The following is a 53053-nucleotide window of genomic DNA, read 5'->3' as shown; positions in this document are numbered from 1 at the left end:
CCGAGAACTGAGCCCCCGCCTATATAGAGGTGGTGACCATGCGTAAGTGGTTCACCGCCCAGGAACTTGTCGGCTTACCGGGCATGCCAGCATCTGTTAGCGGGCTTATCCGCCTTGCGAAGCGTGAAGACTGGGAGGCGCAACTGCGTCTAGGTCGAGGCGGTGGCCGTGAATACTCCTTCGCAGTGCTACCTGTCGAAACTCAGGCGGGCCTACTGGCGCGCTTGGTGCAGCAGGAACAACCGCAGGCCGATACCGTTCCGAGCGTAGTACATACGCTCAATGTGCCTAAGCGTGATGCCGTTTCAGCGTCACGCTTAAACGATGATCAACGCGATGTGATGGGTGCGCGGGTGGTGCTCATTCGCGAACTTGAGCGCATGAGCCAGATGGTCAGCCAGCAACGGGCCATCATGACCCTGGTCGGCCTGGCCCGTGATGGGCAGCTTAGCCCCTACCTGGCTGAGCGTGTTGAGCGTGCCAACGACCGCAAGAACCCTGACCGCAGCCTCAGTGAGCGCACCCTCAAGCGCTGGCTAGCGGACTTTCGCAAGCATGGCGAGATTGCTCTGGCACCGGCCCGGCGCAAGCCAGATATGAGCATGCCGACCTGGGCCCCAGCTTTCCTCAAACACTACCAGCGTCCACAAAAGCCCAGTGCCGAAGCTGCCTATGCCGCGTTTAGCGCTGAGAATCCAGGCTGCCCGAGCATTCATGCGGTGCGGCGGTTTCTGGCCAAGCTTAGCCCCGAGGCTCGCGAAGCCGGCCGCATGAGCCCGCAGGAGTTGAAGTCGCTCCAGGCATTCCACCGCCTGGGCAGCGACCACCTGTGGCCGAATGATGTATGGGTGGCGGACGGCCATAAGTTCGACGCCGAGGTCATTGACCCGAGAACCGGCAAAGCCTTCCGGCCAGAGATCACCACCTGCCTGGACTGGCGCACCCGCCGCGTCGTGGGCTACGCCATCAACCTGGCCGAGTCGGCGCTGGCCACGCTGGACATGCTGTGCAGCGGCATTGCCCGTTGCGGCATGTTCCGCGAGTTCTACGTGGACAACGGGTCGGGCTTCGACAACGCCCAGGTGCGTGAGGTGATTGACCGCCTGGGTGGTGGCATGACCAACGCACTGCCCTACAACAGCCAAGCCCGTGGCGTTATCGAGCGCTCGCACAGAACCATCCTGGTGCGCCTGGCGAAAGAATTCGACAGCTATATCGGTGCTGATATGGACAAGCAGGCGGGTACTCGCGTGCACCGCATCAGCCGCAAGGCACTCAAGGCCGGTGAGCAGCCGAAAGAAATCCCCACCCTGTTCGAGTTCTGGCCGCGCCTGGCTGCCGCCCTGGATGCCTACAACGACCATCCACACCGTGGCCTGCCGAAAACCCGCGACCCGCAGACCGGAAGGGTGCGCCACCAAACGCCGAACGAAGCCTGGGCCGCAGCCGTGATGGAAGGTTTCGAGCCGCTGACAGCATCGCTTGACCTGGTGACCTCGCTGACGCGGCCGCAAGAAGTGCGGTTTGTTGACCGAGGCCAGGTGCGCATTAACGGCGGCATCTACTTTCTCCAGGATCTGGTGGCCCTGCATGGCGAGCAAGTACGCGTTGCTTGGGATTACCGCGATGCCAAGCAAGTGGGCATTTTCAGCCTGGACGGCGAACACATTGGTGAGGCCGTACTCAACGGCAATGTGCGCCCCGTGTTCACCAAGCTTGAGCGTAAACAGGACACACGCATCAAGGGCCAACTGGCACGACTGGGCACCAAGGGCGAAACGCTCACCGGCAAAGAGGTCGAGGTGCGCGTGATTGAGCGGCCTACCTCCGATGACGGGATTTACCAGCAGCGCCTAGTCGAGGCCAAGGAATACACCGCCCGACTGGGGCAGGCCGAGCCGGAGTTCGTGATTCCCGGCGACTCCATGGCCCGCTACCGCCTCTGGGAAGAACTCGACGGACGCCAGGCCACTGGCGGCGAACTGACCGACGACGAAGCGCGTTGGCACGCCAACTACCCCAAGCACCAAGACTTCAAATCCATTCAACGCATGTATGAATTCGCGGACGAACAGGCCCGCGCTTGACCAAGGGAGCTACAACAATGAGTGTTTCTAAAATCGTACCTTTGACCAATGTGGGCCTGCTGGCCAGCGCCATCGAGCGCGCCATGTTGCGTCCGCAGGGCTTGCCAGGCTTGATCGTGATGTATGCGGCCAGCGGCCTTGGTAAGTCGGTGGCTGCCACCTGGGCGGCGAACCAACACCGCGCGTACTACGTTGAGTGCCGCGACACCTGGACGAAAAAGGCCTTTCTGCTGGCCATCCTTCGCGACATGGGCATCCTGCCAGGACGCACCCTGAGCGAGATGGTTGACCAGATCGCCGAGCAACTCAGCCGCAGCGGTCGCCCGCTGATTGTTGATGACGTGCAGTACCTGCTGGACAAGGCCGCCGCCAACGTCCTGACCGACCTCTATAACGCCAGCCAGGGCACCATCGTGCTGATCGGTGAAGAGCGCGTGCCCGCCAGCCTGGCCAAGCTGGAGCGCCTGCATAACCGCGTGCTGGAGTGGGTACCAGCCCAACCTGCCACGACAGTGGATGTGCAACAACTGGCCCGCGTTAGTTACCCGAAAGTGAGCATGGCTGACGATTTGTTGGCCGACCTGCACCGCGAGGTCAAAGGCTGCCTGCGCCGCGTGGCGGTCAACCTGTACCGCGTCCACAGCGAAGCCCAGGCGCTGGGTCTGAACAGCATGGACTTGGCCACCTGGGCTAAGCGTGGCTGGTACAACGGTCAGCCGCCACGGAGGGGGGTGTAATGGCGACAGGACGCAAGCCCGCTGACCTGCAAATGCTGGGCGGCAAAAGCAACCGCCAGCGCATTTGGGAAGCCCTGCGCGAGTGCCGTGACGGTGCCAGCGTGTACAGCCTGGCCCGAGCAGCAAAGGTTGAAGACGACACCGTGCTGACCTTCCTGCGTTGCCTGATTGCTGGTGGCTACGTGCTGAAGAACGGCAAAACTTACGCTGCTGCGACCTACACCTTGCAAAAGGACGTAGGAGCCGAAGCACCGAAGCTCAACCGCGACGGCACGCTCAACACTCAAGGGCGCGGGGTCGAGGCCATGTGGCGCAGCCTACGCATCCTGCGTGAAGTGGACGCCCGCGACCTGGTGCAGAGCACCCTTGCCTGCGGCGAGGCCGTGAGCCTGAACACGGCCAGGTCTTACCTGCAATGGCTGCATAAAGCCGAGTACCTGGTGCTGGTTGTGGTCGGTAAGCCCGGCACTCCTGCGACCATGGCGCGCTACCGCCTGGCCCATGGTGCAGACACCGGCCCACGACCGCCGATGATCCAGCGCGTTGGTCAGGTGTTCGATCCCAACCTGGGTGAAGTGGTTTATCGCCAGCCAGCCGAGGTGGACGAATGAACGCCGTCCGCCTTGAAGCCTGGGGCGAGCAGCCCCCGCTGTTTGTGCAACTGCTGGGGGCCGAGGTGGCCCGCAGCAACATGACCAAAACCGGTCAGCGCATCGGCATGAGCCGCACCGCTGTAAGCCTGGTGCTCGCCAACCGCTACCCATCACCCAGCACGGCTGGCGTTGAACGCCGCGTAATGGATGTGCTGGGCCGTTTGGACTGCGTGGCCCTGGGCGAGGTTGTCACCAGCGCGCAGTGCCAAAGCTACCGCGAAAAAGCAGCGCCAACCCACAACCCCAGCGCGATGCAGCACTGGCGCGCCTGCCAGTTCTGCGCAAACAACCCCACCTGCACCGCCCAGGAGAACGCCCATGCACGCATCCACTGAACGGCCGTTGAAAGTGCTTACCAAGGACCACCGCGCCCAGGTCGCCAACTTCAACCAAGCCTGCCGCGAATTACAGCGCCAGGGCGTACGCCTGCACCGCATTGACCTGCAGGGCAACCGCCTGGAAATCGACCACGAAGCCGGCCGCCGTCTGGTGAGCCAGCGCCAGGTGCTTGGGCTCACACGCCGCGCAACGGCGGGCAGCACCGCCTTCACCGCGCTGTTTCAGGGCGTATTTCTGGAATGGCGCGAACCCATTAGCTACCGCGACAACCTGAACACCGCCGCCCCGGCTGGCATCGACCTGACTTTTCACTGAGGACAATTACATGCAAGCACAACAAATTCAGATCCCCGAAGGCTGGGTGCGCAACGCCGTAGGCGGCTTGGTGCACGAAACCGAGATCCGAGAGCAGGACAAGCTGCGCGATGGAGTTGTGACCGAAATCGCCACCATGGCAGTGACCCTTAGCGCCGCACTCAAGGTGCTGAAAGCCAAAGCCCTGGCTGATATTGATGACCTCATCAGCATCGCGGGCGAGAAGTACGACATGAAGCTTGGCGGGCCGAAGGGCAACGTCACGCTCACGAGCTTTGATGGCAGCTACAGGGTGCAACGGGTCTCCGCAGACCGCATCACCTACACAGAGGAAATGGAGGTCGCCAAGGCCAAGGTATTCGAGTGCATCCGCTCCTGGAGCGATGAATCGAACAAGCACCTGGTCACCATCGCTACCAATGCATTTCGCCTCAATCGCCAGGGCGAAATCAGCGTTTCCCGCGTTGCCGAAATGATGCGGATAGAGATCGATGACCCCGAGTGGAAAAAGGCCATGGAGGCGGTCAAGGACAGCCTGGCCGTATCTGGCAAAGCGATCTATGTCCGAGTGCAGGAGCGCCAGAAAGACGGGGCTTACAAGACGGTCAGCCTTGATATTGCGGGGGTGTGAGATGGGACTTCTGACGAAAATGACCTGGCCGAGCACCTCTTTGCTCAATCTGCTTGATGACGCTGAAAAAAGCGAGGCGGATGTCTTCGACGTAGTGCACCTGGAGTTGAACAGCGGTAGCGATTACCTAGTGACGGTTATCACTGGCCCGAAGGCTGAGAAAGCGGCCGAATTGCTTGAGCGCCTGCGTTCCGAGGAGGACTAAACATGAGCTTGGAATACATCCGCACCAACTACCACGTCGCGGCCAAAAAAGGCGGCCGGGTCAATGCCTACGGCAAGCCTGGAACGATTACCGGCGCCAGCGGCTCGCACTTGCTGATCAAGCTGGACGGTGAGAAGCACAGCAACCCGTACCACCCACGTGATGGTATCGAATACCTGGATCAAGCCGTCGAGCCTAAGCCCAGTACCGCCAAAGTCATCGCCTATTGCTTCGCCTCCGGGCACATCCAGTTCGGCTCGTCTGTGCCCGATGGAGCCATCGGAATCGCCACGGGCACAGACCAAAAGGTCCGCGACACCATCGAGGTCACGGCGCGCTTATCTCGTCACGACAACGAAACGCTGTTCGTGCCTGGTGTCCCTGAGGCAGCGAGTCAGCGTGAAGGGATGACCGCTCTTGCTCGCTACATCCAGTACCTGGGCGAACGCAATGGGCCGGGTTTCCGGGCGCTGGGGGCTTGAATGCAGCGCTACAACGAAACTCACAACCATCCACTGCCGGAGCGTTCCGCGCATCTGGAAAACGAGGCACTGCGCATTGAACAGGCCACCGAGGCGTTTCTGGCCAAGGGCGGAAAGATCGAGCAGATCGGCTACCAGATGAGCGATGCGCCAGCGGTATTCGTCATCAACGCCGAGAAGACGCCTGTCTACGCCCACCTGTTCCAGGCGGCACCAGCATCAACGGCACCTGCAACGGTTGAGCCTGCTAAGCCGCAGCCTGAACCAGCACCAGATACGGCCAGCGACCTAGAAACCAAGCAGGCCGCGCAGATCATGGCGCGCGCCGCCCTGGGCGAACCGCCGAAGTGGATCGCCAAGCAGCTGCACATGACCGAAAAGACCGTGCGCCAAAGGGCTCGCGATTATCACATCAGCTTCAAACACCAACGCTAGGAGGCCCACGCCATGGCTCAACACACCATCACCATCAACGACCTGGACGGTGGCATTTCCATCCGTCACGAAGGCAGCGGCGAAGAAACGGCAGCGGCGCTGCTCGCCAAAGGCCTGGTCGAGGTCGCCCAAGGAATATTGAACAAGGCAGCCAAGCGGCCGTGCCAGTGCCCGAAGTGCCAGGCCAAGCGCAATGCAACTACCACCGAACCCAAACCAACCCTGCACTAAGCGAGGAATCACCATGCAACTGACGCAAAAAGACCTGATCGACACCATCACCCAGGAAGTGGGTGTAAGCGGTACGCCGATCAATAAAACCCAAGTCGAGGCGGTGCTTAACCGTCTGTCCATCATCGCCACCCGCACCCTTAAAGCCGGGAGCGACGTGCCGCTGCCCGGTCTCGGCAAACTCAAGGCCAGCCAGCGTGCCGCCCGTACTGGTCGCAACCCGGCAACCGGCGCGGCCATCGAGATCCCGGCCAAAGTCACGGTCAAGCTGGCCACCGGCAAAGCCCTGGAGGACGCACTGAACCCCTAAGCGAAACCGCCCCGGCCTAGCCGGTGGTGGTCTGCCCAGCGTGGTTGCTGGGTACTGATGAGCAGCCGAGTACGGAGAGCAACATGGATCACAAGAAAGCCCTGGACAAGATCAAGAAGTGCTTGAGCCTGGCCAATAGCAGCAACCCGCACGAAGCCGCTGCAGCAATGCGCCAGGCCCGCGCGCTGATGGAGAAGTACCAGCTCGAACAGTCGGACGTGGACATGATCGACATCGAGGAGCACGGCACCCGGAGCGGCTCGAAAATGAAGCCCGTGCAGTGGGAGGCGAACTTGGCCGGCACGGTGGCTAAAGCCTATGCCTGCCGCCTGCTGTTTATGGCTGGACTCGGTGAGTGGCGCTTTATCGGTGAAATGGCCGAGCTGGCCAGTTACACGATGGCAGTGTTGCTACGTCAGGTACGCCAGGCGCGTCGCGACTACATCGGCACGGCGCTCAAGCGCTGTAAGTCGACAACCAAAACCAAGCGCGCCGATCAGTTCTGCGAGGCCTGGGTGTGGGGAGTCAGCTCCAAGGTCTCCGAGTTCGCAGGGGCTGAGCCATCGCCTGCCGCTGATGCGTACATGCTCAAGCACCACCCCGAGATCGAGAAGGGCAAGACGGTGGATCGCAATGCCAAAACTAAGGCTTTGAGCCAGCGCGCCATGGACGATGCAGCTGCTGGGTTATGTGCTGCCAGCGATGTACAGCTTAACCATGGTGTCCAGGGGCAAGCGCCACTAGCACTGCACTAAGCGAAACCTCGCCCACCAGGGCGACGGTCTGCCGGGTGTGGTTGCCCGGTACTGATGAGCAGCCAAGATGAGTAAGACAAAACGGACGGAGCGCATCCGCAAGCAGGATGCCGACCGCCAACAGGACAAGCGCAACCGCGACGCGGCGCATCGAGAGCGTGTGGGCGCGGAAGTGACAAAACTGACCACCTACCGGGGCACCCGTGCCGACTGGGCGCTGATGCAGCAGGTTGGTGAGTATGAGGAAGTCGAGGAAGTGATAACGCTTATGACCCGCTACATGGCGGGCATGGCCAGGCGCGACCCGCAGGCATTCCGCGATGCCATGAACCCGAGGAACCCGGTATGAATGTTCAACCTGCCGATTATGCGACGCCCACTCAACGAGCCGCCTGGTATGGCCCGGAAAAGCTATGCAGCAAGTGCAGTGAATACTGGCCTGCTGACGAAGAGTTCTTTTTCCGGGAAACGCGGAGAAAGGACGGCTTAGCCGCCCATTGCAAGGCGTGTTACTACGAAACTCCGTCAGTTCTGAAGCGTCGCGGGCGGCTGCAATGAGCCTGGCTAAAATCCATATTGCCAAGCAGCAGCTCGGCCTCGATGACGACACCTACCGGGCGTTGCTGTTTCGCATTGCCCGCGTGCGTTCGGCAAAAGACCTGGACAAGCGTCAGACCAGTGAGGTTCTGGCCGAGTTTGAGCGCCTGGGCTTTAAGCCAGCCCCTGCGAAGAAAGCCCGACGCGCAGCCCCCAAGCCAGCACCTGACCGTGCCGCCCAGGTATCCAAGATCGAGGCCTTCCTAGCCGAAGCTAATCGCCCCTGGAGCTATGCCGATGCGATGGCCCTGCGCATGTTCAAGGTTGAGCGTGTCGAGTGGTGCGACGCCGACCAGCTGCGCCGCCTGATTGCTGCACTGACCTACGATGCCAAACGCCACGGGAGGCCTGTACAGTGAATATTGAGCAGGTACGCGAGTTGTTGCCGGAGACTGTCCGCCGTATTGCCGACATTGCAGGGCTACCAGCGGCGATGAAGCTGGTAGACGAAATTGGCGGCACGTCCTGGTTCTTTGCCAAAGGCTTTGGCCCATCGGGGCAGGCGCGGGTTGCCGCCTTGGCCGATATTGTGGGCGAAGAGGCCGCGCAACGGCTGACACAACTCATGCCAGAGCGTGATGATGTGTACATTCCCCGGTGTGACGTGGCACTACGCCGGTTGCGCGATCTTGAAATGCATCGCCAGTTTGAACAGGCTGTGCGTGACGGTGTTTCCGCTAATACGGTGGTTGCAGAGCTCGCCCGCACGTATCGTCTGAGTGATCGCCGCGTCTGGATTATTCTCAAGCAGCCTTTGAGCAGCAGCCAATCAGGGTTGTTCGATTAGCCGCCTGCTTGGGTTGCGAGGGGTCTCGCGTTAAAGTTGCATTGACTGTTAAGGAGGGAACCATGCGTCTATTGCTTGCTCTACTGTGCTGTACAGCGCTGCCGGCTCAAGCGGCCACCGTGTTCAAATGTGTGGATGCTTCAGGAAAAGTGACATTTACTCAGCAGCAGTGCCCGGACGGAAAGGTGCTGGCCGATGTGGTGCGGGCTCACAATGCTGCCCCCAGTGGTAGCAGCACACCGTCAACGATGGCACCGGAGCCAGGCAGTCGGCGAGACTTACTGCGCCAGGAGTTCAAGCAACTGGCCGATGATATGCGAGCCCCCCGGCCTACCTCTGGAGGGGTTACGGTGGTGGGTGGATCAGTCGCGCCGCCCCCTTGCTCTACAGGGTTGTCTGATCGCGATCTACGCACCGCGAAAGTGCGTGGCGAGGTGGTGCCTGGCATGACTCGCAAGGATGTGGAAAGCATGTATGGCAAGCCCAACAATGATGGCGCGCAGGGTGCCGGTAGCAGCACCTACTGGAAAGATAAGTACCTTGCTGTCACTCACGTAAGTTATGACAGCAATGGTTGTGCACGCTCCAGCTATCAATCCGGCCATAAACCCTAGCCGCACCGCTGAACCCCATCCTCTAAAGCCTCCCCTCTCATGCCGCCGACTATGGCGGCATGAACATTCAAGCCCCCGTATCCCAGCCCAACCCGCGCGACCTGGCCGCCGCCATTCTGGCCGAGCCGGTGTTGGCGCAGCGCCAATTGATGATGGAGCGCTGCCCAGCCGAGTTGCGGCCGTTGGTAGAGGAATACGTGCGGATTGGCTTTGCCAAGGTCAAGAGCTACCGGGCACACATCGACCGTCGCGCGCAAAGCGCACGCGAAACGCCACCAGCGGCCCCCCGTCGCGAAGCCAAAAACAGCGTCATTCACCACACCAGTTCCGCGCCTGAGTTCGGCAATCAGCGCCTGGCCGAGCTACGCGCGCTGATCGGAGGTGCACCCCGTGGGCATTAAAAGCCGCATCGCGCTGGCAATCGTTGCCGCCACACCCGTTGTCGCCCATTACGAAGGTCGCAACCTGCTGGCGTACCTCGACCCTGTAGGCATCCCGACAATCTGTGAGGGCTGGACGTATGGCGTGCGCCTTGGCGACGTGGCGACAGATGCCGAGTGCGACCAGAAAACCCAGCTCGCGCTCCAGGAGGCAGCGGAGGTTTTTGAACGCTGGGTGCCCATCAAGGTTATCGCGAGCATGGATATCAAAAGCATCGCGGCCTTTCTGTCCTTTATCTACAACGTCGGCCCCGGCAAACCGGGCGTAAAAGACGGCTTTGTCTGGCTCAAGAGTGGCCGCCACTCGACCCTGCTGCTGCATCTGCAGGCTGGCCGTATCCAGCCAGCCTGCGCACAGCTCAGTTACTGGGTGAGCGCCGGTGGTCGCAAACTGGGTGGGCTAGTGCTTCGCCGTGCGGCCGAGCGCAAGCTTTGTGAGGCGGGCCTATGAGCGCTTTCAGCTCGACCTGGTTCAAGGCAGGCTTGGGGCTTGGCCTATTACTTCTTGCACTCTCGTTCTTTCTGTCAGCTCTGCAAGATGCCTACGACCAGGGGCATGCCCAAGCCAAAAGTGACGGCGCGCTGGCCCTAGAACAGCTGCGTCTGGAGCATGCAGGGGCGCAACTTGATATGACCCGCCGCGCTGCCGCCAGTGCCAAAGCAGCCGCCAAACGCCTGCAGGAAGAGCAAGCCCACAACGACAAGCTAGCCGCCGACCTGGCCGAGCAGCAGCGCACCCACCGAAAAACCACAGACCGCCTTACAGGGGAGATTGCCCGTGTTAACGACCTCTATCGTGACGCCCTCGACGCGCCGCCTAAGCCTCTGCCTGCTTGCGTGTTCACTGCTGGTTGGGTGCGCGTTTATGACGAAGCAACCGGAGCCGCCGCCCCCGGAATGCCCACGGCCTCAGATACCGGCCGAGCTGCTGCGCAAGTCGCCGAAGGCCGAGCCGCTGAGCAACTCGATTCAGGCATCAGCCAGCGCGACGTCCTGGAGCACCACACTCGCTACGCCGAGCAGTGCCGCAACACCGCCGCGCAGCTTGACCTTCTGATTGATGCCGTACAGGAGACGCACTGATGCAAATGGATTTAGGCACCGCCGCCACGTTGATGGGTGTGTTCGCCACGATCATCACCGGGCTGGTCAAGTTGCTGCTCTGGCAGTTCGAGAAGCGTCTTGGTGAGCGTTTCGCTGGCCAGGATGAGGCGCGAAAGATCGCCAGCCAACACTGGGAAGATAGCTTCGCCAAGGTATTGCAGCGTCAGGACAAGGACGCGGAAGCATTGCAGAAACTGGACCGCGCGTTCCTCCACTTCAAGGCTGAACTGCCGCTGGAATATGTCCGGCGCGAGGATTGGGTGCGTGGCCAGTCTGTGATCGAGGCCAAGCTGGATGGCTTGGCGCTCAAGTTTGAAAACATCCTGCTCAAAAGGAACGCGCAATGATCGATGCAGCCAAAGCACGCCGGGAAACCCTGCGCTGGTACATCCTGCTGACCCTGAATACCTCGCGCCCGGTTGACCCGCATGAGGCGGTGGTGCTGTCTACCATCCAGGGAATCTATCCAGACGCCACGCAGCTGGAGCTGCGCCGCGAGCTGGACTACCTGCACGACCGCCGCCTGGTAACGCTGAAGAAACAGCCGTCCGGCCCGTGGGTCTGTGGCCTGACCCACTATGGAGTGGATATCGCCGAGTACACCATCGAATGCAATGCAGGCATTGCTCGCCCGGAAAAATACTGGAGCGCTTGACCTATGCCACCTAGAAGCAAGGTGCTGGCGCTCCCGCCCGAGGTAAAGGCGTGGCTTGACCAGGCGTTGATCGAGAACAATTTCAGCCAATACGAGCTGCTGTCCTCTGCCTTGGCTGAGCGCGGCCACAGCATCGGCAAATCAGCGCTGCACGAATATGGCCAGAACTTCGAAGGCCGCCTGGCCGCGTTGAGGACAGCCAGCGAGCAGGCAAAAGCCATGGTAGCGGCCGCCCCTGATGATGAGGGTGCAGTCAACGAAGCGTTGATGCGCCTGGTGCAGGAACAGATTTTCAACAGCCTTATGGCTCAGGACGGCAAGGTCGATCTGGCGAAGATGGCCAAGGCCGTGGCCGAGCTGGGCCGCGCATCCGTTGTGCAGAAAAAATGGCAAGCCGAGGTGCGTGAGCGTGCCGAAGTCGCCGCTAATGCCGTGGAGAAGATCGCCAAAAAAGGAGGCCTCACCGCCGATACCGTGGCCGAGATGCGCCGTGAGATCCTTGGGGTGGCCAAGTGAACCTTGCCGAGCAAATCCCCAATACCGCCGACCTGGATGTGCCGGCCGTCCTGCTGCCGTACCAGCAGGAGTGGCTCGCCGAGCAAGGCCCGCTGGTGGTCATCGAGAAAAGCCGGCGCACCGGCCTCACCTGGGCCGAAGCGGCAGACGATGTGCTGCTGTCCGCCTCGGCCAAGGACGCGGGCGGGATGAATACCTACTACATCGCCTACAACCAGGACATGACCATTGAGTACATCCAGGCCTGTGCAATGTGGGCGCGGATGTTCAACCACGCCGCCAGCGAAATTGAGGAAGGCATCTGGGAGGATGGCGACAAGCACATCAAAACGTTCGGCATTGCCTTCCCAGGCAGCGGCCACCGTATCGTGGCGCTGACCAGCCGGCCGTCCAACCTGCGCGGTCGACAAGGTCGGGTGGTGCTCGATGAGGCGGCATTCCACGAACAGCTTGATGAAGTGCTAAAAGCCGCCCTGGCGCTGCTGATCTGGGGCGGCCAGCTGCGCGTTATCTCGACCCATAACGGGGTGAAGAACGCCTTTAACACCCTGATTCAGGACATCCGCGCGGGTAAGCGCAAGGGCGTGGTGCAGCGCATTACCTTTCGCGATGCGGTGGCCCATGGGCTGTACCGGCGCGTGTGCATGCGCCTGGGTAAAGAGTGGACGCAGGCCGCCGAGGACGCCTGGGTCGCTGATGTGTATGCGTTCTATGGCGACGGTGCGGCCGAGGAGCTGGATTGCATCCCGGCCGAGTCGGCAGGCGCTGCACTGTCGCGCGCCCTGGTCGAGTCGCGCATGGTCGAAGCGCCAGTGGTGCGCCTGAAAATGCCGGATGAGTTCACCCACTGGGATGAGCGCCTGCGTGAGGCCGAGATTCGTGACTGGTGCGAGCGCGAGCTGCTGCCCCTGCTCAAGCTACTCGATCCGCAGCAGCTGCATGCCTTTGGTGAAGACTTCGGCCGTACCGGCGACCTGACTGTGATCGCGCCCTATGCGGTCGGCCTCGATCTGCGTTGCCGTGTGCCGTTCCTGGTCGAGCTGCGCAATATGCCGTATCGCCAACAGGAACAGGTGCTGTTCTACATCGTCGACCGCTTACCACGCCTGATGGGTGGGGCCATGGATGCCACCGGCAACGGCGGGTATCTGGCCGAAGCCGCTGGCCACCGTTATGGCGGCTGCATCCAGCAAGTGAAGCTCTCCGACCGCTGGTATATGGACAACATGCCAGCGTTTAAGGCGGCTTTTGAGGACGCCTTGCTGGAGATACCGCGCGATGCCCTGGTGCTCGATGACTTGCGAGCGCTGCAGATGATCGACGGCATCCTCAAGCTCGGTAAGAGCCGCACCCAGGGCGAAGGTGGCCAGCGCCACGGCGACGCCGCGATTGCTTTGGCACTGGGTTATGCCGCCACACGTCTTGAAGTTGAAAGCTATGGCTATGAACCCGTGCGCCCTGACCGCAACAACAAACCCGGATTCGATGATGACAACGCCGACCCGGTGAATACCTGGGCGGCTGGAGGTGTTCTGTAATGGATGAGTCGCCAATCCTGGACGCGAGCGGTAAGCCGTTCCCGAAAAAGTCCATGCTGCAAGAGGTGATCCAGGCCACTACAACCGGCGTTCACCAGGCCTGGGGCGTTGATTCGGTATCGTCGTCGCTCGACCCGGCGCGCCTGCGCACCATCCTGCAGAACGCTGCTACCGGCGACATCCTGGAGTACCTGGTACTCGCCGAAGAGATGGAAGAGAAAGACCTGCACTATGCCTCGGTGTTGGGCACCCGTAAGCGGGCTGTAGCGGGCGTGCCGGTCAGTGTTGAGGCCGGTGGCGAGGATGCCCGGTCAGAGGAAATCGCCGACGCTGTGCGCAAGCTGGTAGATGCCCCGGAGTTTTCCGACCTGGTGAGCGATCTGCTCGATGGTTTGGGTAAAGGCTTCTCGGCTGTAGAGCCCGGCTGGGAGCTGAAAGGCGAGCAGCTGTGGCCGGTGAAATACGATCACCGTGACCCGCGCTGGTTCCAGTTCGACAAACTGACCGGCCGTAAGCTGCTGATCCGTGAGGAAGCCGGCGAAGGTCGCGAGATTCCGCCCGGCCGGATGATTATCCATATCCCCAAGTTAAAGTCGGGCCTGCCGATCCGTGGCGGGTTGGCGCGCCTGGTGGCCGTGTCGTATATGTGCAAGGCATTCAGCCTCAAGGACTGGATGCGCTACACCGAGCTGTTTGGCATGCCGCTGCGCATTGGCCGCTATGGCCCAGGTGCTAAGCCGGACGATATTGCCGTGCTACGTCGCGCAGTGGCCCAGCTCGCCGCCGACGCGGCGGCCGTGCTGCCGAAAGAAATGCTCATCGAGTTTCAGGAGATCGCCAACTCAACAGGCGGTGCCGAACTGTTCGCGCGCCTGGCCGAGTGGCTGGACAGGCAAGTCAGTAAGGCCGTACTCGGCCAGACCATGACCACCGATGATGGGTCGAGCCAGAGCCAGGCCACCGTGCACAACGATGTGCGCCTCGACATTCTCAAGGCCGACGCCAAGCAACTGGCCGCAACGATCAACCGCGATCTGGTGCGCGTGTTTGTCGATCACAACTTCGGCCCTCAGGAAAACTACCCGAGCGTCGCATTCCAGGTCACAGAGCCAGAGGACTTGAAGGCCCTGGCCGATGCCCTGACGCCGTTTATTGATCGCGGTCTGCAAGTCGAGCAGTCGGCGATTCTGGGGCGGTTCGGCCTATCCGCCCCGGCTGATGGCGCGCAGCTGCTCAAGCCTACGGGCCAGCAGCCAGTTGCAGCACCTGCCCTCAATACCGAACAGCGCTGCAGCTGCCCAGCGATGCGGTGGCCACCGCCAGGCGCTCAACCAGGAACAGAAAGCCCCGCGACAGCCTGGACATGCTTGTAGATGAGGCGGCCGCCGACTGGGTGCCTGTGATGCGGCCGGTGCTTGATCCGGTGTTGCAGTTGGCCAAGGACTCTGACGACTTCGATGCCTTCCGCGCTGGCCTGGCCGGCTTGCTTGAGCAGATGGACGATAGCGTCTTGATCGAGCAGCTCGCCCGCGCGGCCTTTAAGGCGCGCGGCCAAGGCGATGCAGGCGACGCACTGTGAGTGGCCCAACCAAGGAGCATGTGCCCGTACCAGTGCCAAAGGATGCGCTGGAGTACTTCCGCGCCAAGGGTATCAAGGTCGGCTTTGATCACCGCGACGTATGGGCCGAGGAACACGCCACGTCCTGGACGGTGGCCAAGGCCATGCGCCTGGACATCCTGGAAGCGATCCGCTCGCACGTCGATGAAATGATCGAGTCAGGTCAGGCCTTTGCCCAGTTCAAGCGTGAGTTGCAGCCGCTGCTGGAGAAGCTGGGTTGGTGGGGCCGTGGTGAGCTTCTCGATCCGCTGAGTGGCGAAACCCGCGAGGTGCAACTGGGCAGCCCGCGCCGCCTGCGCACCATCTATGACGTAAACCTGCGCCAGGCTCATGCGGCCGGCCAGTGGCAGCGCATCGAGCGCACCACGGCAACGCAGCCTTATTTGCTGTACCAGTTGGGGCCAAGCCGCGAGCACCGGCCAGAGCATGTGGGCTGGGCCGGGATCATCCTGCCAGCTGACCACCCGTGGTGGCAGTCGCACTTTCCACCCAACGGCTGGGGCTGCAAGTGCTGGGTGCGCCAGATCAGCAAGCGCGAGGCCGAGCGCCTTATTGGCACTGGCAAGTACATGACCGAAGCGCCCGACCTGGGCATGCAGGAGTACATAAACCAACGCACCGGCCAGGTAGTCAGCGTGCCCAAAGGCATCGAGCCAGGCTGGGACTACAACCCCGGAGCCGTGTCCAGGAAGGCCAGAGCACAGCAGCTCCTGGAAGAAAAACAGCCGGAAACTAACACCGCCTAAAACGCCGTCTAAGCGCTGTTTGGCGGCGAGGGAGCCACCAAGGTGTGGGGTTGGTGGCGTTTTGCGTTTCTAACGGGGGTCTAACGCCCCTTGTGATCGTTCAGGCGAGAGACGCTGGTATGCAATATCGAAGGAACACGCCTCGCACTTGCTGGGCGAACTAAAGGAGAACGCAGTATCGGGGGACGCCTTGAGTGGCGTGAAGAACAACTAGAAAGGCTGGCCGCCCTTAGCGGCCATAAGAAAGGGCCGACCGGCCGAGGTGTTCCACCACCTTGGCCGGCCGCCGAACCGCAGAACCAGCCTGCAAGCCCAGCTAAGGCCCCCGCCTCGTCGACGAAGCGCGGGCAAATTAACACTGTTTAGACATACAGTTAAAGGCTTGCCGTGATTGATATTCGCTGCGGTGGCTGTGGCCGTTTACTGGCCAAAGCCGCTGGCTTCACTTTGTTGCAAATCAAGTGCCCGCGTTGCCGGGTCATCAATAGTCAGACAGCCGTGAGCTGCCCGAATCCAGAGCGCCTTAGAGCGCCTCGATCCGAGGTAGCTCATGGCGACAAAGAAAGACCATCACCCAGCCCAGCCGGGTGAGTACACACCGCCGACCACTGACCAGGTCGGCTATTTCAATGGCCAGTTGGCGCTTGCAGGCTTTGGATGCAGCGCCTTCTATATCGCGTTGATCCCGCGCGCCGAGGCAAACCGCATCATCATTGCCAATCACTATTCAGGCCGCATCGTTATGAACTCCTATATCCACTTAGGGGTATGGGTCGAGGGCGTGATGCGCGGCGTGTTGCAGTTTGGCTATGCGCTAAACCCGGTGGCCGGTGCGCAGAAGATCGTGGCAGGCACCCAGGTTGATCAGTACCTGGAGCTAAACCGTATGTGGCTGGATGACATAGCACCGCGCAACAGCGAAAGCCGCGCCCTGAGCTATGCGTTCAAGTTCATCAAGCGGGCCTGCCCAAAGGTGGCCTGGGTGCAATCGTTTGCTGATGAGCGCTGTGGTGGCTGGGGCGTGGTGTACCAGGCGGCCAATTTCCTGTACCTGGGCCACCACCGCACCAGCTTCTATGAGCTGGACGGTGAGGCCTATCACCCAATGCTGCTCACTGCGCACAAGAAGGCTGGCCAGCGTGGGGAGTACTTGCGGGGCAATTTGCACCGTGCTGTGCGCCGGAACTTGTTGCAGTTCCGTTATATCTATCTGATCAAGCCAGGCTGGCGAGCCAGGTTCAAGAAAACCCCGCTGCCATACCCGAAGCCTGGGCAGCCCTTGCCGGATCGCAGACGGCGTAACGCCCCGCTTACCAGCCCTAGCCAGTTACTGAACCCCTTCCTCTAATCCCGCCCCCGTCATGCCGCCGAAACTAGCGGCATGAACACACAAAACGCCCCCCACAATCGCGCCACCTCCACAGCCCTCTGTTTTGAGCTGAGCGCTGATGTGCCTGAATGGGTCGAGGTGCTGCCGCCTGGCCCGTCCGTAGTTGGCCGCGACAGCCGCACCTGGACGTATGACCCGGCCGAAGTAATGGCCAACACCCTGGCGCATAGCAAGGGAGCTGACCTGCCGTTTGACTACCTGCACGCCACCGAGCTGAAAGCCCCCCAGGGCGATGATGCCCCGGCATCCGGCTGGGCGCGGGAGTACCGGGTAAATGAGCGCGGCGCGCTTGAAGCCCGCGTGGACTGGACGGCCAAAGCCCGCAACGCCATCAGCGAACGCGAATACCGCTACCTGTCGCCCGTCTTCACCTATGACGACACCGGGCGCATTCACCGCTTCTCCAGTTTCGGCCTAACCAACAAGCCGAATCTGTTGATCAAGGCGCTTAACGCCGAACAAGTCCCATCAATGGAGAAACCCCCGATGCTCACAGAAGCCATCCGGGCAGCCCTCGGCTTGCCTGAAAACGCCACGGAGGAACAAGCCGTGGCGGCAATTCAAGCGCTTAAAGATGCCAAAGAAACGGCGTTGAACAGCGAGAAATCCCCGTCCCTGCAACTGTTTGTGCCGCGTGGCGATTACAACGCCCTGGAGCAACGCGCCAAAAACGCCGAGCAGGCCCTGACCCAGCGCGACGAAAAAGAGCTGGAAACCGCCATCAATAGCGAGATCACCGCCGCGCTCAAGGCCGGCAAGATCACCCCTGCCACCAAGGATTACCACGTCAAAGCGTGTAACCAAGAAGGCGGTCTGGAGCGCTTCCGCGAGTTCGTAAAAGCCGCGCCATCCGTCACCGAGCAGGTGCTCAGTGATGAGCTGCCAAAAACCACCACTGCTCTCAACTCCGAGCAAAAGGATGCCGCGCGCCTGCTCGGTATGTCCGAGGCGGAATACCTCAGCTTGATCAACCCGGAGGCTAAATAATGGCCGTTGTAACCCCCGCACTGCTGCAAGCATTGTTTGTCGGCTACCGCGCTGACTACCAACGCGGCTTGGCGTCTGCGCCAGGTCTGTTCAAAGAAATTGCCACGGTGGTGCCCAGTACCACTGCGAGCAACACTTACGGCTGGCTAGGCCAGTTCCCGAAACTGCGTGAATGGATTGGCGCGCGTGTTCTCAAGGACATGGCCGCCCACGGCTACTCCATCACCAACAAGAAATTTGAAGGCACCGTGGCCGTTCCACGCACCGCCATTGAAGACGACGCCGCAGGCATTTACCGCCCGATGTTCGAGGAAATGGGCCGCGCTGCTGCTAGCCACCCGGACGAACTGATGTTTGCCCTGTTGGCCGCGGGCTTTAGCACGCTGTGCTTTGACGGCCAGAATTTCTTCGACACCGACCACCCGGTATTCCCGGAAGTTGACGGCACAGGCTCGGCCGAGTCGGTCAGCAACGTCGATATTCCCGGCGCTAGCCCTGGCCCTGCGTGGTTCCTGCTGGATACCACCCGCGCCATCAAGCCGCTGATCTACCAGGAGCGCATCAAGCCTGAGCTTGAGAGCAAAACCGACCCGACCAAGAGCGATCACGTCTTTGACCATGACGAATACGTGCATGGCGTGCGTGCCCGTAACAACGGCGGCTTTGGTTTCTGGCAGATGGCCTACGCCTCGCGTCAGCCTCTTACCGGTGAGTTTTATGGCAGCGCCCGCGCCGCTATGGGTGAGTTCAAGGCAGACGGTGGCCGCCCGCTAGGCATTACGCCAAACCTGCTGGTGGTTCCGCCGCGCCTGGAAGGTGCCGCGCGCAAGCTCCTGGAGAAGGATACCGACGACGGCAACGAGTGGTATCACACCGCCAAGGTGCTCGTTTGCCCGTGGCTCGCATAAGGGGTCGCCGCCATGATCATTCGTATCACCTCGAAACTGGACGGCTTCCGCCGCTGTGGCATCGCCCACAGCAAAGTCGCCACCGATCACCCGGCCGACCGCTTTACCGAGGCCGAGCTGGAGCGTTTGCAGGCCGACCCGGTGCTTACCGTTGAGCTGCTCGATGGTGAGCTGGCCGAGCCGGACGCTGTTGGTGGCTCTACCTCGGCTGACCCTGGCAAGGATGCCAAACCAGCGGCAGCGGCCAAGCCCGCGAAGGCCCCAGCCGCGAAAGCGGCCAAGGCTGGAGGCAGTGCCAAAGCAGCCGCGAAAAAGCCGGCCGCCAAGGCAGCGGCTAAACCCGCAGCGGCCCCCGCTACTGAGCCTCCACCTGCCTCCAAGGACGGCGAGCAGAAAGACGACACGCCGCCAGCTGACCCTCAGGGCGGCGAGGCTTAACCCATGGCCTACGCAACCCTGGCGGGCTTTATCAAGCAGTACGGCGAAAACGCCGTGCTGCTGGTGGCCGACCGTGATGATGACGGGGTGATTGATGCTCTGGTGGTTGAGGACGCACTGGCCCGCGCCAGTGCCGAAATCGACAGCTACGTCAGCGCCAAGCATCGCTTGCCGTTGCCGGTGGTGCCTGAGCGCTTCCCCGGCCTGGTCGGCGATATCGCCCTGTACCTGCTTTCGAGCGAGGGCGGTGCGCTGACCGAGGACAAGCGCAAGCGCTATGAGGACGCCATCAGCTACCTGCGTCGGGTGGCATCGGGTGACGCAGGCCTTGGCCTGCCAACCCCGCCCGAGCAGGCAAGCAGCGGCGAGGCCTGGTTTGAAAGCCAGCCCAAGCGCTTTGGTGACCTGCTGTGACTGGGGCCGCCATCAGCACCAACCTAGCGTTTGAACCACGCCTGGCTGGCCGGCTGGAGCGCTTGGCACAACTGGACACCGCGCCGCTCCTGGAAGGGATCGGCGCAGAGGTCGAGAGCCAGACGCGGCGGCGCATTGCGGTTGATAAAGCCAGCCCAGGCGGCCAGGGATGGCCGGACTGGTCGCCCGAGTACGCCGAAACCCGGCACAGCGGCCAGAGCCTGTTGCAAGGCAATGGCCACCTGCTGGACAGCATCACTTACGAGGTGCAGGGCGATAGCGTGTTGGTGGGTAGCCCGCTGATTTATGCGGCCACACACCAGTACGGCGACCCAGACCGAGGGATCGAGCAGCGCGAGTTCCTGGGCCTGGAAGGCCAGGACCGCGATGACGTTGTGGGTTTGATTGATGACTACCTAGAGAGCCTGGCCAATGACTGAGTTAACCGCTGACCAGGTGCTGCAAGGCATCGAAGCCTGGGCCGCTGAGTTGTACCAGGGCGTTACGCCCAAGGTTGAGGTCGCGCTGCATGGCGGGCGGTTCAGCCCGGCCGACCTGGAGCGCTACGCAACCAAAGCCCGCGCCTGCCGCATTGCCCTGGAGGGCTTGAAGTTTGAGGTCAATGGCCGTGGCCAGCTAATCACCCACGGGCATGCTGTTGTGGTGGTGCTGGCCGGTGATGCCAAGGGCCTACCCCGTGCCCTGAATGTGCTGCAGGTGGCCAGCACCCTACAGGCAGCGTTGCCGGGCAGCCGATGCGGCCTGGCGCTGGAGGACAGCATCAACGCCAAGGATATGCGCGCCGCCAATCTTTACCACGCCGGGCTGGATAAAGCCGGCACCGCCGCCTGGGTGATCACCTGGCCGGTGAAATTTGAACACCCACGCACCCGCTAGGAGGGGCACATGGCAACTGAAGCAAAAGCCGCAGACAAGGCGAAGCCAGCCGAGCCAGCCAAGGTGAAGGTCAAGATCACCAGCGATAACGGCCACCGCCATGCCGGCGAGAAACACCCCAAGGGCGCGGTTATTCCCGTGTCCGAGGCGGACGCAAAACTTATCGTCGAAACCTTCAAGGTCGGCGAACACGTAGAGGGCAAGTGACCATGGCACAGCCACGAGTATTTAAGGGCGTTGGCGTTGTTCACGCCCAGCGCCTGGGCGTTGTGGACGCACCGCTGCGCGACCTGGGCGACGTTGAAACGCTCAAGTTCGCCAACCGCTCCAACCAGATGGCCTGGAAGCAACACCGCAAACCGGGTGGCGGCAACCTCGCCACCCTGGACACCCTGGATGGCATCACGCTCGACGTGCAGATGCAGGAATGGCCCGAGGAAAACCTCGCCATGGTGCTGCAGGGCAAGATTATTGACCTGCCGCCCGAAACGGTGACCGCCGAACCCATCGTGCTGCAGCCGGGTGGCCTGAGCATGACCGAGTTTCCAGGCCCTAAGTCGATCACCCTGACCAAAACCAGCGACAGCACCCCGATTGCATTGTCGGCGGTGAATGTTTCGGCGGCCGGCCTGAGCGTACCGAAAGACAGCGCGGTCATCACCGCGCCGACCCCGGCCACCATCGCCTACACCAGCACCCAGGCCACGCGCATTGAACCGCTGGTAGAAGCCGGTGCCGAGTACCGTCTGGTATTCGACGGCCTTAACGAAGCCGAAAGCGGCCGCCCGGTAGTTGTCGAGATTCACCGCTGGAAGGCACCGCCCGCCGAGGAACTGGCGCTGATCGATGGCGAGAACCCCGGCAAGTTGCTGAGCAAGGGGGAAGTGCTGGCCGACCCGACGCGCCCGGCTGGTGAGTCGCCTTTCTGGCGCGCCACCTTCCTTTAAACCCACCCGCAACGCCGGGCCGCACAGGCCCGGCATTGGAGCCTTTGGTTATGAGCATGACCCTGACAAAGACCATTGCACTCGGCGCATTGAGCGTGACTGTGCGCGAGCTGACCGTGGGTGAGATTCGCGCCTGGTTGAAGCGCACCGCCGATGGCGCGGGTGACGACCTGGTGGGCGACACCCTGATTGCCGAAATCAGCCTGGCCGACCTGATGGCCATGACGGATGTGAAGCAAAACGACCTGGACAGCCTGACACCCAACCAGGTGCGCGAGCTGTTTGATGCTTGCCGGGAGGTAAACAAGGATTTTTTCGGCCTAAGGGAGCGAATCACAGAGACCGGAAAACGGCTCCTGGAACGGCTCTCAAACGACTTGAACGAAACGCCAGCGCCCTGATCCGGCACGGCCACACCCAGTTATGGAGTTACCCCTGGGGCACCTGGCTAGCGGCGTTGGATGAAGCGACTAGCGCGGCCGAGGCGGCGCAAAAAGGACGTTAATGAAGTTTGGGCAGAGAAAACCCGACCAGCGCAACCAACAGGCCGATAGCAGCGATCAGCAGCGCCGCGCCGATGAATGCAGCCGGCCAGTAAAACAGCAGCAGTGCCAACACCAGCATAATCAGGGTTGTTTCCATGAGTGATGTACGCCTCTCCATTTCAGTCGATGCCCGCGATGGTCGCCGTCAGTTGCAGGACTTTCGTGCCGGCTATCAAGAGTTGGTGGAACGCCTCAAGCAGCCGCTAGGGCAGATCAATGCCTTTCGGGATATGCAATCCAGCCTAGCTGAGAACCAGGCCCAACTCAACGCAACCCGCGCACGCATCCGCGAGCTTGCCGATGAACTGGTCCGCGCCGAGAAGCCCACCAGGGCGCAGCAGCAAGCCTACCGCGCAATGACGGGCGAAGCGCGGGCAATGGAGCAGGCCATTGCCGGGCAAAAAGGCCAGCTCGCCCAGTTGTCCGGCGCGCTGAAAAGCGCGGGGGTGGATACCAGCCGCCTGAGTAGTGAGCAGAAGCGTTTAGCGGCTGATTTGGCACAAGCGAGCCAGGCCGCTGACCAGCAAGCGCGCATTGCCGGTGCGCGCCAGGCGCTGAACGTGCGACCACACCGCGAGATCCGCAACGAGGTCGTGGCGCTACAACAGCAGTACCGCGTGTTAGCCACCCAAGGCGGGCTGAGCCTGGCCGAATTGGCGCAGGCCAAGGTGCGGCTACGCCAGCGTACCGCCGAACTGGTATTTCAAACCAATGGTTGGACAGCTGCCCTAGGGCAAGCCCGCATGGCGGGGGCTGTGGCCTTTGTCGGGGTCTATGCCGGCATGGCGGCGGCGCTGCGGGGTATCGAGGGGCTGACCACTACCGTGGATGCGTACCAGTCCATGCTTGGACGCTTGCGCCTGGCCACCAGCTCACAAGAAGAGTTCAACAGCACCTTGGCCAACCTGGAGGGCATCGCACAGCGCAGTGCTGCGCCGGTTGACTCTCTGGTGACCCTTTACGGCCGTATCAGCCGGCCACTGAAAGAGGCGGGGCGTAGTCAGGACGACATTCTCAAGCTGACGGAAACCGTGGCGCTGTCGTTTCGCGTGTCCGGTGCGACGGCCGCCGAGGCACAAAATGGCGTAATTCAGTTTGCCCAGGCACTGGGAGCCGGGGCGTTGCGCGGTGACGAATTCAACAGTGTGGCCGAGCAGGCACCACGCCTTATGCAAGCGCTGGCTGCGGGCTTGGGCGTGCCTATCGGTGCGCTTCGCAAGATGGCAGCCGAGGGCGAGCTAACTGCAGCAATGGTAACCGACGCGCTGGTTAGCCAGTTCGATGTGATTCGCGCCGAGTCTCAGGGGCTGCCAGACACCGTGGGCGCAGCCATGACCCGGCTGCGCGATGCAGTAAGCAAGGCGCTTTCCGGTGCTGATACCAGTGGGTTGATTCAGGCGATCAATGATCTGGCTGCCACTATCAGCGATCCGCAAGTCTCCCAAGGGCTGGTTGACCTTGCGCAGCAGTTGTTACGCCTGGGACAAAGTGCGGTAGAAGTTGCCGCATTTTTCGCCCAGCTAGATCCCGCCGTCCGGAATACCACGCTGGCAGTGGGTGCTATGGCCACCGTAGTAGTGCCGCTCGGGTTAGCGGTACGCGGGTTGATAAACCCGTTGCTGCTGCTAGGCGGGCACTTGGGCAAGCTGCCCGCCGTGAGCGGCGCAGGCCGTGCCGCGCTGGGGGCGATGGGCATTGAGGCAACTGGCCTGATCCCCAAACTAAAGAACCTGGCGGACGTGGCCAAGCTGGCCAAGGGCGCACTGGCCCTGGGCGTGGTCGCCTGGACGGGCGGCAAGCTGGTCGAGCTGTACGACACCATTGATGGCATCCGCGAGCTGCAAAAAAGCCAGGCCGATTACCAGGCTAGCTTGCAGGCCACAGTGACGAAAACCACCGAGTATGCCGATGCGGTGATTCTGCCGGCCGAGTCGCTGGCCCGCATGACCGATGCCGAGCGCAAAGCGTATGCCGAGCGCCTGCGCCTGGCCGAGGAACACTACCGCGCCCAGGGCGAGTTGATCAGCCGGCAGGACACCTCCGACGAAATCAACCAGGACGCGCTGGCGTCACAGCGCAGGGCCAGTGATTACCGCAAGGCGTTGGGCGCAATCAAAGATGAGCACGCCGAGCGCGAGGCCGCCGAGGGTCGCCATTCGGCAGCTGTAGCCAAGATCAAGGCCGACAACCTCAAAAACATCCAGGACGCGCTGGGCAAAGAAATCCTGGCTTACGAAGCGGCCAACAAACAGTTAGAAGCGGCCAACCAGAAAACCCAGGCCGCGATGAAAGCCCGCGCCGCCCTGGCGAAAGAGTTCGAGCAGCTCGCCAAAGACATGCGCGCACCGGCTGATGACGGCCCGGCAACCTTTGGTGATGTAACTGCACTGAAGGCAGGCGCGCGCCAGTCGCTGCAAGCGGGCGACTCTGAGGGCGCTATTCGCAAAGCGCGGGAAGCCGCCGAGGTGCTGCGCGAACTCAAGGAAAGCGGTGCCAACAGCTACGGCTTCGCGGGTATCGCCGATGAGCTGGGGCTAATCGCCGACCAGGCTGCGCGCCTGGATGAGACCAAGGCCGACGTCGAGCGCATCGATGCCAAAGGCCGCGTTGATGCGATCAAGGCGCAGATGGATGAACTGCTGGCTCAGGCCGAGGCATTCAAGCGAATTAATATCGAGTTTACGGGTTTCGAGCAGTCCGCCGAGTACCTGGAACAACAGGCCAAAGAGCTGGCCGAGCGCCTGAAAAAGTACATGGTGATCCCGGTCAACTACATCGGCGCGGGAGCAGATGCCGCGAAAGCATCCGGCGCAGCTAATGACCAGGCTGCAGAAATCATCACCGGCAAACCGATCAAACGCGCCACGGGTGGCTGGATCGACGGCCCCGGTAGCACGGTGAGTGACAGCGTCCTGGTCGCCGCATCGCGTAAAGAATTCATGCTCAACGCCCGCTCGGCCCAGCGCCTGGGCGCGGCAAACCTCGACTACATGAACCGCACAGGCGAGCTGCCGGGCCGCGAGCCATTCGTGCCCGACTTCCCCGCATTGCCGCAGGGTCTGGAGCGCATGGGCGAACGCCAGCCGCTCAATTTGGCCATGCCATGGGGCGGTTCCTATGCCCTGGAAGGTACACCGAACGAAGTGCAGCGCTTCCAAGACGATCTGGAACGCGCACGCCTGATGCACGGCACGGTAGGAATGCGTCGGAAATGACTGAGCACATTGTCCCGCTCGTCCTCGGTGGCATCGAGATACTGCCGCACTCCGGACCGATCCGGCAGCGCTACGAATCCTTTGGCGGCAGCCGCGAGCTGCGTATGGCCAGCGGCCGAGGCGTCAAACAAACCCACTGGCGCAAGACGGCTACTTCGATCAGCGCCACCGGCCATCTCGACCCAGCCCTTGAGTCGCTCGACTACAGCCGCCCACTGGAGCTGCTGTGCGTTGCCCCCAAGTGGGTGGGGGGACGGGACTGGTTTACGAATTGCCGTCTGCGCAGCACCGCCGCCCGGACGAACAGCCCTGGGCAATCGCCGCCGTGGGCAGCGGCTGGGTCGATACCAGTCTGGTGCTGGACGGCAACCTGGCCAACGTAGCGCCGATCCCCGGTGCCCGCGCGTACCGGGTTGGCTGGCTGCCTCGACTGATGGTGCTCACCGATGGGCCGGTTACCGAAACAGACGACAGTCGCGAGCTGGTCGATTGGTCTTTTGACGCGCGGGAGGCGTGATGCAGCGATTTATCAACCATTGGCAAACAGGGCTGAGCGCAACGCTCCCGGCGGATGCCGAGCAGATGACAGTACCTGTCTCAGCGGCCGGTCTACTGAGCTTCGGTAATGGCACCTGGTACAAGGTGACGCTGACCAATGCGGCACGTAGCGCCTGGGAAATCGTCACGGTGACGGCCCAGGCGGGAGGCGTGCTGACAATCGACCGCGCCCAGGAGGGGACGGCCGCCGCTGAGTGGCCGGCCGGTAGTGCGGTATTCATCGAACTGACCGCAGGTGCCTTGCACGACCTGGTCAGCCAGCTTGCGGCGCTGACGGCTAGAGTCGAAGCCTTGGAGCAAGACGGAGGCACCGATCCCGAGCCGGGGCCGGATGGCGCATTGACGGACGCGGCCGGCAATCTCCTTGTCGATCAGGCCAGCAATGTGTTGGTGGGGGGCTAAGCATGCTCGGTCTCAGCGCCCTTAACACCGCCTCGCTCAATACCTCGCCGCCATCGGTCAGCCAGGTGGTGACCGTGCCAGACAATCAGGTCTGGCGCTTGCGCGTGCAGATCGGTAGCGAAGACGTATCCGCCAGGCTGACAGGCGTGGCGAGTATCGAGTTCGAAGAGTCGGGCAGCCGACTTTGCACACTGCGACTGTTGCCCGAGCCGGGCGTATTCGCGCCGGACGCCTTCACCGGGCAGCCAGTGACCTTTTATCACCAACGTCTGGAGGGTGACCTGGTCGCCGCGCAGGCGCTGTGGTTTACCGGCGAGGCCATGCAGCCGAGCGTCGATATTTCCAGCCAGGTGCTCACCATGACAGCCACCTGTCAGCGCCAGCGGCGTCTGGCTGCTATGACTGCTGAGCAGATCGCCGCCCTGGTGCCGGGCGACTATGCCGAGGGCGTGTTCGGCCAGATCGACGACCCCGAACGCTACGCCGCTAACTTGCTCAGCACTCGCGCACTGTCGCTCGATTGCAGCGCTGAAGGCCAGTTCCGTCTGACGGAGTGGGAGGCTGCACCGGCAGCACACTACCGCTTCACCGCCGACGAAATCATTGACGGCTCGCTGCAGCTCAATCTGGCAACTGCCGATCAGTTGATCAACCGGGTGGAGTTAACAGTCGAGTACCGTTACCAGCGCCTGCGCCACCGCGAGTACACCTTCGCCTGGGAGCACCCGGCCGGGTCGTTCTGCGTTTGGCTGGGCGACGACACCGAGTTACCGACCGTGAGCATGCTGACCGGGGCGCTCGATCAAGCAAACTGGACGACGCTTGGGCTTACCTACGAGGCGCTGCCGCACTCGATGCCCAACCCATGCGGCAATGGCGGTTCCTGGGGCAACCGCTTTACTGCCGACCCGCATATGCTGGCCTTCAATGCGCGTGTGGGTGCCCGCGTGGCACAGACGCTGACCGAAGTCTACAAGCTGGCGCTGGAGGTTCCCGGCTCCGTAGCGGCTTACGGCATGCGCGGTGGGTCGGCCCGTCACTCCGACGAGGTCGAGTTTGACGGCGGTGCCTGGGAAGACGAGGAAGGCCCGCGTCCCGATACGGCGGTGCAGGACGAACTGGGCGACTGGATTCTTGATGAGGACGAGCCGGCCCGCCGCGAGAACCTCCTACGTACCGCATTCGCCCTTGAGAAAACGCGCATGCATGCCAGCCACCGCCAGAGCCGCCTGGCATTCCAAGTGCCGGTCACCGATGACGTGTTCGACCTGGTGCATACCGTCCAGGTCGAGGCGCTCGGCATGCGCGCAAAAGGCAAGCTGCGGCGCGGGGCCGTGCGCTGGGATCACGACAGCGGCGAGGCCGTGGCCGAACTAGAGCTGGCGCTGACCCGCGTTGGCCAAGTTGCGACCGGTGCTGGCTTCACCTTGCCGGCCCGAGCTGTATTCGATTTTGGCGAGCCGCCCGAGTCCATTGCCCAACTGGCGACCCAGTTGGGCGGCCGGCCCGCGTCGCCCCCGTACAGCGAAGATATCGACGGATTCGCCGGCAACTACGGCTGGGAAACACCCAGTTCGGAAAGCCACCCCCGCCGTTTGCAGATCACAACGCCGGATATCGCGGCCGAGCATCGTGACCCGACCGAGGCAACGCGCGAGCATACATACCCCGTTGTGCTACCGAGCGACCAACTTTTAATGGAGGTTGCATGAATTATCAGCGGCTAATCAGTGACCTGCAGGGCCTGTTGCAGCCGGAGCGCCGCGAGGGGCTGCCCGTCGCTGCCCGTCGCGGCGCGCGTGCTGGTAAGCGAGTCAGCGTGCCCTATGTTGCCCCACCGACAGGTGCCGGCGGAATTTCCTGGCCGCTTATTGAGGGTAGCGTGGGTGACACCGCCGAGTACGCCCGGACGTATCACGACAGCTCAACCGTGCTGATTACAACGGACGGGCTGGTCGCGCTGGAGCTGCCGCAGGTCGACGCCATCACGATGCACGACGCAAACGGCGAGGTTGGCGAGATTCGCTTTGCTAAACGCCCAGTCAAGGCCACTCCGGGCGGAGGGAAAGGCGAACCATGATCGATATCGAGCTGACCCTCCCTGACTATCGAGCCTTTGGCTTCCCCTGTCATGGTCTTGTACGTGGGCGAGAGCTGACCCTGCCGAACGGTGCCACGGTCGAAATTAACTCACCGCAGAACGGGGACAACTGGCTGCTAACGGTGCCTGATGCGCCTGGCGCTGTTCGTTCCCCCGAGGAAGCGCTGGCAGATGAGGCTCGCGGTTGGAGCTGGCCGGTGGACATTCTTTGCTGGAGTGCCGGTTACGTCCATGGCGTTGAATGGCGCAAGGTGTCAAAGGTGGCTGATCAGCTGCAGGCGGCTGCTCGTTTCATCTATGCCGAGGCACCTGGAAAGTGCTGTTTTGTGGGCATCAGGGGGGTATCGGGTGGCCCGACGGGCCGCCGGGTGGAGGTGTCTATTGTGTCGCTACAGGCACCCGACGATGCAGTCCCGGTCACCCTATATCCGGAGGTTCCTGGTGGTGTCACTGGCGCTATGTTGCCCGATCAAATGCAGCTGGCGGACGTCTCCCGCCGTGGCGATGCGGCGATATTCCGCGCCACTGGCTATGGACCCGACTTTTTTTTAGTGCGCATAGCGCGAGTGGATGAGGTGTTTACTGCTGAACTTGAGTATCTCAGCGCGCCCATAGCTCCGAGCCGCACGCAGTACGATGTGCAGTGGAATGAATACCGGGCAAGAGTGGGCCAGAACGCGCAATCGGTTGGGCTATTGGATGGCGTGTGGGTTGAGACCGATAACGGCCCCGAGTTTTTTGCCGAGTATCAGGGGCGTGCAATAACGACGCCGCGCGTGACGTACGCCGCAGCCGTGGTGACTCCTGAAGATGCGCCGGATATTGTGATATGGCCAATTAACTGGCGCGCCCGCGATGGGGTGGTGCGTTGGGATTATGGCAGCACAGTGATCGCCGCCTGGTTTGACGATGATGGCGAGGTGCAATTGCTTGAACGCGGCGGCAGTAATGAGGTGACCGCCAATACGGTTTTTAGCATTAGCGCATCCGGCATCACTGAAAAATCAAATGTGAACTCCTATTTTGCAGACGACGGCTCGCCGATCCCCAATCTGGGCTCGCCCCTGCTTGACACGGAGTACTTTGCGGGGAGTGTTTCGTTCAACATCAACCGCACTACCACCGAGGTTATCAAGCAAACCCTGAGCCTCAACGGCGCTGTTATCGCTGAGGCAGAGTTGCGCAGAGAGCTGAACTACAGAGCCGGACCGGAGCTGTTTAGCAGCACAAACCCAGATGTGTCGTTTGAGCTGCGCGGCGACACACTTAACCAGGTTGGGGTGGCGCAGTTCCGCACCACGGTTGACGTTGTGCTGGAAGTGGACAGCGAACAGGTTGATCAGGATGGCGCGCAGGGCATAGGCAGCAACCTACCCAGTACCGGCCTACAGCCGTTAGACAGAGCCATTCGGAACGATGGCTTCGCGCCGCTTGTTGTTGGGACTTTGCTTGAATCTCAATCGCCTCCGTCGGCTTACCTTGAGCTAGGCGGGCCGCGTTTTGCCCGAGCATATGCAGGGCTGCACCTCTACTCAAACAAGCTACTTGCGCTCTGGACGATGTCCGGCCCGGCATCGATATGCAGTGTGCAAAACGCTTACAGCCCTACGGGGTTTAAGTCCGGCACGGCTCAGCAGTTTGTGGGCTTCCCGACGTCCAGCCTACGCGGCTCTTACAACTCACGCACCGGCGCGGCTCTGACGCAGGTTCCTACGAGTTCCGTTATCAACTGGGTCTAGCCCTGCTACACAAGGAGATACATGATGGCTGAAGTACAACACGTGGCGAGTGGCAATGGCGCGCCAACAGGGGCACCGCCTTCAATAGCGGCCCACTACGTCGATCTGGTTTCAGGCTTTCACTACATATCGAACGGTACTTCAACGGCAGCAGACTGGGGCCACCCGATTGGCGTGCACACCTTTCATGAGTTGACCGAGGCCGGCCAGCTTGATGTGCCGATGACCGCTGGCCGGGTTGAGGTATTCGAGGTTGGTGAAGGGCCGGGAGGCCAGTTTGTTCTGATGTTGCCGAATGTACCTTCAAGGCACGTACTGGAGTTTACAGTCGTCGCATGGCCAACAGCCGCAGCGAGCCAGCTGGTTTTGAAATGCTCTGCTGGATTTGATGGAGTGGGCGCTATGGGGCAGAACATCGGCGCTACTGCTGTGGGTAATGAGCTGCATATACCGATGGCCCAGATTATGGGGTTGCGGGTTCATGCTATTGCGGGGCCTGGGGGGCGCTACTTGGAAGTCGTGCCGCAGTTTGTAGGCGGGGGGGCGGGTTAATCTGCGGCTATGCCAAACATCGAGCTAAAATCATGCGCGCGGCTCGGCTTTCTCTATGCCAAACCCCGCGCTAAGCAGTGCCAAAAACGGCGCGCGCTTACACTGCTGTACCGCTACTGACGCTCGCCCTGCAGCAGCTCAAGCAGCTGCTGCAACAGCTCCAGACGCAGCTGCACCTCGGGGGTTTCGAGCAATTGCAGTTTCTGCTCGGCGTCCAGCGGTAACAGGTAGGCCAATTGATTGGCCAATGCTTCCTGGCCCGCCGGCTCGCTCGCCATGCCCAGCGATGCCACCATCGGGTGAGCGCTTAGCGCACCGAGCAACGCCGCCAGATCCGCATGTTCAGCTTCCAGCGGTTGCTCGGCGTGCTCGTCCAGCCACTCGACTTCGGCCAGGGTCAGCTGATCCGGCAACACCTGAGCGCGCTGCACGCGAAAGCGCCGGGCACCCTCGACGCGAATTCCCAGCAGGCCATTGGGCCGCTGCTCGAAATCACGGATCAGCGCCTCGCAGCCTATCGCCGAAAACTGCCCCGCAGCCTCGCCCACCTCAGCGCCGTCGACGATGCAGACCACACCAAAGCCTTGGCCCTGCTTCATGCAGCGGCTGATCATATCCAGGTAACGTGCTTCGAATATCTGCAAGTCGAGCATGCAGCCGGGGAACAACACGGTATTCAGCGGAAATAGCGGTAGGGTCACAGGCGCCTCCTTTATAGCCACAACAGAATAGCCAGCGGCAGTAACACTGCGGTGAATACGCCCATCAGACTCATCGCCAGGGCGGAAAACGCGCCGCACTCCTCGCCTTCCTGCAGCGCGCGCGCGGTGCCGACCGCGTGCGCGGTCAGGCCAAGGGCCATGCCCAGTGCGGCCGGGTGCTGCACGCCACAGCGCTTGAGCAACGATGGGCCGATAATGGCGCCGATGATCCCAGTGATCATCACAAATACCGCTGCTAGGGCGGCAATCCCGCCAATCTGATTGGCCACTAGCATGGCAATCGGCGAGGTCACTGATTTCGGCGCCATGCTCATGAGCATGATCTGCTCGGCACCGAAGGCCCAGGCAAGGGTAATGCCCAGCACAGTGGCGACCACACCGGCCACCAGCAGGGTGATCAGGGTCGGCCAGAGCAGCTGACGAATGCGCCGCAGATTCAGAAACAGCGGCACCGCGAGGGCCACTGTAGTCGGACCGAGGAACAGCGTCAGCGCGGCGGCGCTATCCTTATATTCAGCAAAAGTCAGGCCGCAGGCCAGCAGAATGCCGATCACCGCGAGCATCGACACCAGCACCGGCTGCAGAAACACCCAGCGGGTTTTCTCGTAAGCAGCAATCGCCAACTGGTAGACGCCTAGGGTAATGCCCACGCCAAACAGCGGGTGATGGATCAGCGCCTGCCAGGCAGCGTGCCACTCCAGCGTCATACGTCCTCCGGGCGTTGCTGACGGTCGATCAGTTTCTGCATCAGCCAGCCGGCAAATACGATCGAGATCAGCAGCGACAACAACAGCGCACCGGCAATCGCCCAAAAGTCGGCAAAGATATCCTCGGCATAGGCCATTACCCCCACCGCTGGCGGCACCAGCAGCAGCGGCAGATATTTCAGCAAATTGCTGGAGGCCAGGTGCAGCGGCTCGCCCACCTCGCCACGCAGCAGCAGAAAGGCGAACAGCAGCAACATGCCGATGATCGGCCCCGGCAAAATCGGAATCAGCAGGGCATTCAGCGCAGTGCCGAGCAACTGGCACAGCACCAGCCAGGAAAGGCCGCGTAGCAGCATGATGGGTAATCTCCGAATCGTATGATCCCAGTCGCAGTGCCGCGCATTATAAGCAGAAGCGCCCGGCGAGGGCCGTCTTACAGCGGTTGCGTGGCACTGGCTTAGCGTTAACGGAGCACTTGACCCTGCGGCAAACCCATGATGATCTTAGGGCAGAAGGATTTACGCCCCCAAAAACAACAACACTTGCGTCTTCAAGGAGAAACCATGACATCAGTACCCGCCGCTGAACTGCCCAGCTATATCGGCAAAGAACTCGGCCGTTCCGAATGGCTGACCATCGACCAGGACCGTATCAACCAGTTCGCCGAATGCACGGGCGATCACCAGTTCATCCACGTCGATCCGGAAAAAGCCAAGCTCACTCCGTTTGGTAGCACCATCGCCCACGGCTTCCTCTCGCTATCACTGGTGCCCAAGCTGATGGAGGGCATCATGATCATGCCTAAAGGGCTGAAGATGGCCGTCAACTATGGCCTGGACAGCGTGCGCTTTATCCAGCCAGTGAAAGTTAACTCCAAAGTCCGCCTGGTAGTCAGCCTGACCGACGCCCATGAGAAGAATCCTGGCCAATGGCTGCTCAAAGCCAAAGTCGTGCTGGAGATTGAAGGCTCGGAAAAACCCGCCTATATCGCTGAACCGCTGACGCTCTGCTTCGTCTGATCGCAGCCCCCGAACAAAGGCGCACTGGCATCTGCTGGAGCGCCTTTTCTATTTTATATGCCTGCCAGCGCGCTCAATCACGGCGTTCTGAGCGCTTTAAGGCATACTCGGCAACGACCTTCCAGCCTGGATTTTCTGCATGCGCCCTCTCTGCCTCCTGGCCCCCCTGAGCCTCGCCCTGCTGCTGGTCGCCTGCGGCGATGGCGAACCCTTGCTGCCACCGGATGCCGTGCTGCCTGATGGCGGGCGCTACCGTGGCGAAATTGTCGACGGCCTGCTGCAAGGCCCAGGCCGCCTGGATTACAGCGACGGCAGCTACTATGAGGGGCAATTCAAGGACGGCCAGTTCAGCGGCGCCGGCGAATGGCGCAGCAAGCACGGCGAGTTCTACAGCGGCGAATTTCAGTCCGGCGATTTTCACGGCCAGGGCAGCCTCACCTACAGCGATGGCAGCCTTTACGAAGGCGGCTTTTCCAACGGCAGGCCCAGCGGCGAAGGCCACCTGAAAAACAGCCAGCTGGAATACCGTGGCGAATTCAGCAAAGGCCGGTACAGCGGCCTGGGCAAGCTGCAATGGAGCAACGGGGCCAGCTTCCAGGGCCAGTTCAAGAATGATGAACCCGACGGCCAGGGCGTACTGACCGACGCCGAAGGCAATGAATACACCGGCACCTTCGACAACAGCCAACTCAATGGCCAGGGCAGTTTCAAGAACCTGGGCGGCGACCTCTACAGTGGTCAGTTCCGCGACAACCAGTTCCACGGCAAGGGCCGCTATCAGAGCGCCGACGGCGACGTCTGGAGCGGCCGCTTCGTCCATGGCAGCCTGACCGGCAAAGGCGAATTCAAAGGCAGCGACGGCAGCCATTACGCCGGCCAATTCAGCGATTGGAGCTACCACGGCGAAGGCCGCCTAAGCCTGGCCGACGGCAGCGTCTATCAAGGTAACTTCGCCTACGGCAGCTACCAAGGTACAGGCAGCCTGACCCTGGTAGATGGCAGTCAGCAAAGCGGCACCTGGCAAAACGACCGGCTGATTCGTGACGCCCAGGGCAAGGCCATACCCGATGCCCTGGCCACCGGCCTGTTGGAACAAGGCCGCCTGCTGGATGCCGCCATTGCCAAACTACCCGCCTCCACACCAGCCATCGAGCTGTATGCCCTGACCCTGGCCGGCGATGGCAAGCAGAGCGTGTTTATGCGCGAGGCCGATTATGTCGGCAACCTGCTGCAAGAGCGCTTCGCCGCACACGGCCTGATCACCCTGGTCAACCACCGCGACCACCTGGCGGATCGCCCGCTGGCCACCAGCGCCAGCCTGGGCCGCAGCGTTCAGGCCCTGGCCGAACGCAGCGGCGAGGAAGACCTGATCTTTATCTACTTGACCAGCCATGGCTCCGCCCAGCACGAGCTGAACCTCGACCAGCCGCGCCTGCAGCTCAACGACCTGCCCGCCAGCGAGCTGGCAGCGCTGCTCGAACCACTGAAGAATCGGCACAAGGTGCTGGTGATCTCCGCCTGCTACTCCGGCGGCTTTATCCCCAAGCTGCAGGACGACAAGACCCTGGTGATCACCGCCGCCCGCGCCGACCGGGTGTCTTTCGGCTGCTCGGAGGAGAACGACTTCACCTACTTCGGCCGCGCGCTGTTTGCTGAGGCCCTGCAACAGACCGACGACCTGCAGCGGGCCTTCAAACTGGCCCAGGCCAGCGTCGCCGAACGCGAAAAGGCCGACGGCTTCGAACCCTCAGAACCGCAGATCTGGCCCGCCAAAGCAGTGCTCGCGCAGTGGCGCAAGCTGCGCGAACAGCAGGCCGAGCGCGCCCTAGACAATGCACTTGAAGCCCAATCTGCGGTCAACCCATAACAGCCGTGCGCCTACCCAGCAGCCTGATAAGCTGATTGCTATCAGCGGAGAACCTCACACTATGTATTTAACGCCCCAGCACATCCTTCTCGCAGGCGCCACCGGACTGACCGGCGAGCACCTGCTGGACCGTTTGCTGAACGAACCCACGGTCGCCCGCGTACTGGCCCCCAGCCGCCGCCCGCTGGCGGCCCATGCGCATCTGGAAAACCCGCAAGGCGAACTGCTCGACCTGCTGGTGCAACTGAGCGGCAAGATCGATACCGCCTTCTGCTGCCTGGGCAGCACGATCAAACAGGCCGGCTCGCAGGAAGCCTTTCGCGCCGTCGACCATGACCTGGTGATCACCTTCGCCGAACGCGCCCGCGCCCTCGGCGCACGGCACCTGCTGGTGATCAGTGCTCTTGGCGCAGACGCCAACTCCACGGTGTTCTACAACAAGATCAAAGGCGAAATGGAACAAGCACTGCGCGCACAGAACTGGCCGCAGCTAACCATCGCCCGCCCTTCGCTATTGCTCGGCGCACGTCAGGAGTTTCGCCTCGGCGAGCGCCTGGCCGCGCCTTTTATGCGCTGGCTGCCGGGCAAATATCGTGGCATCGAAGCCACCGTACTGGCCCGCGCCCTATGGCGCCTGGCGCTGGAAGAAGACGTCGGCACCCGAGTGATCGAATCAGACCAACTGCGCCGGCTCGGCCGCTAACTGCCACTAACTAACTGCCGCTAATAAGAAGCCATCGACCTATGAGCACCACCCCGCACGACCTGATCAGCGCCCTGAGCGATGCCGATATGCTGGAAATCGACGACCTGCATGCCTGGCAATTCCACCTCGATACCGAGCAACTGGCCCAGCACCAGGCCGGCAACCCGCCCACCAGCGATGCGCCGCTGCTAAGCATCGAATGCATGGATGGCCGCGCCCTGCGTAAATGGCACTTCACCCTGGCCCAGGTGATTGCCGCGCGCTTTGATGGTGAGGCCGACGCCTGGAGCATCAGCGGTACTGCCGACCCTCATTTGATCAAATGCTTTGCCGCCGTCAGCGGCGACAACAGCGATCTGCCGGATGACGCCAGCAACGACGCAGAATAAAAATAATGGGGACAACACCTTGGGCTTGTATGACCGCTACCTGCTGCCGCACCTGATCGACTTCGCCTGCGGCATGGGCGCGGTGATGAAAGCTCGCTCGCAACTGGTGCCCCAGGCCCATGGCCGGGTGCTGGAGATCGGCATCGGCAGCGGCCTCAATCTGGCGTTCTATGACACCGCCAAGGTCAGCGTAATTATCGGCGTCGACCCCAGCGCCGACATGCAGAAACTGGCCAAGCAACGGGCTGCATCGATCAGTATTCCTGTGGAGATGATTGCCCTTGAGCTGGGGCAGATCCAGGCCGCTGACGCCAGCTTCGACAGCATCGTCTGCACCTTTACCCTGTGCACCATTCCCGATGCCGTGGCCGCGCTGAAAGAAATGCGCCGCGTGCTCAAACCCGACGGTCGCCTGCTGTTCTGCGAGCACGGCATAGCCCCGGAGCTGCCCGTGCTGCGCTGGCAAAACCGCCTGACACCGCTATGGAAGCCACTGGCCGGCGGCTGCCACCTCAACCGCGATATTCGTGCGTTGATTGAAGCCGGCGGTTTTCAGATTGGCGAACTAAGCAACCGTTACCTCAAAGGCCCAAAGCCCATGACCTATGTCTATCAAGGCTGGGCCAGTTAGCGCCCATAAATAGCCTATTGCCAGTACCCACCTGTACCTACGCCATATTCTGGCTATCGTTAGGCCATGGATCTCGTTTGGAAGCTGGCCACGCATGAAGCGCCTGTCATTTCGCCAACTCGCCACTCTGCTGTTATTGATCGCGAGCCTTACGGCGGTCTCGCTAAGCAGCGCACAATCACGCCAGATCCGCGTAGGGGTTTACGCCAACGAACCAAAAATCTTCCTGGGCCCGAACGGCGAACTCTCCGGCATTCTTGGTGAGCTGTTGAATGAAATCGCCCGCCAGGAAGACTGGCAACTGCGCCCCAGATCCTGCGAATGGCAACAATGCCTGGAGCTAGCGCAGAGCGGCGAGATAGACCTGCTGCCGGACGTGGCCTACAACGACAGCCGTGCCCAGGCCCTCGACTTCCACAAGGTACCCTCGTTGTTCAGTTGGTCGCAGATCTACAGCAGCGAAGACCTTCAGCTCAAATCGATACTCGATCTGAAAGGGCTACGCATTACTGTGTTGCGAGGCTCGGTGCAGGAGGAATACCTACGTGAATTGCTCGAAAGCTTTGGCCTGAAAGCCCAGTTGATCGGTGTACCCAACCTGCAACAAGGCTTTGATTTGGTGGCGGGCGGGCGTGCTGACGCGGTAGTGACCAACCATCGTTTTGGCGACTACCAAGCACCGAGCTATGCGCTGCAAAGCTCCTCTATCATGTTTCAGCCGGTACAGTTGTTCTACGCCACGCGCAAAGGGCAGAACGCCGACCTGTTGGCTGCCATCGACAACCACCTGTCGAGCTGGCAGAACTCACCCTCCTCGATCTACTACCAGAGCCTGCAGCGCTGGGGCGGCGAACGGCCACGTCTGCTGATCCCGAATAGCGTCTGGTGGGGCCTGGCCATCCTAGCCGTGCTGCTGATCGCGGCTCTCGGTGGTGCGGTGCTATTGCGCCGTCAGGTCCGCGAGAAAACGCGCCACCTGCAAACCAGCGAAGAACGTCTGAACACCATCCTCGACAGCGTCGAAGCCTATATCTATATCAAAGATGACCAGCTGCGTTACCAGTACGCCAACCGCAAGGTGTGTGAGCTATTCGGCCAGAACCTGGAGCAGGTTATCGGCAAGACCGATGAACAGTTCTTCGATATCGACACGGCCACCAACCTCCACGACAACGACCGCCGCGTACTCACGCTCGGCGAGCGGGTGCAGACCGAGGAAATCAATCGCAGCCTGGATGGCAGCACCCAACACGCCTTCCTCTCGGTCAAGCTGCCGCTGTGCGACGACCAGGGCAAAATCTACGCCCTGTGCGGCATCTCCACCGACATCACCGAGCACAAACAGAACCTGGAAAAAATCAACCAGCTGGCGTTCTACGACCCTCTCACTGGACTGCCCAATCGTCGTTTGCTACTTGATCGCCTGCAGCAGGCCCTGGCCAAGCATGCGCGCGGCCTGCAACAGGCCGCGTTGCTGTTTATTGACCTGGACAACTTCAAGCATCTCAACGACACCCTCGGCCATGACATGGGCGACCAGTTGCTGCAGCGGGTCGCCGAGCGTCTGAGCAGCCATGTACGCGCCCAGGACACCCTGGCCCGTCTGGGCGGCGATGAGTTCGTGCTGATGCTCGAAGGCCTCAGCCTGGAACCTACGCACGCCGGCCAACAGGTCGAAAGCGTGGGGAAAAAAATCATCGAGACACTTGCCGCCCCCTTCGACCTACAAGGCCGCAGCCATATCAGCACAGCCAGCATCGGCATCGCACTGTTCCCCGACGAGCACAGCACGCTCGATGAAGTGCTCAAACGTGCCGATATGGCCATGTATCAGGCCAAGGCTGCGGGGCGCAACGCCATGCGCTTTTTCGACCCGAAGATGCAAGCCGACGTTAGCACCCGCGCCAACCTGGAAAGCGACCTGCGCCAGAGCCTCGGCCAGCGCGACTTTATCCTGCACTACCAGCCCCAGGTGGATGCCCAAGGGCAGCTGGTCGGCGCCGAAGCCCTGGTACGCTGGCAGCACCCCACACGCGGCCTGGTAGCACCGGGGGAGTTTATTCCGCTGGCTGAAAGCACCGGGCTGATTCTGCCCCTCGGCCGCTTGATCCTGCACAGCGCCTGCCAACAACTGGTGGCCTGGGCCGCACATCCGCAACTGGCGCAGCTGACTCTGGCGATTAACGTCAGCGCCAGGCAGTTTCACCACCCCGACTTTATTGAGGACGTCTTCGCCGCCCTCGCGGAAAGCGGCGCCAATCCACAGCGCCTGGAGCTGGAGCTGACCGAAAGCCAACTGGTGGAAGATGTGGAAACGCTTATCAGCAAGATGAGCCAACTGAAAACGCACGGCGTGCACCTGGCGTTAGACGACTTCGGCGTAGGTTACTCCTCGCTCAATTACCTCAAACGGCTGCCCCTGGACCAACTGAAAATCGACCAGTCCTTTGTTCACGACATGCTCGAACAACCCAGCAACGCCGCCATCGTGCGCACCATCCTGGCGCTGGGCAACAACCTCAACCTCAACGTGACCGCCGAAGGGGTGGAAACCCAGGAACAATTCGACGCCCTGCAAGGCATGGGCTGCAGGCGCTTTCAGGGTTTCCTGTTTGCCAAGCCAGGGCCGGCACACCACCTTGAGCATTGGCCATTGGCGGCTAGCCGGCAGGACAAAGCCACCAGCATTCCGGATGCCTGGCAGCCGCTACAACCCGCCGCTAATGCCCAGATTAAGACCGATGGCAGTGGCCAGAGACAGCGGCAACAACAAGGTATCCAGCAACGCGCTAACCGGCAGGTCGGCAGCCGGATAAGCCGGGGCCGCTGCACCAAAGCGCTCAGTGGCGCAGCAACCGCCTTGCAGCGCATACAGGTTCAGCCGTGTGCCGGCATACATCACCGGCGCGCCTGGTTTGGCGGCATCCAGGGTGCGCACAGTGGCGCAGCCGCTGATGGCCAGGCTCAGTAGTAATACGCTCGCAGTGCGGACCAAGGGCTTATTCATCCGGCGTGGTCTGATGGTGTTCACCCCAGCGCGGCAGCATGTCCTGGGGGATATTCAGGCAGTTGAGAATACGCGCCACGACGAAATCAATCAGGTCATCGATGGTTTGCGGCTGGTGATAAAAGCCCGGTGCGGCCGGCAGAATGGTCGCGCCCATATTCGACAGCTTGAGCATGTTCTCCAGATGGATGCTGGAGAACGGTGCCTCGCGCGGCACCAGAATCAACTGACGACGCTCTTTGAGGGCCACATCGGCGGCGCGTTCGATCAGGTTGTTACAGGCACCGGTGGCGATGGCCGACAGACTGCCGGTGCTGCACGGCACCACCACCATGGCGGTAGGCGCGCCGGAGCCGGAGGCCGCCGGGGCCATCCAGTCCTCCTTGCCATACACACGAATCTGCCCCGACGCGGCGCCGGTGTACTCGCTCAAGAACGCCTGCATGGCCTGCGGCTTGCTCGGCAGGCTGACATCGGTTTCCGTGGCCATCACCAGCTGCGCGGCCTTGGAAATAAGAAAGTGCACCTCGCGCTCTTCCTGCACCAGGCAGTCGAGCAGACGCAGGCCGTACTGAGCGCCGGAAGCGCCGGTCATAGCCAAAGTAATACGTTCAGGACCGCTCATCGGCGAACTCCGTGGAATGGGTGAAACCGTCGACCGTAGGATGGGTTGAGCACAGACCGTAGGATGGGTTGAGGCGCGTAGCGCACGATACCCATCAACTCGGGGCTGATGGGTATCGCTTCGCTCAACCCATCCTACAAGCTTATGTCTCCAAGGCCGCTGCCAGCTTGCCATGCAAACCGCCGAAGCCGCCGTTGCTCATCACCACAATTTGTGTGCCCGGTGCGGCCTCAGCCTTGACCCCGGCGATGATCGCTTCAAGGGAATCGCACACCTGCATCGGCACCGTCGAGGTAGCCACGGTGCCGGCCAAATCCCAGCCCAGGTTTGGCGGCGCGTACCAGTACACCGAGTCGGCCTGCACCACGGATCCCGGCAAGCCATCGCGGTGCGCGCCGAGCTTCATCGAGTTTGAGCGCGGCTCGACGATGGCGATCAGCTTGGCGTCGCCGATGCGTTTGCGCAGGCCATCCAAGGTGGTAGCAATCGCCGTTGGGTGGTGAGCGAAGTCATCGAAAATGGTCACCCCGTTAACCTCGGCCACCTTCTCCATGCGCCGCTTGGCATTGATAAAGCTGCACAGCGCGGCGATGCCCAGCTCCGGCACCACGCCAACATGCCGCGCCGCCGCCAGCACCGCCAGGGCGTTGGCCACGTTGTGCTGGCCGGTCAGTTGCCAGTCCACCACACCCGCGGTTTTACCCTCGAAAATCACCTCGAAGCGCGAGCCGTCGGCACTGAGCAGATTGGCCTGCCATTGCCCGCCCTCGCCGGTGGTGGCGACTGGCGTCCAGCAGCCCATTTCGATCACGCGTTTAAGCGCCGGTTCAGTGGTGGGATGGATGATCAACCCTTCACCGGGAATGGTGCGCACCAGATGGTGGAACTGCCGCTCGATGGCCGCCAGATCCGGGAAGATGTCCGCGTGATCGAACTCCAGGTTATTCAGAATCGCGGTGCGCGGCCGGTAGTGAACGAACTTGCTGCGCTTATCAAAGAAGGCGCTGTCGTACTCGTCGGCCTCGACCACAAAGAACGGCGTGTCGCCCAAACGCGCGGAAATGCCGAAGTTCTGCGGCACGCCGCCAATCAGAAAGCCCGGATTCATGCCGGCGTGTTCCAACACCCAGGCCAGCATGCTCGAACTGCTGGTCTTGCCATGGGTGCCGGCCACCGCCATCACCCAGCGGCCCTGCAGCACATGGTCGGCCAGCCACTGCGGACCGCTGACATAAGGCAGGCCCTTGTTCAGCACATATTCCACCGCCGGGTTGCCGCGCGACAGCGCGTTGCCGACCACTACCAGATCCGGCGCGGGATCAAGCTGGGCGGCGTCATAGCCCTGGGTCAGCTCGATGCCCTGGGCTTGGAGCTGGGTGCTCATGGGCGGGTAAACATTGGCGTCGGAGCCGGTCACGCGGTGGCCGAGTTCCTTGGCCAGCACGGCCAGCGAGCCCATAAAGGTGCCGCAGATGCCGAGAATATGGATATGCATGATTTACCTTGCAGGCGTCGTCAGAGCCGGTGAATAAGGCGGGATAAAAACTGGCCGCAGATTAGCACAGCGCCCCTGGCTATTTCCGTAGGTTGGCGTTGAGGCGCGCAGCGCCGAAGCCCAACAGCCAATGCAACTCACCGTTGGGCTTCGCTGCGTTCAACGCCAACCTACAGACGTCATCAAAGCGTCTACCAAACGTGCAGGCATAAAAACCGTAGGTTGGGTTGAGGAGCCTGCGACGAAGCCCAACAACGCGGGCCGCCTGTTGCCTGTTGGGCTTCGCTACGCTCAACACCAACCTACGGCTTTAGCCTCGCCGAGCAATCCCATGTTTGCGCAGTTTGCGGTACAGGGTGTTGCGGCTGATGCCCAGCTGCTCGGCGCTGCGGCTCATCTGCCAGTGCTGCGCCTCTAGGACCGCGAGCAACGCCTGGCGTTCGGCATCGCCCAACTGGTCGGGTTTGTCCGTTGGCAACAGCGCCGTTGCAGGACGGGCATGGCGAATCTCGGCAGGCAGTTCGCCGTGGCTGATCAGGCCGTTTTCGCACAGTGCACAGAGGGTGCGCAGCACATTGCGCAACTGCCGCACATTACCTGGCCAAGGGTAGGCGAGCAGCGCTTCGCGGGCCGCATCGTCAAGCCGTACGGGTTGTCCGCGCGCCTCTTCGGCCAGCAAAAAATCAAGCAGCGCCAGCTTATCGCTGCGCTCACGCAGCGGCGGCAGATCGATCACCAGGCCATTGAGGCGATAGAACAGGTCCTGGCGAAACTCGCCGCTGGCCACCCGCTCGTTCAGGTCGCGGTGGCTGGCGCTGATCACCCGCACATCGATGGCCTGGGCTTCGCCGCCAATCGGCTCGACCCGGCGCTCTTCCAGCACCCGCAACAAACGGGTCTGCAGCGCCAGCGGCATATCGCCGATTTCATCGAGAAACAGCGTGCCGCCATCGGCCTGCTGCAGTTTGCCGCGCATGCCTTCCTTGCGCGCACCGGTAAAGCTGCCGCCGCGATAACCGAACAGTTCGCTCTCAATCAGGCTCTCGGGAATCGCCGCGCAGTTCAGCGCAACAAAGGGCTTGCCGCCGCGCGAGCTGACCTGATGCAGGGCCTTGGCGAAGGCCTCTTTACCGGTGCCGGTTTCGCCGCCAATCAGCAGCGGCACATCGCGCTCGTACACCCGCAAAGCACGGCGAAAATCACTCTGCAAGCCAGGGTCGGCCAGGCACAACCCGGGGGTTGCCAATGCAACAGTGCCAAGCGCCTGGGCGCTGCGCCGAGGCTGACCGCGTAGCATGGCAAACAGCAGCTGGCCGCGCTGGGTATACAGCGGCCAACTGGCGCTGGGCTGCGCCGAAGCGCGGCCGAGCAGGTCATCCAGGCGGCAGTCGAACACCTCAACCAGGGTGCGCCCGAGCAGCTGCCGCCGGGACAGGCCGAGCAGATTGATCGCGCTCTGATTCACCGCACTCACACGCCCATCACCGTCGAAGGCCAGCAGCCCTTCGCTGAACTGGCCGATGTATTCGGCCTGGGCATGAAAACGCAGCAGCCACTCGCCTTCATAGCTGCGCAGGAAATGGCAGCCCTCGATGGCCTTGGCCGACAGGTTGACCAGGGCCATGGTGTGGAACTGGCTCTGCCGCGATACGTCGTGCCGCGCCGAGGACACGTCCAGCACCGCCAGCAGTTCGCCGTGCGGATCGAACACCGGGCTGGCCGAGCAGGTCAGGCCAGTGTGGCGACTGCGGAAATGTTCATTCTGGTGGATGGTCAGCGGCTGGCGCTCGACCAGGCAAGTGCCGATGCCATTGGTGCCTTCACAGGCCTCGCTCCAGTCGGCACCAAGCCACAGCCCGGCCTGCTCGAAGGTGCGTTTTTCCGCCTGTTCAGTAACGCAGTTGAGGATCACCCCGCGCGCATCGGTCAGCAAAACCGCATGGCCGGAGCCGGCCAACTGACGGTGCAGGCTGTTCATCTCGTTGCTGGAAATCTCCAGCACCTGCTGCAGCTGCTCACGCCGCTCAAGCATATGCGCGTGCTCGATCACCGCCGGCGGCATGCTCTGCGCCGGGTCGAGGTGATGCTGCTGCAGACAGCGCAGCCAGGAGCGCGCCACCGAGGAATCGGCAGCAGGTCCCGCGAGTTGGCCGCGCCCTTGAGCCACGGTCAGCACCTGCTGGGCGTGGCGGCTTGCAGGGTTATGCATTGTTATTGTTCTCCGCTGTAGCAGGCCGTTGAGAAACTACCTGCGTTGGCAATACTTCGTTAAAAACAGGCTCGGAATGCTCATTTACACCAGTAAACTCCGCTTCCTCGCCTGTTTTTGCCTTGTCTTGCCGGCCTCGCCTACGTTTTCAACGGCCTGCTAGGAGTTGCACGTGATGGCCGAGCATCTACCAGCTTTGCGGCCATTGCAAGACAGCCTGACCGGCGAGTCACAGCGCTGTATCGGCAACGGCACAAAGTGTCACGCCAGCCTGCGCCAACAGCGATACAACCCATCACTGCGCATCACCACCCCTCTCAACGCGAAGGCTCTAAAACGGTACTTTCACGCACCTGGCTCAGCCCTTGCTCTGTGTCTCTTCAAGCGCCACTGCGCGCCTCTCGCTGCATCACCAGAACAAACATAAGAACCAGGAGATATTCAGCATGCGTTACGCCCATCCCGGTACCGAAGGTGCCCTCGTTTCCTTTAAATCCCGTTACGGCAACTACATCGGCGGCGAGTTTGTCGCGCCGGTCAAAGGCCAGTACTTCACCAACACCTCGCCGGTGAATGGCCTGCCGATCGCCGAATTCCCGCGCTCTGACGCCTCCGACATCGACAAGGCCCTGGACGCCGCCCATGCCGCCGCCGATGCCTGGGGCCGCACGTCGGTGCAGGAGCGCTCGCTGACCCTGCTGAAGATCGCCGACCGCATCGAAGCCAATCTGGAAGTGCTGGCCATCACCGAAACCTGGGACAACGGCAAAGCCGTGCGCGAAACCCTGAATGCCGATATTCCCCTGGCCGCCGACCACTTCCGCTACTTCGCCGGCTGCCTGCGCGCTCAGGAAGGTTCTGCTGCCGAGATCGACGGCAACACAGTGGCCTATCACATCCACGAGCCGCTGGGCGTGGTCGGGCAGATCATCCCGTGGAACTTCCCGCTGCTGATGGCCGCCTGGAAGCTCGCCCCAGCCCTGGCCGCTGGCAACTGCGTGGTATTGAAACCGGCCGAGCAAACGCCGCTGGGTATCAGCGTGCTGATGGAGCTGATCGGCGATTTACTACCGCCAGGTGTGCTTAACGTGGTGCAAGGCTTTGGCAAGGAGGCAGGCGAAGCGTTGGCCACCAGCAAACGCATCGCCAAGATCGCCTTCACCGGATCTACGCCGGTTGGGGCGCATATCATGAAATGCGCGGCCGAGAACATCATCCCGAGCACCGTGGAGCTGGGCGGAAAATCGCCGAATATCTTCTTTGAAGACATCATGCAGGCCGAGCAAAGCTTTATCGAAAAAGCCGCCGAAGGCCTGGTGCTGGCCTTCTTCAACCAGGGCGAGGTGTGCACCTGCCCATCGCGCGCGCTGGTGCAGGAGTCGATCTACCCGGCCTTTATGAAAGAGGTAATGAAGAAGGTCGAGCAGATCAAACGCGGCGACCCGCTGGACACCGAAACAATGGTCGGCGCGCAAGCCTCCGAGCAACAGTTCGACAAGATCTTGAGCTACCTGGAAATCGCCAAGCAGGAAGGTGCTGAGCTGCTCACCGGCGGCCGCGTAGAAAAACTCAGCGGCACCCTGGACGGCGGCTATTACATCCAGCCGACCCTGCTCAAGGGCCACAACAAGATGCGCGTGTTCCAGGAGGAGATCTTCGGCCCGGTGGTCAGCGTCACCACCTTCAAGGACGAAGCCGAAGCCCTGGCGATTGCCAACGACACCGAATTCGGCCTTGGGGCTGGCCTGTGGACCCGCGACATCAACCGCGCCTACCGCATGGGCCGGGCGATCAAGGCCGGGCGCGTGTGGACCAACTGCTACCATCTCTACCCTGCCCATGCCGCCTTCGGTGGCTACAAGAAGTCCGGCGTCGGCCGTGAGACCCACAAGATGATGCTCGACCACTATCAGCAGACGAAAAACCTGCTGGTGAGCTACGACATCAACCCGCTGGGGTTTTTCTAAGTCCCTGCGCAACCGCAGCCGATGTCGCAAAACGACATCGGCTTGCCCGCTCGCGCCTCAGGTCTAGACCAGAGGCGCAGTTGGCACAGCGGTTGCTGATCCACTGGGTAACACTCTTCCCTCAAATAGCTACACGCTTGGCCGGGCCTGCGCTGCGGCCAGCGTGTTGATAAGGAATTCCCATGGCAGCAGAACAAATCAGTGCGGTAGGTCTACCGCAAGGCACCGATTTAGAGCAGGTCGATGCCGACTACTTCCAAAGTAGGCAATTGAAGAAGGGCGCAGCAGGCTGGGTATTGCTGGTCGGCCTGGGCGTTGCCTACGTGATTTCCGGTGACTATGCCGGCTGGAACTTCGGTCTAGCCCAGGGCGGCTGGGGCGGCATGTTTCTCGCCACCCTGCTGATGGCACTGATGTACCTGTGCATGTGCTTCTCCCTGGCGGAACTGTCTTCGATGATCCCCACCGCTGGTGGCGGCTATGGCTTTGCCCGCAGCGCCTTCGGTCCCTTGGGCGGTTTTCTCACCGGTACGGCGATCCTCATCGAGTACGCCATTGCCCCCGCCGCCATTGCGGTGTTTATCGGCGCTTATTGTGAGTCACTGTTCGGCATCGGCGGCTGGGCGATCTACCTGGCCTTTTATGTGCTGTTTATCGGCATCCATATCTTCGGCGTCGGTGAGGCGCTGAAGCTGATGTTTATCATCACCGCCGTGGCGGCAATTGCCCTGGGCGTGTTTATCGTCGCGATGGTGCCGCACTTCTCGGTGGCCAACTTGCTCGATATTCCGGTGACCGAAGCCACCGGTGCCAGCAGCTTCCTGCCGTTCGGCTATGTCGGTGTGTGGGCGGCGATTCCCTATGCGATCTGGTTCTTCCTCGCGGTCGAAGGCGTGCCGCTGGCCGCTGAAGAAACCCGCAACCCGCAGCGCGACATGCCGCGTGGGCTGATCGGCGCCATGCTGGTGCTGCTGGCCTTTGCCCTGCTGATTCTGGTGGTGGGCCCAGGCGGCGCTGGCGCCAACGCGCTGATGGCCTCCGGCAACCCGCTGGTGGAAGCCCTGACCATCGCGTACGGCGAATCGACCTGGATGAGCAGCTTCGTCAACCTGATCGGCCTGGCCGGTCTGATTGCCAGCTTCTTCTCGATCATCTACGCCTATTCCCGGCAGATTTTTGCCCTGTCGCGCGCCGGCTACCTGCCGCGTTCGCTGTCGCTGACCAACAAGAACAAAGCACCGGTACTGGCGCTGATCGTGCCCGGTCTGATCGGCTTTGCGCTGTCGCTGACAGGTCAGGGCGATCTATTGATTCTGGTCGCAGTGTTCGGTGCCACCATCTCCTATGTGTTGATGATGGCCGCGCACATCACCCTGCGCGTGCGCCGTCCGGAAATGCATCGCCCGTACCGCACCCCAGGCGGCATCGTCACCTCGGGCATCGCCTTGGTACTGGCCTGCGTGGCCGTGGTTGCCGGCTTCTTGGTCGACCCACGAGTGGTGATTGGCGCTGCAGTTATCTACGCCGTGCTGATAGCCTACTTCGCCCTGTACAGCCGTCATCACCTGGTGGCCGGTACGCCGGAAGAAGAATTCGTCGCCATCGGTAAAGCCGAGGCCGCGCTCAAGTAATACCCGTCACGTTGGCGCAGCATGATCGTGCTGCGCCAACGTCGCGTTTGGGAGACACGCAATGTCCAGTTTTCAGCATACGGTAGGCGGTGAAACCTACCGTTTCGACAGCCTCGCCGAGGTGATGGCCAAGGCCAGCCCGGCACGCTCCGGCGACTTTCTCGCCGGTGTGGCGGCGAGTAATGCCGGCGAACGGGTCGCGGCGCAGATGGCCCTGGCCGATATTTCGCTCAAACACTTCCTCACTGAGGCACTGATTCCCTACGAAGCGGATGAAGTCACCCGGCTGATTATCGACAGCCATGATGCGGCGGCCTTTGCCCCGGTCAGCCACCTCACCGTCGGCGGCTTTCGCGACTGGCTGCTCGGTGATGGCGCCGATGAAGCCAGCCTGCGTGCCCTCGCCCCCGGCCTGACACCGGAAATGGCCGCTGCAGTATCGAAGATCATGCGCGTGCAGGACCTGGTGCTGGTGGCGCAGAAAATCCGCGTGGTCAGCCGCTTTCGCAACACCGTTGGCCTGCGCGGGCGCATGTCCACTCGCCTGCAGCCCAATCACCCGACCGATGAACCGGCCGGCATTGCCGCGAGCATTCTCGATGGCCTGCTGTACGGCAACGGCGACGCCATGATCGGCATCAACCCGGCTACCGACAGCATCAGTTCGATCTGCGATATGTTGAAGATGCTCGACGGCATCATCAGTCGTTATGAAATCCCCACCCAGGCCTGCGTGCTAACCCACGTCACCACTTCCATCGAGGCGATCAACCGTGGTGTGCCGCTGGACCTGGTATTCCAGTCGATTGCCGGCACCGAGGCGGCCAATGCCAGCTTTGGCGTCAGCCTGAAAATTCTCCAGGAAGGCTACGACGCCGGCCTCAGTCTGAAACGCGGCACCCTGGGCGACAACCTGATGTATTTCGAAACCGGCCAGGGCAGCGCGCTGTCCGCCGGAGCCCACCATGGCCTCGACCAGCAGACCTGCGAGACCCGCGCCTATGCAGTGGCGCGGCATTTCAAACCGTTTCTGGTGAATACCGTGGTCGGTTTTATCGGCCCGGAGTACCTCTACAACGGCAAACAGATCATCCGCGCCGGCCTGGAAGACCATTTCTGCGGCAAGCTGCTGGGCCTGCCGATGGGCTGCGACATCTGCTACACCAACCACGCCGAAGCCGATCAGGACGATATGGACGTGCTGTTGACCTTGCTCGGTGTGGCCGGCATCAACTTCATCATGGGCATTCCTGGTTCCGATGACGTGATGCTCAACTACCAGACCACCTCCTTCCACGACGCGCTGTACGCCCGGCAAAGCCTGGGGCTGAAACCGGCCCCCGAGTTCGAAGATTGGCTGCAGCGCATGGGCATTTTCACCCAGGCCGACGGCCGCCCGCGCATGGGCAACAGCCTGCCGCCGGCGTTCCGTCAGGCGCTGGCGCAGCTGAGTCCGTAGGAGCGGGCCGTGCCCGCGAAATCATTATCGCGGGCACGGCCCGCTCCTACACAAAACTTTCTCGGAGATTGCCTATGTACGATGACAGCCCACTCAGCGACGCCGGCGAAAATCCCTGGCAGCAACTGCGCAACCTCACTCCGGCGCGTATCGCCCTCGGCCGCGCAGGCACCAGCATGCCGACCCGCGCGCAGCTGGATTTCCAGTTCGCCCATGCCCAGGCCCGCGATGCCGTGCACCTGCCGTTTGACCACGCGGGACTGGCCGCCGGCCTGGCCCACCAGCATCGGCAAAGCCTGCTGCTGCACAGCGCCGCCAAGGACCGCGACACCTACCTGCAACGCCCGGACCTAGGCCGGCGGTTAAGCCACGAGTCCGCCGAGTTGCTGGGCCAACACCGCGAGAACAACCCGGATGGCTACGATCTGGCCATCGTTATCGCCGACGGCCTTTCAGCCCTGGCCGTGCACCGCAATGCCCTGCCCATGGTGGCGCATATCGAGGAGCAGGCCGCTGCCGAAGGCTGGAGCGTGTCGCCCGTGGTCCTGGTGACCCAAGGCCGCGTGGCGGTGGCCGATGAAGTGGCCGAACTGCTCGGCGCGCGCATGGTGGTGATCCTGATCGGCGAGCGACCGGGACTGAGTTCGCCGGATAGCCTGGGGCTGTATTTCACCTACGCGCCCAAGGTCGGCCTGACCGACGCGCAGCGCAACTGCATCTCCAACGTGCGCCAGGAAGGCCTGAGCTACGCCATGGCCAGCCACCGCCTGCTATACCTGATGCGCGAGGCCTGCCGCCGCCAGTTGTCGGGGGTTAACCTGAAGGATGAGGCCGAAGTGCCGTTGTTAGCCGGCGGGGCGCAGCGCGAGAACTTTTTGCTGGGATAAGCCCCACGACTAAGGTCTTACAACCAAACGCTTGTTTGGATTGCACTTTCCAAATGCTTTAGGCAGCATCGGGGTCGTTCGCAGGCAGCGCTGCCGTGTTGCCGAAGCCATCCACATGACTTTAAGTAGAGGCTCACCATGCGCATTGTCCAAGCGACCCTGGAGCATCTGGATCAACTCACGCCACTGTTCGTCAATTACCGCGAACACTTCGGCCAGCTGCCCTACCCCGACTCCACGCGCACCTTTCTGGAAAAGCGCATCAGCCGCAAGGAATCGGTGATTTACCTGGCCATGGCCGATGATGAAGAGAAAATTCTCGGCTTCTGCCAGCTCTATTCAAGCTTCTCCTCGCTGTCGCTCAAGCGCGTGTGGATTCTCAACGACATCTACGTCTGCCAGGACGCGCGCCGCCAGCTGGTGGCCGACCGCCTGATCCAGACCGCCAAGCAGATGGCCAAAGACACCAACGCCGTGCGCCTGCGCGTGGCATCCAGCGTTAACAACGAAGTGGCGCACAAGCTCTACGAATCCATCGGATTCAAGGAAGACACCGAGTTCAAGAGCTTTGTCCTGCCGATCACAGAAGACTTCACCGCGCCGTAAGCCTATAGATAAGTAGGTTGGCGTTGAGCGCAGCGAAGCCCAACAGACATAGATTTGTTGGGCTTCGCTGCCTAGCGCCCCTCAGCCTTGCAGGCTCAGCCACAGTCCCACACCCAGCTGCAGCACCACCAATAGCACCAGCGGTCGTCTCTCGCGCCCCGGCAGCCAGGTCGCGGATATGCATGCCATTGCAGCCTTTGTGCCGACTTGCCCGACACTGGCCTGCGGCTTATGGTGGGTGCTTTCCACCGTCCGAGCAGAGTCCATGTGGTCGCTCCGCGCCTGGCGTCGCCAGCGCATCCTTGCCCGCCATCCCATCAGTAGCACGCAGTGGCAGGCCGTCTTGCAGCAATTGCCGATCCTCGATGGCCTGAATGACGCCGAGCAGCAACGCCTGCGCGAACGCGCCGTGCTGTTTCTGCACCACAAACACCTGACAGCCCTGCCCGGCGTCGAACTGGACCGCCACGCACGCCTGCTGCTGGCGGTACAGGCCGAGCTGCCGCTGCTGCACTTGGCTGACCTCAACTGGTATCAGGGCTTCCATGAAATCGTCTTGTACCCGGACGACTTCGTCAGCCCGCAGCGCCACCGCGACGCCAGCGGCGTGGTGCACGAATGGGACGCCGAACACAGCGGCGAAGCCTGGCAGCAAGGCCCGGTGATCCTCGCCTGGCCCGGCGTGCAGGCCAGCGGACAGTGGGACGGCTACAACCTGGTGATCCATGAGCTGGCGCACAAACTGGACATGCTTAACGGCGACGCCAACGGCCTACCGCCGCTGCACAGCAACATGGCCGTGCAGGACTGGGCCACGGCCATGCAGAGCGCCTTCGATCAGCTAAACGCCACGCTTGATGCCAACCCCGAGGCCGAAACCGCCATCGATCCTTATGCGGCGGAAACCCCGGCGGAGTTCTTCGCCGTCACCAGCGAATACTTCTTCAGCGCCCCGGACCTGCTCGCCGAGGCCTTCCCAGCGGTGTACGCGCAGCTGGCGCTGTTCTACCGGCAGGACCCGCTGGCTCGCCTGCAGGCACTGCAGCAGGGCCACCCGGACTATCGCGATAGACCAAAAGGCGAGCACATCGCAACCAAAGGCTAGGCATTCCGACGTAGCAACGCCGGGGGAATATGCCTATAATCGCGCCACTTTTTTGGCCCACCCCTCGGGAGTCGCCCCATGAGCTATAGCAAGATCCCAGCCGGTAAAGACCTGCCGAACGACATCTACGTCGCCATCGAGATCCCGGCCAACCACGCGCCGATCAAATACGAAATCGACCACGACAGCGATTGCCTGATGGTCGACCGTTTCATGGCCACCCCGATGTTCTACCCGGCCAACTACGGTTTTATCCCGCACACCCTGGCCGACGACGGTGACCCCCTCGACGTGTTGGTCGTGACCCCGTACCCAGTGGCGCCAGGCTCGGTTATTCGCGCCCGCCCAGTTGGCGTACTGCTGATGAGCGACGAAGCCGGCGGCGACGCCAAGCTGGTTGCCGTGCCGCACGACAAATTGAGCGTGTTGTACCAAGACGTTAAGGAATACACCGACCTGCCCCCGCTGCTGATTGAGCAGATCAAGCACTTCTTCGAGAACTACAAAGATCTGGAGAAGGGCAAGTGGGTCAAGGTCGAAGGCTGGGCCGGCGCCGACGAGGCCCGCAACCTGATTAACAAGGCAGTCGCGGCTTACCAAAAATAAGCTGAGACCACCCCCTAAAAGCCGGCCACAAGCCGGCTTTTTTATGCCCAGAGAAAATGGATACCTTCCAACTGAACCCTGAAGCCCACTTAAATACCAAGCACTGCCCGAGCCTATGTAACCGCCTTTGATCTGCCCCAACCACTCAAGTGGGGGACAAATGGGGGGGTAACCGGTTCGCCGAACACCCCAGCAACGTACGCCAAGTGCTGCGCTGTACGCTGCTCGGAAACAGCGGCACGGCCCCGGCAGACTGTCTTGGGGCGGGCTTCAGTGCCGGTGGCTTTTGCCCACATGCGAGTGGCCATCGTCCGGTAGCGCGCTGACCCCACCGCTGCTGTTCAGTTGCTGGAGGATGCCGCAGGCCTCTACCCCTTGCTCCGATGCACAGCGGTGACGCAGGTCGATCAGTTGCTGCTGCAGCGCCAGCAGGCTGGTGACGCGGGCCTGCACATGGCGGATGTGTTCATCCACCAGGCTGTTGACGCCTTCGCAGTTCTGCGCGGGGCTATCCAGCAGCGCCAGCA

Annotated in this window: 67 protein-coding genes, 2 other RNA genes and 1 pseudogene (1 of these 70 running past the window's edge); 60 read left to right on the top strand and 10 right to left on the bottom strand. The window is 61.8% G+C overall.

Features of this window, described 5'->3' with window-relative positions; translation table 11 throughout:
- Positions 1–38: 38 nt before the first annotated feature.
- The 40 genes from AC0T4W_RS03285 to AC0T4W_RS03090 all read left to right on the top strand — a co-directional run bounded on the left by AC0T4W_RS03285 (position 39) and on the right by AC0T4W_RS03090 (position 22177).
- The gene (locus AC0T4W_RS03285; RefSeq protein WP_476316024.1) at positions 39–2087 is read left to right on the top strand and encodes a DNA-binding protein; all 2049 of its coding nucleotides are present in this window, start codon (positions 39–41) and stop codon (positions 2085–2087) included.
- A gap of 17 nt (positions 2088–2104) precedes the next feature.
- On the top strand, positions 2105–2824 hold the full coding sequence (locus tag AC0T4W_RS03280; protein ID WP_476316021.1) for an AAA family ATPase: 720 nt from the start codon (positions 2105–2107) through the stop codon (positions 2822–2824).
- Positions 2824–3435: a hypothetical protein gene (locus tag AC0T4W_RS03275; RefSeq protein WP_476316018.1), complete on the top strand. Its 612-nt coding sequence runs from the start codon at positions 2824–2826 to the stop codon at positions 3433–3435. Before AC0T4W_RS03280 ends, AC0T4W_RS03275 begins: the two co-directional genes overlap by 1 nt.
- Positions 3432–3812: a hypothetical protein gene (locus tag AC0T4W_RS03270; protein WP_476316016.1), complete on the top strand. Its 381-nt coding sequence runs from the start codon at positions 3432–3434 to the stop codon at positions 3810–3812. Before AC0T4W_RS03275 ends, AC0T4W_RS03270 begins: the two co-directional genes overlap by 4 nt.
- Positions 3796–4131 (top strand): hypothetical protein, encoded by a 336-nt coding sequence (locus tag AC0T4W_RS03265; protein ID WP_476316013.1) that lies wholly within the window; start codon positions 3796–3798, stop codon positions 4129–4131. The genes AC0T4W_RS03270 and AC0T4W_RS03265 overlap by 17 nt, the downstream gene beginning before the upstream one ends.
- A 10-nt stretch (positions 4132–4141) precedes the next feature.
- Positions 4142–4762: a DUF3164 family protein gene (locus AC0T4W_RS03260; RefSeq protein WP_476316011.1), complete on the top strand. Its 621-nt coding sequence runs from the start codon at positions 4142–4144 to the stop codon at positions 4760–4762.
- Between the two features lies 1 nt (position 4763).
- The gene (locus tag AC0T4W_RS03255) at positions 4764–4967 is read left to right on the top strand and encodes a hypothetical protein (protein ID WP_476316008.1); all 204 of its coding nucleotides are present in this window, start codon (positions 4764–4766) and stop codon (positions 4965–4967) included.
- Positions 4968–4969: 2 nt separating this feature from the next.
- Complete coding sequence (locus tag AC0T4W_RS03250; protein ID WP_476316005.1) at positions 4970–5449, top strand: hypothetical protein; 480 nt, start codon at positions 4970–4972, stop codon at positions 5447–5449.
- A complete protein-coding gene (locus tag AC0T4W_RS03245) occupies positions 5450–5884 on the top strand; it encodes a hypothetical protein (RefSeq protein ID WP_476316002.1) in 435 nt (144 codons plus the stop codon).
- A 12-nt stretch (positions 5885–5896) separates the two neighbouring features.
- Positions 5897–6115 (top strand): hypothetical protein, encoded by a 219-nt coding sequence (locus AC0T4W_RS03240; RefSeq protein WP_476315999.1) that lies wholly within the window; start codon positions 5897–5899, stop codon positions 6113–6115.
- A 13-nt stretch (positions 6116–6128) separates the two neighbouring features.
- Positions 6129–6425, top strand: a complete 297-nt coding sequence (locus AC0T4W_RS03235) for an HU family DNA-binding protein (protein ID WP_476315996.1) — start codon at positions 6129–6131, stop codon at positions 6423–6425.
- An RNA gene (locus AC0T4W_RS03230) (hammerhead ribozyme type II) lies at positions 6424–6496 on the top strand. Before AC0T4W_RS03235 ends, AC0T4W_RS03230 begins: the two co-directional genes overlap by 2 nt.
- 12 nt (positions 6497–6508) lie before the next feature.
- Positions 6509–7180, top strand: a complete 672-nt coding sequence (locus AC0T4W_RS03225; RefSeq protein ID WP_476315994.1) for a DUF2786 domain-containing protein — start codon at positions 6509–6511, stop codon at positions 7178–7180.
- Positions 7179–7248, top strand: an RNA gene (locus AC0T4W_RS03220) — hammerhead ribozyme type II. Before AC0T4W_RS03225 ends, AC0T4W_RS03220 begins: the two co-directional genes overlap by 2 nt.
- A complete protein-coding gene (locus AC0T4W_RS03215) occupies positions 7248–7529 on the top strand; it encodes a hypothetical protein (RefSeq protein ID WP_476315991.1) in 282 nt (93 codons plus the stop codon). The genes AC0T4W_RS03220 and AC0T4W_RS03215 overlap by 1 nt, the downstream gene beginning before the upstream one ends.
- On the top strand, positions 7526–7738 hold the full coding sequence (locus AC0T4W_RS03210) for a hypothetical protein (RefSeq protein ID WP_476315988.1): 213 nt from the start codon (positions 7526–7528) through the stop codon (positions 7736–7738). Before AC0T4W_RS03215 ends, AC0T4W_RS03210 begins: the two co-directional genes overlap by 4 nt.
- The gene (locus AC0T4W_RS03205) at positions 7735–8136 is read left to right on the top strand and encodes a gp16 family protein (RefSeq protein ID WP_476315985.1); all 402 of its coding nucleotides are present in this window, start codon (positions 7735–7737) and stop codon (positions 8134–8136) included. The genes AC0T4W_RS03210 and AC0T4W_RS03205 overlap by 4 nt, the downstream gene beginning before the upstream one ends.
- Positions 8133–8564 carry a Mor transcription activator family protein gene (locus AC0T4W_RS03200; protein WP_476315982.1) on the top strand — a complete coding sequence of 144 codons (432 nt, stop codon included), beginning with the start codon at positions 8133–8135 and terminating at the stop codon, positions 8562–8564. Before AC0T4W_RS03205 ends, AC0T4W_RS03200 begins: the two co-directional genes overlap by 4 nt.
- 62 nt (positions 8565–8626) lie before the next feature.
- Positions 8627–9178, top strand: coding sequence for a DUF4124 domain-containing protein (locus AC0T4W_RS03195; protein WP_476315979.1), 552 nt, complete (start codon positions 8627–8629; stop codon positions 9176–9178).
- Between the two features lie 59 nt (positions 9179–9237).
- On the top strand, positions 9238–9579 hold the full coding sequence (locus tag AC0T4W_RS03190) for a hypothetical protein (RefSeq protein WP_476315976.1): 342 nt from the start codon (positions 9238–9240) through the stop codon (positions 9577–9579).
- Positions 9569–10069 (top strand): lysozyme, encoded by a 501-nt coding sequence (locus AC0T4W_RS03185; protein WP_476315973.1) that lies wholly within the window; start codon positions 9569–9571, stop codon positions 10067–10069. Before AC0T4W_RS03190 ends, AC0T4W_RS03185 begins: the two co-directional genes overlap by 11 nt.
- Positions 10066–10701, top strand: coding sequence for a DNA-packaging protein (locus AC0T4W_RS03180; protein WP_476315970.1), 636 nt, complete (start codon positions 10066–10068; stop codon positions 10699–10701). The genes AC0T4W_RS03185 and AC0T4W_RS03180 overlap by 4 nt, the downstream gene beginning before the upstream one ends.
- Complete coding sequence (locus tag AC0T4W_RS03175; protein WP_476315967.1) at positions 10701–11069, top strand: hypothetical protein; 369 nt, start codon at positions 10701–10703, stop codon at positions 11067–11069. The genes AC0T4W_RS03180 and AC0T4W_RS03175 overlap by 1 nt, the downstream gene beginning before the upstream one ends.
- Positions 11066–11377, top strand: a complete 312-nt coding sequence (locus AC0T4W_RS03170; protein WP_476315964.1) for a hypothetical protein — start codon at positions 11066–11068, stop codon at positions 11375–11377. The genes AC0T4W_RS03175 and AC0T4W_RS03170 overlap by 4 nt, the downstream gene beginning before the upstream one ends.
- A gap of 3 nt (positions 11378–11380) precedes the next feature.
- Positions 11381–11893, top strand: coding sequence for a DUF3486 family protein (locus AC0T4W_RS03165; RefSeq protein WP_476315961.1), 513 nt, complete (start codon positions 11381–11383; stop codon positions 11891–11893).
- Complete coding sequence (locus AC0T4W_RS03160) at positions 11890–13431, top strand: hypothetical protein (RefSeq protein ID WP_476315959.1); 1542 nt, start codon at positions 11890–11892, stop codon at positions 13429–13431. Before AC0T4W_RS03165 ends, AC0T4W_RS03160 begins: the two co-directional genes overlap by 4 nt.
- Entirely contained in the window at positions 13431–14804 is a 1374-nt protein-coding gene (locus tag AC0T4W_RS03155) for a DUF935 domain-containing protein (protein ID WP_476315956.1), read from the top strand. The genes AC0T4W_RS03160 and AC0T4W_RS03155 overlap by 1 nt, the downstream gene beginning before the upstream one ends.
- Positions 14795–15010 carry a hypothetical protein gene (locus AC0T4W_RS03150; RefSeq protein WP_476315953.1) on the top strand — a complete coding sequence of 72 codons (216 nt, stop codon included), beginning with the start codon at positions 14795–14797 and terminating at the stop codon, positions 15008–15010. Before AC0T4W_RS03155 ends, AC0T4W_RS03150 begins: the two co-directional genes overlap by 10 nt.
- Complete coding sequence (locus AC0T4W_RS03145; protein WP_476315951.1) at positions 15007–15795, top strand: phage head morphogenesis protein; 789 nt, start codon at positions 15007–15009, stop codon at positions 15793–15795. Before AC0T4W_RS03150 ends, AC0T4W_RS03145 begins: the two co-directional genes overlap by 4 nt.
- 387 nt (positions 15796–16182) lie before the next feature.
- On the top strand, positions 16183–16386 hold the full coding sequence (locus tag AC0T4W_RS03140; RefSeq protein WP_476315947.1) for a Com family DNA-binding transcriptional regulator: 204 nt from the start codon (positions 16183–16185) through the stop codon (positions 16384–16386).
- Positions 16346–17143 carry a Mom family adenine methylcarbamoylation protein gene (locus tag AC0T4W_RS03135; RefSeq protein ID WP_476315944.1) on the top strand — a complete coding sequence of 266 codons (798 nt, stop codon included), beginning with the start codon at positions 16346–16348 and terminating at the stop codon, positions 17141–17143. Before AC0T4W_RS03140 ends, AC0T4W_RS03135 begins: the two co-directional genes overlap by 41 nt.
- A 33-nt stretch (positions 17144–17176) precedes the next feature.
- On the top strand, positions 17177–18172 hold the full coding sequence (locus AC0T4W_RS03130) for a phage protease (RefSeq protein WP_476315941.1): 996 nt from the start codon (positions 17177–17179) through the stop codon (positions 18170–18172).
- The gene (locus AC0T4W_RS03125; RefSeq protein ID WP_476315938.1) at positions 18172–19080 is read left to right on the top strand and encodes a Mu-like prophage major head subunit gpT family protein; all 909 of its coding nucleotides are present in this window, start codon (positions 18172–18174) and stop codon (positions 19078–19080) included. Before AC0T4W_RS03130 ends, AC0T4W_RS03125 begins: the two co-directional genes overlap by 1 nt.
- A gap of 12 nt (positions 19081–19092) precedes the next feature.
- Complete coding sequence (locus AC0T4W_RS03120) at positions 19093–19518, top strand: HI1506-related protein (RefSeq protein WP_476315935.1); 426 nt, start codon at positions 19093–19095, stop codon at positions 19516–19518.
- Positions 19519–19521: 3 nt separating this feature from the next.
- A complete protein-coding gene (locus AC0T4W_RS03115) occupies positions 19522–19932 on the top strand; it encodes a gp436 family protein (RefSeq protein ID WP_476315932.1) in 411 nt (136 codons plus the stop codon).
- Positions 19929–20372 carry a phage virion morphogenesis protein gene (locus tag AC0T4W_RS03110; protein ID WP_476315929.1) on the top strand — a complete coding sequence of 148 codons (444 nt, stop codon included), beginning with the start codon at positions 19929–19931 and terminating at the stop codon, positions 20370–20372. The genes AC0T4W_RS03115 and AC0T4W_RS03110 overlap by 4 nt, the downstream gene beginning before the upstream one ends.
- Positions 20365–20829 (top strand): hypothetical protein, encoded by a 465-nt coding sequence (locus AC0T4W_RS03105; protein ID WP_476315926.1) that lies wholly within the window; start codon positions 20365–20367, stop codon positions 20827–20829. Before AC0T4W_RS03110 ends, AC0T4W_RS03105 begins: the two co-directional genes overlap by 8 nt.
- Before the next feature lie 9 nt (positions 20830–20838).
- Entirely contained in the window at positions 20839–21036 is a 198-nt protein-coding gene (locus AC0T4W_RS03100) for a DUF7210 family protein (RefSeq protein WP_476315923.1), read from the top strand.
- Between the two features lie 2 nt (positions 21037–21038).
- Positions 21039–21776 (top strand): phage tail tube protein, encoded by a 738-nt coding sequence (locus AC0T4W_RS03095; protein WP_476315920.1) that lies wholly within the window; start codon positions 21039–21041, stop codon positions 21774–21776.
- 50 nt (positions 21777–21826) lie between these two features.
- On the top strand, positions 21827–22177 hold the full coding sequence (locus AC0T4W_RS03090; RefSeq protein WP_476315917.1) for a hypothetical protein: 351 nt from the start codon (positions 21827–21829) through the stop codon (positions 22175–22177).
- A gap of 100 nt (positions 22178–22277) precedes the next feature.
- Here the strand turns inward: AC0T4W_RS03090 and AC0T4W_RS03085 are convergent, their stop codons facing one another.
- On the bottom strand, positions 22278–22418 hold the full coding sequence (locus AC0T4W_RS03085; protein WP_476315914.1) for a hypothetical protein: 141 nt from the start codon (positions 22416–22418) through the stop codon (positions 22278–22280).
- On the opposite strand from AC0T4W_RS03085, the gene AC0T4W_RS03080 reads away from it, so the two are divergent.
- From AC0T4W_RS03080 to AC0T4W_RS03050, 7 genes are all read left to right on the top strand, one after another.
- Entirely contained in the window at positions 22417–25536 is a 3120-nt protein-coding gene (locus tag AC0T4W_RS03080) for a tape measure protein (protein WP_476315911.1), read from the top strand. The two genes, AC0T4W_RS03085 and AC0T4W_RS03080, sit on opposite strands and share 2 nt — an antisense overlap.
- Positions 25537–25762: 226 nt before the next feature.
- Positions 25763–26053, top strand: a complete 291-nt coding sequence (locus AC0T4W_RS03075; protein ID WP_476315908.1) for a hypothetical protein — start codon at positions 25763–25765, stop codon at positions 26051–26053.
- Between the two features lie 65 nt (positions 26054–26118).
- Entirely contained in the window at positions 26119–26496 is a 378-nt protein-coding gene (locus AC0T4W_RS03070) for a hypothetical protein (protein WP_476315906.1), read from the top strand.
- 2 nt (positions 26497–26498) lie between these two features.
- A complete protein-coding gene (locus AC0T4W_RS03065) occupies positions 26499–28208 on the top strand; it encodes a hypothetical protein (protein ID WP_476315903.1) in 1710 nt (569 codons plus the stop codon).
- The gene (locus tag AC0T4W_RS03060; RefSeq protein ID WP_476315900.1) at positions 28205–28576 is read left to right on the top strand and encodes a hypothetical protein; all 372 of its coding nucleotides are present in this window, start codon (positions 28205–28207) and stop codon (positions 28574–28576) included. Before AC0T4W_RS03065 ends, AC0T4W_RS03060 begins: the two co-directional genes overlap by 4 nt.
- Positions 28573–30336, top strand: a complete 1764-nt coding sequence (locus AC0T4W_RS03055) for a hypothetical protein (RefSeq protein ID WP_476315897.1) — start codon at positions 28573–28575, stop codon at positions 30334–30336. Before AC0T4W_RS03060 ends, AC0T4W_RS03055 begins: the two co-directional genes overlap by 4 nt.
- Before the next feature lie 24 nt (positions 30337–30360).
- A complete protein-coding gene (locus tag AC0T4W_RS03050) occupies positions 30361–30888 on the top strand; it encodes a hypothetical protein (RefSeq protein WP_476315895.1) in 528 nt (175 codons plus the stop codon).
- A gap of 113 nt (positions 30889–31001) precedes the next feature.
- On the opposite strand, the gene AC0T4W_RS03045 is transcribed toward AC0T4W_RS03050, so the two are convergent.
- The 3 genes from AC0T4W_RS03045 to AC0T4W_RS03035 are packed head-to-tail and all read right to left on the bottom strand — an operon-like array spanning position 31002 to position 32673.
- The gene (locus tag AC0T4W_RS03045) at positions 31002–31589 is read right to left on the bottom strand and encodes an LON peptidase substrate-binding domain-containing protein (protein WP_476315892.1); all 588 of its coding nucleotides are present in this window, start codon (positions 31587–31589) and stop codon (positions 31002–31004) included.
- A gap of 11 nt (positions 31590–31600) precedes the next feature.
- Entirely contained in the window at positions 31601–32311 is a 711-nt protein-coding gene (locus tag AC0T4W_RS03040; protein WP_476316081.1) for an LrgB family protein, read from the bottom strand.
- 2 nt (positions 32312–32313) lie between these two features.
- Positions 32314–32673 carry a CidA/LrgA family protein gene (locus AC0T4W_RS03035; RefSeq protein ID WP_476315889.1) on the bottom strand — a complete coding sequence of 120 codons (360 nt, stop codon included), beginning with the start codon at positions 32671–32673 and terminating at the stop codon, positions 32314–32316.
- A gap of 207 nt (positions 32674–32880) precedes the next feature.
- Here AC0T4W_RS03035 and AC0T4W_RS03030 point away from each other — a divergent pair, with 207 nt between their 5' ends.
- The 6 genes and pseudogenes from AC0T4W_RS03030 to AC0T4W_RS03005 form a co-directional block, all read left to right on the top strand.
- Complete coding sequence (locus tag AC0T4W_RS03030) at positions 32881–33336, top strand: MaoC family dehydratase (protein WP_476315887.1); 456 nt, start codon at positions 32881–32883, stop codon at positions 33334–33336.
- 139 nt (positions 33337–33475) lie between these two features.
- On the top strand, positions 33476–35203 hold the full coding sequence (locus tag AC0T4W_RS03025; protein ID WP_476315884.1) for a C13 family peptidase: 1728 nt from the start codon (positions 33476–33478) through the stop codon (positions 35201–35203).
- Positions 35204–35264: 61 nt separating this feature from the next.
- Complete coding sequence (locus tag AC0T4W_RS03020) at positions 35265–35906, top strand: oxidoreductase (protein ID WP_476315883.1); 642 nt, start codon at positions 35265–35267, stop codon at positions 35904–35906.
- A 41-nt stretch (positions 35907–35947) separates the two neighbouring features.
- Positions 35948–36298 carry a DUF5629 family protein gene (locus tag AC0T4W_RS03015; protein ID WP_476315880.1) on the top strand — a complete coding sequence of 117 codons (351 nt, stop codon included), beginning with the start codon at positions 35948–35950 and terminating at the stop codon, positions 36296–36298.
- Between the two features lie 19 nt (positions 36299–36317).
- Positions 36318–36929: a class I SAM-dependent methyltransferase gene (locus AC0T4W_RS03010; RefSeq protein WP_476315877.1), complete on the top strand. Its 612-nt coding sequence runs from the start codon at positions 36318–36320 to the stop codon at positions 36927–36929.
- A gap of 94 nt (positions 36930–37023) precedes the next feature.
- A pseudogene (locus AC0T4W_RS03005) lies at positions 37024–39540 on the top strand (EAL domain-containing protein); the annotation flags it as partial.
- A gap of 96 nt (positions 39541–39636) precedes the next feature.
- Here the strand turns inward: AC0T4W_RS03005 and AC0T4W_RS03000 are convergent.
- From AC0T4W_RS03000 to AC0T4W_RS02985, 4 genes are all read right to left on the bottom strand, one after another.
- Complete coding sequence (locus tag AC0T4W_RS03000) at positions 39637–39936, bottom strand: YceK/YidQ family lipoprotein (RefSeq protein ID WP_476315874.1); 300 nt, start codon at positions 39934–39936, stop codon at positions 39637–39639.
- Positions 39929–40561: a flavin prenyltransferase UbiX gene (ubiX, locus tag AC0T4W_RS02995; RefSeq protein ID WP_476315872.1), complete on the bottom strand. Its 633-nt coding sequence runs from the start codon at positions 40559–40561 to the stop codon at positions 39929–39931. The genes AC0T4W_RS03000 and ubiX overlap by 8 nt, the downstream gene beginning before the upstream one ends.
- 142 nt (positions 40562–40703) lie before the next feature.
- Complete coding sequence (gene mpl, locus AC0T4W_RS02990; protein ID WP_476315869.1) at positions 40704–42056, bottom strand: UDP-N-acetylmuramate:L-alanyl-gamma-D-glutamyl-meso-diaminopimelate ligase; 1353 nt, start codon at positions 42054–42056, stop codon at positions 40704–40706.
- A gap of 310 nt (positions 42057–42366) precedes the next feature.
- Positions 42367–44265, bottom strand: coding sequence for a sigma-54-dependent Fis family transcriptional regulator (locus AC0T4W_RS02985; RefSeq protein WP_476315867.1), 1899 nt, complete (start codon positions 44263–44265; stop codon positions 42367–42369).
- A 446-nt stretch (positions 44266–44711) separates the two neighbouring features.
- Between AC0T4W_RS02985 and exaC the strand changes: the two genes are divergently transcribed.
- The 5 genes from exaC to AC0T4W_RS02960 all read left to right on the top strand — a co-directional run bounded on the left by exaC (position 44712) and on the right by AC0T4W_RS02960 (position 50815).
- Positions 44712–46232 (top strand): acetaldehyde dehydrogenase ExaC, encoded by a 1521-nt coding sequence (gene exaC / locus AC0T4W_RS02980; protein ID WP_476315864.1) that lies wholly within the window; start codon positions 44712–44714, stop codon positions 46230–46232.
- 182 nt (positions 46233–46414) lie between these two features.
- Complete coding sequence (eat, locus tag AC0T4W_RS02975; protein WP_476315862.1) at positions 46415–47863, top strand: ethanolamine permease; 1449 nt, start codon at positions 46415–46417, stop codon at positions 47861–47863.
- A gap of 61 nt (positions 47864–47924) precedes the next feature.
- Positions 47925–49322 carry an ethanolamine ammonia-lyase subunit EutB gene (locus AC0T4W_RS02970; RefSeq protein WP_476315860.1) on the top strand — a complete coding sequence of 466 codons (1398 nt, stop codon included), beginning with the start codon at positions 47925–47927 and terminating at the stop codon, positions 49320–49322.
- Between the two features lie 74 nt (positions 49323–49396).
- Positions 49397–50209 (top strand): ethanolamine ammonia-lyase subunit EutC, encoded by an 813-nt coding sequence (gene eutC, locus AC0T4W_RS02965; protein ID WP_476315857.1) that lies wholly within the window; start codon positions 49397–49399, stop codon positions 50207–50209.
- A 138-nt stretch (positions 50210–50347) separates the two neighbouring features.
- Complete coding sequence (locus AC0T4W_RS02960) at positions 50348–50815, top strand: GNAT family N-acetyltransferase (RefSeq protein ID WP_476315854.1); 468 nt, start codon at positions 50348–50350, stop codon at positions 50813–50815.
- A gap of 81 nt (positions 50816–50896) precedes the next feature.
- On the opposite strand, the gene AC0T4W_RS02955 is transcribed toward AC0T4W_RS02960, so the two are convergent.
- The gene (locus AC0T4W_RS02955) at positions 50897–51082 is read right to left on the bottom strand and encodes a hypothetical protein (protein ID WP_476315851.1); all 186 of its coding nucleotides are present in this window, start codon (positions 51080–51082) and stop codon (positions 50897–50899) included.
- On the opposite strand from AC0T4W_RS02955, the gene AC0T4W_RS02950 reads away from it, so the two are divergent.
- Together AC0T4W_RS02950 and ppa are read left to right on the top strand one after the other, a co-directional pair.
- Positions 51081–51920, top strand: coding sequence for a M90 family metallopeptidase (locus tag AC0T4W_RS02950; protein WP_476315848.1), 840 nt, complete (start codon positions 51081–51083; stop codon positions 51918–51920). The two genes, AC0T4W_RS02955 and AC0T4W_RS02950, sit on opposite strands and share 2 nt — an antisense overlap.
- 78 nt (positions 51921–51998) lie before the next feature.
- Positions 51999–52526, top strand: coding sequence for an inorganic diphosphatase (gene ppa / locus AC0T4W_RS02945; protein ID WP_476315845.1), 528 nt, complete (start codon positions 51999–52001; stop codon positions 52524–52526).
- A 270-nt stretch (positions 52527–52796) separates the two neighbouring features.
- Here ppa and cadR read toward each other — a convergent pair whose 3' ends face one another.
- Positions 52797–53053: the 3' portion of a Cd(II)/Pb(II)-responsive transcriptional regulator gene (gene cadR / locus AC0T4W_RS02940; protein WP_476315842.1), read on the bottom strand. Its footprint extends 196 nt past the window's final position; only the last 257 of its 453 coding nucleotides appear in the window; the start codon falls outside the window, past its right edge; it ends in the stop codon at positions 52797–52799.

It is taken from the genome of Pseudomonas sp. C7.1, from assembly GCF_056312395.1.
The sequence above is the reverse complement of the archived record's forward strand: the minus strand, read 5'-3'. Positions and strand labels throughout refer to the sequence as shown.

Coding starts and splice junctions, on each gene's coding strand:
- AC0T4W_RS03285 (WP_476316024.1), top strand. CDS start 39: ATGCGTAAGTGGTTCACCGCCCAGGAACTTGTCGGCTTACCGGGCATG.
- AC0T4W_RS03280 (WP_476316021.1), top strand. CDS start 2,105: ATGAGTGTTTCTAAAATCGTACCTTTGACCAATGTGGGCCTGCTGGCC.
- AC0T4W_RS03275 (WP_476316018.1), top strand. CDS start 2,824: ATGGCGACAGGACGCAAGCCCGCTGACCTGCAAATGCTGGGCGGCAAA.
- AC0T4W_RS03270 (WP_476316016.1), top strand. CDS start 3,432: ATGAACGCCGTCCGCCTTGAAGCCTGGGGCGAGCAGCCCCCGCTGTTT.
- AC0T4W_RS03265 (WP_476316013.1), top strand. CDS start 3,796: ATGCACGCATCCACTGAACGGCCGTTGAAAGTGCTTACCAAGGACCAC.
- AC0T4W_RS03260 (WP_476316011.1), top strand. CDS start 4,142: ATGCAAGCACAACAAATTCAGATCCCCGAAGGCTGGGTGCGCAACGCC.
- AC0T4W_RS03255 (WP_476316008.1), top strand. CDS start 4,764: ATGGGACTTCTGACGAAAATGACCTGGCCGAGCACCTCTTTGCTCAAT.
- AC0T4W_RS03250 (WP_476316005.1), top strand. CDS start 4,970: ATGAGCTTGGAATACATCCGCACCAACTACCACGTCGCGGCCAAAAAA.
- AC0T4W_RS03245 (WP_476316002.1), top strand. CDS start 5,450: ATGCAGCGCTACAACGAAACTCACAACCATCCACTGCCGGAGCGTTCC.
- AC0T4W_RS03240 (WP_476315999.1), top strand. CDS start 5,897: ATGGCTCAACACACCATCACCATCAACGACCTGGACGGTGGCATTTCC.
- AC0T4W_RS03235 (WP_476315996.1), top strand. CDS start 6,129: ATGCAACTGACGCAAAAAGACCTGATCGACACCATCACCCAGGAAGTG.
- AC0T4W_RS03225 (WP_476315994.1), top strand. CDS start 6,509: ATGGATCACAAGAAAGCCCTGGACAAGATCAAGAAGTGCTTGAGCCTG.
- AC0T4W_RS03215 (WP_476315991.1), top strand. CDS start 7,248: ATGAGTAAGACAAAACGGACGGAGCGCATCCGCAAGCAGGATGCCGAC.
- AC0T4W_RS03210 (WP_476315988.1), top strand. CDS start 7,526: ATGAATGTTCAACCTGCCGATTATGCGACGCCCACTCAACGAGCCGCC.
- AC0T4W_RS03205 (WP_476315985.1), top strand. CDS start 7,735: ATGAGCCTGGCTAAAATCCATATTGCCAAGCAGCAGCTCGGCCTCGAT.
- AC0T4W_RS03195 (WP_476315979.1), top strand. CDS start 8,627: ATGCGTCTATTGCTTGCTCTACTGTGCTGTACAGCGCTGCCGGCTCAA.
- AC0T4W_RS03190 (WP_476315976.1), top strand. CDS start 9,238: ATGAACATTCAAGCCCCCGTATCCCAGCCCAACCCGCGCGACCTGGCC.
- AC0T4W_RS03180 (WP_476315970.1), top strand. CDS start 10,066: ATGAGCGCTTTCAGCTCGACCTGGTTCAAGGCAGGCTTGGGGCTTGGC.
- AC0T4W_RS03175 (WP_476315967.1), top strand. CDS start 10,701: ATGCAAATGGATTTAGGCACCGCCGCCACGTTGATGGGTGTGTTCGCC.
- AC0T4W_RS03170 (WP_476315964.1), top strand. CDS start 11,066: ATGATCGATGCAGCCAAAGCACGCCGGGAAACCCTGCGCTGGTACATC.
- AC0T4W_RS03165 (WP_476315961.1), top strand. CDS start 11,381: ATGCCACCTAGAAGCAAGGTGCTGGCGCTCCCGCCCGAGGTAAAGGCG.
- AC0T4W_RS03155 (WP_476315956.1), top strand. CDS start 13,431: ATGGATGAGTCGCCAATCCTGGACGCGAGCGGTAAGCCGTTCCCGAAA.
- AC0T4W_RS03150 (WP_476315953.1), top strand. CDS start 14,795: ATGCTTGTAGATGAGGCGGCCGCCGACTGGGTGCCTGTGATGCGGCCG.
- AC0T4W_RS03135 (WP_476315944.1), top strand. CDS start 16,346: ATGGCGACAAAGAAAGACCATCACCCAGCCCAGCCGGGTGAGTACACA.
- AC0T4W_RS03130 (WP_476315941.1), top strand. CDS start 17,177: ATGAACACACAAAACGCCCCCCACAATCGCGCCACCTCCACAGCCCTC.
- AC0T4W_RS03125 (WP_476315938.1), top strand. CDS start 18,172: ATGGCCGTTGTAACCCCCGCACTGCTGCAAGCATTGTTTGTCGGCTAC.
- AC0T4W_RS03120 (WP_476315935.1), top strand. CDS start 19,093: ATGATCATTCGTATCACCTCGAAACTGGACGGCTTCCGCCGCTGTGGC.
- AC0T4W_RS03115 (WP_476315932.1), top strand. CDS start 19,522: ATGGCCTACGCAACCCTGGCGGGCTTTATCAAGCAGTACGGCGAAAAC.
- AC0T4W_RS03105 (WP_476315926.1), top strand. CDS start 20,365: ATGACTGAGTTAACCGCTGACCAGGTGCTGCAAGGCATCGAAGCCTGG.
- AC0T4W_RS03100 (WP_476315923.1), top strand. CDS start 20,839: ATGGCAACTGAAGCAAAAGCCGCAGACAAGGCGAAGCCAGCCGAGCCA.
- AC0T4W_RS03095 (WP_476315920.1), top strand. CDS start 21,039: ATGGCACAGCCACGAGTATTTAAGGGCGTTGGCGTTGTTCACGCCCAG.
- AC0T4W_RS03090 (WP_476315917.1), top strand. CDS start 21,827: ATGAGCATGACCCTGACAAAGACCATTGCACTCGGCGCATTGAGCGTG.
- AC0T4W_RS03080 (WP_476315911.1), top strand. CDS start 22,417: ATGAGTGATGTACGCCTCTCCATTTCAGTCGATGCCCGCGATGGTCGC.
- AC0T4W_RS03085 (WP_476315914.1), bottom strand. CDS start 22,418: ATGGAAACAACCCTGATTATGCTGGTGTTGGCACTGCTGCTGTTTTAC.
- AC0T4W_RS03070 (WP_476315906.1), top strand. CDS start 26,119: ATGACAGTACCTGTCTCAGCGGCCGGTCTACTGAGCTTCGGTAATGGC.
- AC0T4W_RS03065 (WP_476315903.1), top strand. CDS start 26,499: ATGCTCGGTCTCAGCGCCCTTAACACCGCCTCGCTCAATACCTCGCCG.
- AC0T4W_RS03060 (WP_476315900.1), top strand. CDS start 28,205: ATGAATTATCAGCGGCTAATCAGTGACCTGCAGGGCCTGTTGCAGCCG.
- AC0T4W_RS03055 (WP_476315897.1), top strand. CDS start 28,573: ATGATCGATATCGAGCTGACCCTCCCTGACTATCGAGCCTTTGGCTTC.
- AC0T4W_RS03050 (WP_476315895.1), top strand. CDS start 30,361: ATGGCTGAAGTACAACACGTGGCGAGTGGCAATGGCGCGCCAACAGGG.
- AC0T4W_RS03035 (WP_476315889.1), bottom strand. CDS start 32,673: ATGCTGCTACGCGGCCTTTCCTGGCTGGTGCTGTGCCAGTTGCTCGGC.
- AC0T4W_RS03030 (WP_476315887.1), top strand. CDS start 32,881: ATGACATCAGTACCCGCCGCTGAACTGCCCAGCTATATCGGCAAAGAA.
- AC0T4W_RS03025 (WP_476315884.1), top strand. CDS start 33,476: ATGCGCCCTCTCTGCCTCCTGGCCCCCCTGAGCCTCGCCCTGCTGCTG.
- AC0T4W_RS03020 (WP_476315883.1), top strand. CDS start 35,265: ATGTATTTAACGCCCCAGCACATCCTTCTCGCAGGCGCCACCGGACTG.
- AC0T4W_RS03015 (WP_476315880.1), top strand. CDS start 35,948: ATGAGCACCACCCCGCACGACCTGATCAGCGCCCTGAGCGATGCCGAT.
- AC0T4W_RS03000 (WP_476315874.1), bottom strand. CDS start 39,936: ATGAATAAGCCCTTGGTCCGCACTGCGAGCGTATTACTACTGAGCCTG.
- ubiX (WP_476315872.1), bottom strand. CDS start 40,561: ATGAGCGGTCCTGAACGTATTACTTTGGCTATGACCGGCGCTTCCGGC.
- mpl (WP_476315869.1), bottom strand. CDS start 42,056: ATGCATATCCATATTCTCGGCATCTGCGGCACCTTTATGGGCTCGCTG.
- AC0T4W_RS02985 (WP_476315867.1), bottom strand. CDS start 44,265: ATGCATAACCCTGCAAGCCGCCACGCCCAGCAGGTGCTGACCGTGGCT.
- exaC (WP_476315864.1), top strand. CDS start 44,712: ATGCGTTACGCCCATCCCGGTACCGAAGGTGCCCTCGTTTCCTTTAAA.
- eat (WP_476315862.1), top strand. CDS start 46,415: ATGGCAGCAGAACAAATCAGTGCGGTAGGTCTACCGCAAGGCACCGAT.
- AC0T4W_RS02970 (WP_476315860.1), top strand. CDS start 47,925: ATGTCCAGTTTTCAGCATACGGTAGGCGGTGAAACCTACCGTTTCGAC.
- eutC (WP_476315857.1), top strand. CDS start 49,397: ATGTACGATGACAGCCCACTCAGCGACGCCGGCGAAAATCCCTGGCAG.
- AC0T4W_RS02960 (WP_476315854.1), top strand. CDS start 50,348: ATGCGCATTGTCCAAGCGACCCTGGAGCATCTGGATCAACTCACGCCA.
- AC0T4W_RS02950 (WP_476315848.1), top strand. CDS start 51,081: ATGTGGTCGCTCCGCGCCTGGCGTCGCCAGCGCATCCTTGCCCGCCAT.
- AC0T4W_RS02955 (WP_476315851.1), bottom strand. CDS start 51,082: ATGGACTCTGCTCGGACGGTGGAAAGCACCCACCATAAGCCGCAGGCC.
- ppa (WP_476315845.1), top strand. CDS start 51,999: ATGAGCTATAGCAAGATCCCAGCCGGTAAAGACCTGCCGAACGACATC.